This window comes from Ruminococcus sp. AM26-12LB, assembly GCF_003480785.1.
Classification (GTDB): domain Bacteria; phylum Bacillota; class Clostridia; order Lachnospirales; family Lachnospiraceae; genus Blautia_A; species Blautia_A fusiformis.
This window is the reverse complement of sequence record NZ_QUJX01000016.1, coordinates 59,907-113,366: the sequence shown is the minus strand read 5'-3', so window position 1 is coordinate 113,366 and position 53,460 is coordinate 59,907. Positions and strand designations below refer to the sequence as shown.

General features: G+C 43.0%; 57 protein-coding genes and 2 riboswitches. Of the genes, 48 read left to right on the top strand and 9 right to left on the bottom strand.

Annotated features, from left to right (window positions below; translation table 11 throughout):
- From DW694_RS13090 to DW694_RS13025, 15 genes are all read left to right on the top strand, one after another.
- Positions 1-446: RNA-guided endonuclease TnpB family protein (locus DW694_RS13090; RefSeq protein WP_207664241.1), on the top strand; the 446-nt coding region annotated here is incomplete at its 5' end.
- 210 nt (positions 447-656) lie between these two features.
- Positions 657-1,667: a Holliday junction branch migration DNA helicase RuvB gene (gene ruvB / locus DW694_RS13085; protein WP_015524888.1), complete on the top strand. Its 1,011-nt coding sequence runs from the start codon at positions 657-659 to the stop codon at positions 1,665-1,667.
- Positions 1,668-1,751: 84 nt separating this feature from the next.
- The gene (locus tag DW694_RS17515) at positions 1,752-1,913 is read left to right on the top strand and encodes a hypothetical protein (RefSeq protein ID WP_158526504.1); all 162 of its coding nucleotides are present in this window, start codon (positions 1,752-1,754) and stop codon (positions 1,911-1,913) included.
- Between the two features lie 223 nt (positions 1,914-2,136).
- Positions 2,137-2,439 carry a DUF4406 domain-containing protein gene (locus DW694_RS13080; protein ID WP_022426487.1) on the top strand — a complete coding sequence of 101 codons (303 nt, stop codon included), beginning with the start codon at positions 2,137-2,139 and terminating at the stop codon, positions 2,437-2,439.
- A gap of 10 nt (positions 2,440-2,449) precedes the next feature.
- Positions 2,450-2,713 carry a DUF6275 family protein gene (locus tag DW694_RS13075; protein ID WP_110103918.1) on the top strand — a complete coding sequence of 88 codons (264 nt, stop codon included), beginning with the start codon at positions 2,450-2,452 and terminating at the stop codon, positions 2,711-2,713.
- Between the two features lie 99 nt (positions 2,714-2,812).
- Entirely contained in the window at positions 2,813-3,145 is a 333-nt protein-coding gene (locus DW694_RS13070) for a ribonuclease (RefSeq protein ID WP_110103919.1), read from the top strand.
- Positions 3,146-3,537: 392 nt separating this feature from the next.
- Positions 3,538-4,569, top strand: a complete 1,032-nt coding sequence (locus DW694_RS13065) for an N-acetylmuramoyl-L-alanine amidase (RefSeq protein WP_118753143.1) — start codon at positions 3,538-3,540, stop codon at positions 4,567-4,569.
- Positions 4,570-4,746: 177 nt separating this feature from the next.
- Positions 4,747-5,154: a cell division protein ZapA gene (locus DW694_RS13060; protein ID WP_015524889.1), complete on the top strand. Its 408-nt coding sequence runs from the start codon at positions 4,747-4,749 to the stop codon at positions 5,152-5,154.
- A gap of 88 nt (positions 5,155-5,242) precedes the next feature.
- A complete protein-coding gene (locus DW694_RS13055) occupies positions 5,243-7,402 on the top strand; it encodes a U32 family peptidase (RefSeq protein ID WP_118753148.1) in 2,160 nt (719 codons plus the stop codon).
- 6 nt (positions 7,403-7,408) lie between these two features.
- Positions 7,409-8,788, top strand: coding sequence for an FtsW/RodA/SpoVE family cell cycle protein (locus DW694_RS13050; RefSeq protein ID WP_015524892.1), 1,380 nt, complete (start codon positions 7,409-7,411; stop codon positions 8,786-8,788).
- A complete protein-coding gene (locus DW694_RS13045; RefSeq protein WP_330490051.1) occupies positions 8,706-10,184 on the top strand; it encodes a penicillin-binding transpeptidase domain-containing protein in 1,479 nt (492 codons plus the stop codon). Before DW694_RS13050 ends, DW694_RS13045 begins: the two co-directional genes overlap by 83 nt.
- A gap of 100 nt (positions 10,185-10,284) precedes the next feature.
- Positions 10,285-10,740 carry an NUDIX domain-containing protein gene (locus DW694_RS13040; RefSeq protein WP_015524893.1) on the top strand — a complete coding sequence of 152 codons (456 nt, stop codon included), beginning with the start codon at positions 10,285-10,287 and terminating at the stop codon, positions 10,738-10,740.
- A gap of 63 nt (positions 10,741-10,803) precedes the next feature.
- Positions 10,804-11,115, top strand: coding sequence for a hypothetical protein (locus tag DW694_RS13035; RefSeq protein ID WP_110103921.1), 312 nt, complete (start codon positions 10,804-10,806; stop codon positions 11,113-11,115).
- 4 nt (positions 11,116-11,119) lie between these two features.
- Positions 11,120-12,181: a DUF2953 domain-containing protein gene (locus tag DW694_RS13030; protein WP_110103923.1), complete on the top strand. Its 1,062-nt coding sequence runs from the start codon at positions 11,120-11,122 to the stop codon at positions 12,179-12,181.
- A complete protein-coding gene (locus DW694_RS13025) occupies positions 12,165-12,536 on the top strand; it encodes a GerW family sporulation protein (protein WP_015524896.1) in 372 nt (123 codons plus the stop codon). The genes DW694_RS13030 and DW694_RS13025 overlap by 17 nt, the downstream gene beginning before the upstream one ends.
- Positions 12,537-12,830: 294 nt before the next feature.
- Here DW694_RS13025 and rpmB read toward each other — a convergent pair whose 3' ends face one another.
- Positions 12,831-13,019 (bottom strand): 50S ribosomal protein L28, encoded by a 189-nt coding sequence (rpmB, locus tag DW694_RS13020; RefSeq protein WP_015524898.1) that lies wholly within the window; start codon positions 13,017-13,019, stop codon positions 12,831-12,833.
- A gap of 392 nt (positions 13,020-13,411) precedes the next feature.
- Here rpmB and DW694_RS13015 point away from each other — a divergent pair, with 392 nt between their 5' ends.
- From DW694_RS13015 to DW694_RS12980, 8 genes are all read left to right on the top strand, one after another.
- Positions 13,412-13,786: an MmcQ/YjbR family DNA-binding protein gene (locus DW694_RS13015; protein WP_110103925.1), complete on the top strand. Its 375-nt coding sequence runs from the start codon at positions 13,412-13,414 to the stop codon at positions 13,784-13,786.
- Complete coding sequence (locus tag DW694_RS13010; RefSeq protein ID WP_021651499.1) at positions 13,783-14,214, top strand: flavodoxin family protein; 432 nt, start codon at positions 13,783-13,785, stop codon at positions 14,212-14,214. Before DW694_RS13015 ends, DW694_RS13010 begins: the two co-directional genes overlap by 4 nt.
- A 202-nt stretch (positions 14,215-14,416) precedes the next feature.
- Positions 14,417-14,776 carry an Asp23/Gls24 family envelope stress response protein gene (locus DW694_RS13005; protein WP_015524900.1) on the top strand — a complete coding sequence of 120 codons (360 nt, stop codon included), beginning with the start codon at positions 14,417-14,419 and terminating at the stop codon, positions 14,774-14,776.
- Between the two features lie 20 nt (positions 14,777-14,796).
- Complete coding sequence (locus tag DW694_RS13000) at positions 14,797-16,452, top strand: DAK2 domain-containing protein (protein WP_110103927.1); 1,656 nt, start codon at positions 14,797-14,799, stop codon at positions 16,450-16,452.
- A gap of 12 nt (positions 16,453-16,464) precedes the next feature.
- A complete protein-coding gene (recG, locus tag DW694_RS12995) occupies positions 16,465-18,525 on the top strand; it encodes an ATP-dependent DNA helicase RecG (RefSeq protein ID WP_110103929.1) in 2,061 nt (686 codons plus the stop codon).
- A 66-nt stretch (positions 18,526-18,591) separates the two neighbouring features.
- The gene (locus DW694_RS12990; protein ID WP_110103930.1) at positions 18,592-22,059 is read left to right on the top strand and encodes a BspA family leucine-rich repeat surface protein; all 3,468 of its coding nucleotides are present in this window, start codon (positions 18,592-18,594) and stop codon (positions 22,057-22,059) included.
- A gap of 95 nt (positions 22,060-22,154) precedes the next feature.
- Positions 22,155-22,730: a DUF6465 family protein gene (locus DW694_RS12985; RefSeq protein WP_015524904.1), complete on the top strand. Its 576-nt coding sequence runs from the start codon at positions 22,155-22,157 to the stop codon at positions 22,728-22,730.
- Between the two features lie 158 nt (positions 22,731-22,888).
- The gene (locus DW694_RS12980; RefSeq protein ID WP_118608701.1) at positions 22,889-23,512 is read left to right on the top strand and encodes a GDSL-type esterase/lipase family protein; all 624 of its coding nucleotides are present in this window, start codon (positions 22,889-22,891) and stop codon (positions 23,510-23,512) included.
- Between the two features lie 145 nt (positions 23,513-23,657).
- Here the strand turns inward: DW694_RS12980 and DW694_RS12975 are convergent, their stop codons facing one another.
- Positions 23,658-23,888 (bottom strand): alpha/beta-type small acid-soluble spore protein, encoded by a 231-nt coding sequence (locus DW694_RS12975; RefSeq protein ID WP_021651493.1) that lies wholly within the window; start codon positions 23,886-23,888, stop codon positions 23,658-23,660.
- A gap of 232 nt (positions 23,889-24,120) precedes the next feature.
- Here DW694_RS12975 and DW694_RS12970 point away from each other — a divergent pair, with 232 nt between their 5' ends.
- The 5 genes from DW694_RS12970 (at position 24,121) to DW694_RS12950 (ending at position 27,267) form a co-directional block, all read left to right on the top strand.
- Positions 24,121-24,999: a DNA/RNA non-specific endonuclease gene (locus DW694_RS12970; RefSeq protein ID WP_021651492.1), complete on the top strand. Its 879-nt coding sequence runs from the start codon at positions 24,121-24,123 to the stop codon at positions 24,997-24,999.
- 166 nt (positions 25,000-25,165) lie between these two features.
- Entirely contained in the window at positions 25,166-25,561 is a 396-nt protein-coding gene (locus DW694_RS12965) for a methylglyoxal synthase (protein ID WP_015524908.1), read from the top strand.
- Complete coding sequence (gene rsmD, locus DW694_RS12960) at positions 25,558-26,106, top strand: 16S rRNA (guanine(966)-N(2))-methyltransferase RsmD (RefSeq protein ID WP_015524909.1); 549 nt, start codon at positions 25,558-25,560, stop codon at positions 26,104-26,106. The genes DW694_RS12965 and rsmD overlap by 4 nt, the downstream gene beginning before the upstream one ends.
- A gap of 15 nt (positions 26,107-26,121) precedes the next feature.
- Complete coding sequence (gene coaD / locus DW694_RS12955; protein ID WP_015524910.1) at positions 26,122-26,616, top strand: pantetheine-phosphate adenylyltransferase; 495 nt, start codon at positions 26,122-26,124, stop codon at positions 26,614-26,616.
- A 12-nt stretch (positions 26,617-26,628) separates the two neighbouring features.
- On the top strand, positions 26,629-27,267 hold the full coding sequence (locus DW694_RS12950) for a hypothetical protein (RefSeq protein WP_015524911.1): 639 nt from the start codon (positions 26,629-26,631) through the stop codon (positions 27,265-27,267).
- Here DW694_RS12950 and DW694_RS12945 read toward each other — a convergent pair.
- Positions 27,244-28,179, bottom strand: a complete 936-nt coding sequence (locus DW694_RS12945; protein ID WP_118753141.1) for a hypothetical protein — start codon at positions 28,177-28,179, stop codon at positions 27,244-27,246. The genes DW694_RS12950 and DW694_RS12945 overlap by 24 nt on opposite strands.
- An 82-nt stretch (positions 28,180-28,261) precedes the next feature.
- Here DW694_RS12945 and DW694_RS12940 point away from each other — a divergent pair, with 82 nt between their 5' ends.
- From DW694_RS12940 to putP, 20 genes are all read left to right on the top strand, one after another.
- Entirely contained in the window at positions 28,262-29,707 is a 1,446-nt protein-coding gene (locus DW694_RS12940; protein ID WP_118753140.1) for an aminoacyl-histidine dipeptidase, read from the top strand.
- Positions 29,708-29,986: 279 nt separating this feature from the next.
- The gene (locus tag DW694_RS12935) at positions 29,987-30,799 is read left to right on the top strand and encodes a GTP pyrophosphokinase family protein (protein WP_015524915.1); all 813 of its coding nucleotides are present in this window, start codon (positions 29,987-29,989) and stop codon (positions 30,797-30,799) included.
- A 46-nt stretch (positions 30,800-30,845) separates the two neighbouring features.
- Positions 30,846-32,720, top strand: coding sequence for a YgiQ family radical SAM protein (locus DW694_RS12930; protein WP_059085707.1), 1,875 nt, complete (start codon positions 30,846-30,848; stop codon positions 32,718-32,720).
- Positions 32,683-33,303 (top strand): hypothetical protein, encoded by a 621-nt coding sequence (locus tag DW694_RS12925; protein ID WP_021651487.1) that lies wholly within the window; start codon positions 32,683-32,685, stop codon positions 33,301-33,303. Before DW694_RS12930 ends, DW694_RS12925 begins: the two co-directional genes overlap by 38 nt.
- Before the next feature lie 12 nt (positions 33,304-33,315).
- On the top strand, positions 33,316-34,284 hold the full coding sequence (locus DW694_RS12920) for an RluA family pseudouridine synthase (RefSeq protein ID WP_021651486.1): 969 nt from the start codon (positions 33,316-33,318) through the stop codon (positions 34,282-34,284).
- On the top strand, positions 34,268-34,825 hold the full coding sequence (gene lepB / locus DW694_RS12915) for a signal peptidase I (protein ID WP_118623957.1): 558 nt from the start codon (positions 34,268-34,270) through the stop codon (positions 34,823-34,825). Before DW694_RS12920 ends, lepB begins: the two co-directional genes overlap by 17 nt.
- Before the next feature lie 12 nt (positions 34,826-34,837).
- On the top strand, positions 34,838-35,371 hold the full coding sequence (locus DW694_RS12910; RefSeq protein ID WP_059085708.1) for a Holliday junction resolvase RecU: 534 nt from the start codon (positions 34,838-34,840) through the stop codon (positions 35,369-35,371).
- Positions 35,372-35,481: 110 nt separating this feature from the next.
- Positions 35,482-36,603 (top strand): ATP phosphoribosyltransferase regulatory subunit, encoded by a 1,122-nt coding sequence (gene hisZ / locus DW694_RS12905; protein WP_118753139.1) that lies wholly within the window; start codon positions 35,482-35,484, stop codon positions 36,601-36,603.
- The gene (gene hisG, locus DW694_RS12900; RefSeq protein ID WP_015524921.1) at positions 36,603-37,241 is read left to right on the top strand and encodes an ATP phosphoribosyltransferase; all 639 of its coding nucleotides are present in this window, start codon (positions 36,603-36,605) and stop codon (positions 37,239-37,241) included. Before hisZ ends, hisG begins: the two co-directional genes overlap by 1 nt.
- Positions 37,242-37,291: 50 nt before the next feature.
- Positions 37,292-38,602, top strand: coding sequence for a histidinol dehydrogenase (gene hisD / locus DW694_RS12895; protein ID WP_118753138.1), 1,311 nt, complete (start codon positions 37,292-37,294; stop codon positions 38,600-38,602).
- Complete coding sequence (hisB, locus tag DW694_RS12890) at positions 38,602-39,189, top strand: imidazoleglycerol-phosphate dehydratase HisB (protein WP_110103523.1); 588 nt, start codon at positions 38,602-38,604, stop codon at positions 39,187-39,189. The genes hisD and hisB overlap by 1 nt, the downstream gene beginning before the upstream one ends.
- A gap of 18 nt (positions 39,190-39,207) precedes the next feature.
- On the top strand, positions 39,208-40,488 hold the full coding sequence (hisIE, locus tag DW694_RS12885) for a bifunctional phosphoribosyl-AMP cyclohydrolase/phosphoribosyl-ATP diphosphatase HisIE (protein WP_092070566.1): 1,281 nt from the start codon (positions 39,208-39,210) through the stop codon (positions 40,486-40,488).
- A 171-nt stretch (positions 40,489-40,659) separates the two neighbouring features.
- The gene (locus tag DW694_RS12880; RefSeq protein ID WP_015524925.1) at positions 40,660-41,619 is read left to right on the top strand and encodes a M14 family metallopeptidase; all 960 of its coding nucleotides are present in this window, start codon (positions 40,660-40,662) and stop codon (positions 41,617-41,619) included.
- A gap of 284 nt (positions 41,620-41,903) precedes the next feature.
- A riboswitch (cobalamin riboswitch) is annotated at positions 41,904-42,093 on the top strand.
- Between the two features lie 183 nt (positions 42,094-42,276).
- Positions 42,277-43,215, top strand: a complete 939-nt coding sequence (gene nikB, locus DW694_RS12875) for a nickel ABC transporter permease (protein ID WP_021651480.1) — start codon at positions 42,277-42,279, stop codon at positions 43,213-43,215.
- Positions 43,216-44,046: a nickel transporter permease gene (gene nikC, locus DW694_RS12870; RefSeq protein WP_021651479.1), complete on the top strand. Its 831-nt coding sequence runs from the start codon at positions 43,216-43,218 to the stop codon at positions 44,044-44,046. It begins immediately after the preceding gene.
- A 58-nt stretch (positions 44,047-44,104) separates the two neighbouring features.
- Entirely contained in the window at positions 44,105-45,673 is a 1,569-nt protein-coding gene (locus DW694_RS12865) for an ABC transporter substrate-binding protein (protein WP_059085713.1), read from the top strand.
- A 14-nt stretch (positions 45,674-45,687) separates the two neighbouring features.
- Positions 45,688-46,473, top strand: a complete 786-nt coding sequence (locus DW694_RS12860; RefSeq protein WP_059085714.1) for an ABC transporter ATP-binding protein — start codon at positions 45,688-45,690, stop codon at positions 46,471-46,473.
- Entirely contained in the window at positions 46,466-47,431 is a 966-nt protein-coding gene (locus DW694_RS12855; RefSeq protein WP_110103524.1) for an oligopeptide/dipeptide ABC transporter ATP-binding protein, read from the top strand. The genes DW694_RS12860 and DW694_RS12855 overlap by 8 nt, the downstream gene beginning before the upstream one ends.
- A gap of 179 nt (positions 47,432-47,610) precedes the next feature.
- On the top strand, positions 47,611-47,808 hold the full coding sequence (locus DW694_RS12850) for a hypothetical protein (protein WP_146207159.1): 198 nt from the start codon (positions 47,611-47,613) through the stop codon (positions 47,806-47,808).
- A gap of 219 nt (positions 47,809-48,027) precedes the next feature.
- Entirely contained in the window at positions 48,028-49,560 is a 1,533-nt protein-coding gene (gene putP, locus DW694_RS12845) for a sodium/proline symporter PutP (protein ID WP_110103526.1), read from the top strand.
- 114 nt (positions 49,561-49,674) lie between these two features.
- On the opposite strand, the gene folK is transcribed toward putP, so the two are convergent.
- The 6 genes from folK to DW694_RS12815 form a co-directional block, all read right to left on the bottom strand.
- Positions 49,675-50,505: a 2-amino-4-hydroxy-6-hydroxymethyldihydropteridine diphosphokinase gene (folK, locus tag DW694_RS12840; RefSeq protein ID WP_092070551.1), complete on the bottom strand. Its 831-nt coding sequence runs from the start codon at positions 50,503-50,505 to the stop codon at positions 49,675-49,677.
- A gap of 9 nt (positions 50,506-50,514) precedes the next feature.
- A complete protein-coding gene (gene folP / locus DW694_RS12835; protein WP_118753137.1) occupies positions 50,515-51,321 on the bottom strand; it encodes a dihydropteroate synthase in 807 nt (268 codons plus the stop codon).
- Between the two features lie 11 nt (positions 51,322-51,332).
- Positions 51,333-51,809, bottom strand: coding sequence for an HD domain-containing protein (locus DW694_RS12830; protein ID WP_021651470.1), 477 nt, complete (start codon positions 51,807-51,809; stop codon positions 51,333-51,335).
- The gene (folE, locus tag DW694_RS12825) at positions 51,809-52,366 is read right to left on the bottom strand and encodes a GTP cyclohydrolase I FolE (RefSeq protein WP_015524935.1); all 558 of its coding nucleotides are present in this window, start codon (positions 52,364-52,366) and stop codon (positions 51,809-51,811) included. The genes DW694_RS12830 and folE overlap by 1 nt, the downstream gene beginning before the upstream one ends.
- 144 nt (positions 52,367-52,510) lie before the next feature.
- Positions 52,511-52,607, bottom strand: a riboswitch (THF riboswitch).
- 219 nt (positions 52,608-52,826) lie between these two features.
- Positions 52,827-53,102 (bottom strand): hypothetical protein, encoded by a 276-nt coding sequence (locus tag DW694_RS12820; RefSeq protein WP_015524936.1) that lies wholly within the window; start codon positions 53,100-53,102, stop codon positions 52,827-52,829.
- On the bottom strand, positions 53,099-53,455 hold the full coding sequence (locus tag DW694_RS12815; protein WP_022426549.1) for a hypothetical protein: 357 nt from the start codon (positions 53,453-53,455) through the stop codon (positions 53,099-53,101). The genes DW694_RS12820 and DW694_RS12815 overlap by 4 nt, the downstream gene beginning before the upstream one ends.
- Positions 53,456-53,460: the final 5 nt, after the last annotated feature.

The following is a 53,460-nucleotide window of genomic DNA, read 5'->3' as shown; positions in this document are numbered from 1 at the left end:
ACTGTGAAAAAGGAAGCCGGAACTATCAGAAACAGAAAAAAAGGGTAGCTTTATGTCATGAAAAGATAAAGAACCAGAGAAAAGATTTCCAGCATAAGCTCAGTAGGGAGCTTGCGGAAAGATATGATGCAGTATGTGTGGAAGATCTGAATCTGAAGGGAATGTCCGGAGGACTGCACCTTGGGAAAGGTGTGCAGGATAACGGTTACGGGCAGTTTCTGTTCATGCTGGGATACAAGCTGGAAGAATGCGGAAAACATCTTATAAAAGTAGACCGTTATTTTGCATCCAGCAAGATCTGCAGTGTATGCGGACATAAGAAAAAGGAATTGGCATTGTCGGATAGAATGTATGTTTGTGGATGTGGAAATAGGATGGACCGGGATGTGAATGCAGCAGTCAATATCCGTGAAGAAGGAAAAAGAATCTATAAAGAATGTGCCTGACGGCACAAGAAAAAAATCCGTAACCGGATAAACATAAAAAACAAAACCGCGGGACACGCGGGGATAGCCTGTTTTAGCTTTGCCCTAAAGGGTAATCGAGCAGGAAGCCCCCACTTCAAAATCGTAAGATTTAAGTGGTGGGAGCATGTCACCGCCGTGAGTAAGAGCAAACATGCTCGCACTGAAATGAAATAGAACGGAGCATAGCAAATGGAGAACAGGATCATTACAACAGATGTTACAGAAGAGGATTTTTCCCTGGAGGGAAATTTAAGGCCTCAGAGTCTGGATGAGTATATTGGTCAACAGAAAACAAAAGATACCCTGAAAATTTATATCGAAGCAGCAAAGCAGCGTCATGATTCACTGGATCATGTGCTGTTTTATGGACCTCCGGGGCTGGGAAAGACTACACTTTCCGCGATCATTGCCAATGAGATGGGAACACATATGAAGGTAACATCAGGTCCTGCGATTGAAAAGCCAGGCGAAATGGCTGCGATCCTGAACAACCTTCAGGAAGGAGATGTGCTGTTTGTAGATGAGATACACAGACTGAATCGACAGGTAGAAGAGGTTCTTTACCCGGCAATGGAAGATTTTGCTATCGATATCATGATCGGCAAGGGAGCATCCGCCCGTTCCATTCGTCTGGATCTTCCGAAGTTTACATTGGTAGGTGCAACAACGAGGGCAGGTCTTCTTTCCGCGCCGCTTCGTGATCGTTTTGGCGTAACACAGAGACTGGAGTTTTATGATAAAAAAGAACTGACGACGATCATTCTACGTTCCGCTCAGGTGCTTGGCGTGGAAATCGAACCCAATGGAGCTGCCGAGATCGCCAAGCGTTCCAGAGGAACCCCCCGTCTGGCCAACCGTCTTCTGAAGAGAGTACGTGATTTCGCCCAGGTGAAGTATAATGGTGTGATCACCTACGATGTTGCCTGCTTCGCATTGGATCTTCTGGAAGTAGATCAGTATGGCCTTGATAAAACAGACCGCCGCATTCTCCAGACCTTGATCCTGAATTTTCAGGGCGGCCCCGTGGGGCTTGAAACACTTGCCGCATCGATCGGAGAAGACTCCGGAACACTGGAAGACGTGTATGAACCCTATCTTTTGCAGACAGGTTTCCTTAACAGAACTCCACGTGGAAGAATGGCTTCCGTGCTGGCATATACCCATCTTGGATATCCTCGTCCTGATTTATCGACAAAGTAAAGGTCATAAAAAAAGTGAATTACTCGGTAACTGAGTTACCAGAGAATCTGAATTGAAGACTATTAGCACAGGTGAAAAAACGTTCTGTATAATGCGGTAAAAAAGAAAAAGCGCCAGGCAGGAAACTTTATTTTTGATATAACGGATTGCCCGCTGAAAGAGGGCGAAATAATGGAGCAGGTCAATAATCTGTTCAGATCAACACATCTCTCCTTTTTTGGAAGAGATCGCATTGTACAAGGATAGAAAAATAATTGGTGTTTATCAAAGAAATAAAAAATAAGAACCATTCAGCTGTACGATCTAAAAGATCATGGGTACTGCGAATGGTTCTTATTAAGATATCTTATGTGTATTTTACGATAATATACACAAGAATGCAAGACTTAAAATAAACAATAATTATCCACCAGTCAGAAAATGACAGGTGGTATTTTTATACACTTTTTTAAGAAAGAGAGGACAAGAAATGAAGAAATTATTTATCAGTCAGCCAATGAGTGGCAAAGCAGACGAGGAGATTCTTGCAGAGCGAAAGGTGGCAATCAAAGCGGCAGAAGAGTTGTTGAGAGAACCTGTAGAGGTTATTGATTCTTTCTTCCAGTCAGCACCGGTAGGAGCAAAACCTCTGTGGTTCATTGGAAAGTCCCTGGAGTTTTTATCTGATGCCGATATCGCCTATTTTGCAAAAGACTGGCAGAAAGCAAGAGGATGCAAGATCGAACATGAGCGTGCAGTTGAGTATGGAATTCCGAGAATTGACCATGTGTAGGAGGTAAGGAATGGGAAATGAAGAATTTTTAAGACTTTGCAAAGTAAAAGTAGCTGAATATACCAATTCACACATGGATAAGATCGATGGAAAACAGATCACAGTACAGTATGTGTACGTGGTATGGAGTTGTAAGACATTACAGAACAGTAAAGCACTTCTGAGCACGACTGTGCCGGATGGAATGTATTATGAGCTGACATATAACGGAGATAAGCACGAGTTATACTTTGATGCTTATAAGAAATTTCAAAACATGTGCTTTAAACTGTAATTGCGCCGGTGCAACAGTCGGAGAAGGGAAACACTACATGGAAACAATCATTTGCTCATGTCATAGAATAGAAGATCTGGAAAGAAAAGGAGAATGAACATGAATGTAAATGTAATGATGCAGTATGTAACATATGGTCTGGCGCTGATCGGGGTGCTGGCGTTCCTGGTATCGATTATTGTGCAGGTGATCAAAGAGCTCCCGGGACTTAATAAGATCCCGACAAGTATTGTAGCACTGGTCACATCACTGATCCTGTGTCCGGTGGCACTGGCAGTCCTGTGCACGTATTATAAGACAGCTGTCACCTGGTATTATATTTTCGCATCGATTATTGCGGCGTTTGTAGTGTATTTGGTTGCGACCGGCGGTTGGGAAAAAGTAAAAGGTATCTGGGACAGGACGAAATACAAAGATTCAGAGGGCGAGTGATCCCTTTGTGAAATTCGTTGAACATCAAAGGACGATATGATAATATAGAACACGGAGCAATCGTGTTGCAGGGTGGCTGACCTCTATTCTACATAGAATGGAGGTGGTGCTGATGGACAAGAATCATTTTGATTTCAAAGACCTCATGGCTTTTGGTATGTTCATTCTGGCATTGCTTACGTTCGTTTTGACGTTTTGTAAGTAATTTTCTACATAGAAAAACCACCCCAAAACTTTGGCTGAGTGTAGGGTGGAATTTCTATTTCGCTATTCACTGAGTTCAACCCCTTGTGGGCGGTTGTTCCTTTGTATTATCAATATACCATTTCGAAAAAAATAATTCAAGTATTTTTAGGAGGCGAGTAATCGTCTTTTTTTATTGGAGGAAACATATGTTAAAGATTATGGGAAAAGCTCAGGTATCCGGCAGGAATTATGGTCAGAAGATCATCAGCATTTTGAATGGCATATTATCTATTAAGGCATCAAATAAGACATCAAAAACAGAAAAGGAGAGTACAACCATGAATATCAACACAAGTCTTATCAGTAACAACAACAGCTATGCAGGTCATAAACCGGCATATATCGTAATTCACAACACAGATAACTATGCCAAGGGTGCAAATGCGAAAGCACATGCTAAGGCTCAACATGATGGAAACTTTAAAGGCTATTCTGCACATGTATATGTGGATGACACAGAGGCATATCAGGCGCTTCCGTATAACCGTGGCGCATGGCACGTAGGGGTTAACTACGGCGGTCGGCTGTTTGGTACTGTCAACAACAGAAATTCAGTAGGAATCGAGATGTGTGTCCAGGCTGGCTATAATTATGAGAAAGCTTTCCAGAATACAGTCCGGTTGTGCAAACAGCTTATGAAACAGCTGGGAATCCCGGCAGACAGAGTTGTGCAGCATTATGATGTATGCGCAAAGAACTGCCCGTCAGCGATCCGTGCAAAAGGTGACTGGAACCGGTTCAAGCAGCTGATCGGAGCTGAGACCACCACGCCAACGGTAGACAAGTATTATCGCACAAGAAAGTCCTGGGCTGACAGCAAGAGCCAGATTGGAGCATACAAGAGCCTTGAGAATGCAAAGAAAGAGTGGAAACAGGGCTACACCATCTATGATTGGAACGGAAAAGCAGTGTATCCTGTGCAGACTTCAAAAAAGGCAGTAGTTCTGACAGGAAAATTTGAGACCCAGCTTCCGATCATCCGGAAAGGGGATTCCGGCGTTGCAGTTTCCGTGCTGCAGTCTGTACTTGGTGTTACTGTGGATGGCCATTTCGGAGACGATACAGAAGCATCTCTGAAAGTTTTCCAGAAAAACACAGGCGTAAAGGTAAGTGGAACCTGCGGTATTGATTCCTGGAAAAGGGTGATCGAACACATGAAAGCCAACACTCATAATTGAGAAAAACATTTGCATTTTTAAGGAAAATATTGTAATCGACAAAATAATAGAAAAACTTCTATACATTTTTGCGGGAATCAGTTATAATAAAAGAAATTGCGGGTTGTAAGACCGGCAATGCAGAGGAATGTTATTGAGGAAATTACCAGTAACAGATAAATTCAGGAGGCTTTACGAATGGCGGTAAAGAATACAGCACAGGTTGTTATCGATGGAAAGATCATTACTCTGGGCGGGTATGAGTCCGAGGAATATTTTCAGAAGGTTGCAGCCTATATGAATAATAAGATCAGTGAGCTGAGTCAGATGCCGGGATACTCCAGACAGGCCATGGAGACCAAGCATACATTGCTCAGTCTGAATATTACAGATGATTATTTTAAGGCAAAGAAGCAGGCGGAGATTTTTGAACAGGATCTGCAGCAGAAAGACCAGGAGATGTATGATCTGAAACATGAACTGATCTCTTTGAAAATGCAGATTGAAGAGGCGAAGAAGGCAGAACAGGAAGCTCAGGAACAGAAGAATCTTCTGGACGGTAAGGTGAAGGAACTGGAGAAAGAACTTGATGAACTGCTTAAATAAGGATGGGGGATTGCTTCGGTAATCCTCTTTTGTTTTATGGTCATCGGATTGATTAACAGATGGGAGATGAGGGAATACTTTGAAAAATATGATAACAGAACTGCTCTCGCCGGCAGGTTCTTATGAAAGCTTTGAGGCAGCTATTGGTGCCGGGGCTGATGCGGTATATGTAGGGGGACCGGCTTTTGGAGCAAGAGCTTATGCGCAGAACTTCACCCAGGAAGAGCTGATCACTGCCATTGAGACCGCACATATCCATAACCGTAAATTATATCTTACTGTGAATACACTTTTGAAGAACCGTGAACTGGATGATCAGCTGTTTGAATATCTGCTTCCGTATTATGAGGCAGGGCTGGATGCGGTGATCGTACAGGATCTGGGAGTATTTTCTTTTATACGCCGGAATTTTCCGGATCTGGATATTCATGCAAGCACACAGATGACAGTAACCGGACCGGAGGGAATGCGATTTTTGGAGGAAAAGGGAGCAACTCGTGTGGTTCCGGCCAGAGAGCTTTCCCTGGAAGAGATATCTGCCATGCATAAGGCAAGTCCTCTGGAAATAGAGACTTTTATCCATGGAGCTCTCTGTTACAGCTATTCCGGCCAGTGTCTGATGAGCAGTATTTTCGGTGGAAGAAGCGGAAACCGTGGCCGCTGTGCACAGCCATGCAGGCTTCCTTACAGTGTAACCATGGATCACAGAAAATATAAAGGAGACAAGGATTTTTGTGCATTAAGCCTGAAAGATATCTGCACTCTGGATATTCTTCCGGATATCCTGGGGGCGGGTGTTATGTCTCTGAAGATCGAAGGGCGTATGAAACAGCCGGCGTACACAGCGGGCGTCACGGCAGTATATCGAAAATATCTGGATATGTATTTAAGCGGAAAAGAATATCACGTTCAGGAAAAAGACCGGAAGTATCTTCTTGAGCTTTTCAGTCGTGGAGGATCCTGCAAAGGATACTATGATATGTATCGCGGGCCGGAAATGATGGCTTTTGCCAATGAAAAAAAATCCGGTAATATCCAGCCGGAGATCAGAAAAATAAAAGAAAAAATTCATGGGAATTTAATACTTTCTCCTGAAAGTCCTGTTATACTGGAAATAACCTGCAAGGGCCAGACAGTAACTGCTATGGGCGGTGAGGTACAGTTTGCTAAAAATCAGCCAATGGAAGAACAGAGGATCCGTCAGCAGATGGAGAAACTGGGAAATACAGATTTTCAGTGGGAGGATCTGAACATTGAAATAAATGGAAGGATTTTTGTTCCGGTTAAAGTTCTCAATGAAGTACGAAGAGATGCTCTGAGTCAGCTGCGAGAAGCACTGATCGGATGTCAGAAGAGAGCACAGGTTACGAAGCAGCCGACGAAATCTAAGGATCAGGCTGCCTGCCACAGAAGGGTAACAGACAGCCTGCCTGTGTATGTATCCTGTGAACGTTCGGATACTGCGGAAGTACTTTTGAACGAACCGGGGATTACAGGTTTTTATTTTCCTTTTGATACTATGGAAAAATATTTTTCACCGGAACTTGCTGCAAGCAGTGAATTATATCTTTCTACTCCACATATCCATCGCGGAGAAATCCCCGAAAAGTGGCTTCAATCAGCTCAAAAATGGTTGGAGCAGGGTATGAAGGGTTTTCTGGTAAGAAACTTGGAATCTTACGCCGTACTGAAAAAAATGGGATATGGCGGAAAATGTATCCTGGATGCATCCATGTATACCTGGAATGATCAGAGTGTTGATTTCTGGCGGGAAGAGGGAGTTCTTCGAAATACAGTCCCCCTTGAGTTGAATGAGGGTGAACTGAAACACAGAGATAATACTTCTTCGGAGCTGCTTTTATATGGTTATATCCCACTGATGCTTTCCGCGCAGTGTGTAAGGAAGAATCTTTTTGGATGTACAGGAAAATATGAGACGGCTTATCTGAAAGACCGCTATAACAGTGAATTTCCGGTAAAATGCAGCTGTGATCCATGGGGAAAAAACATCTCCGAAAAAGCAAAATACTGTTATAATATCATTTATAACAGCATTCCTTACGGACTTCCGGGTGAAAAAGATCAGGTAAAAAAACTGAACCTTCACTCTTTGCGACTGGCATTTACGATCGAAGAGCCAGAGAAAGCAAAAGCGATCTTGAAAGAATTCTGGACGGTTTATCAGGAAAACGGAAAACCTTCCGGACGCAGGTATACAAAAGGCCATTTTAAAAGAGGAGCCGAGTAAAAGTGTATGATTAATGTAATTACAGAATTATCTAAGTATGTGATCCTCACATTGATGATCGTCTATACCTTTCATTGTTTTTATATGGTGTGGCGGCAGGATGAGGAAGAAAAGAGAGAACTGCTCCATCAGCAGCTGACCATGATCTTTTTTATTGATTTTACAGCATTTCTTGTGATCTATTTAAAAAGCATGGATTTCAGGGTCATCCTGTTCTATATCGAAATGATGATCTTTTTTGCAGCGATCCAGATCCTTTATCGAATTATTTATCAGAATGCATCGCTGCTTCTTTTAAATAATATGTGTATGCTCCTGAGCGTAGGATTTATCATGCTCTGCCGGCTTTCACTTCCGTCTGCAACTAAGCAGCTTCTGATCGTGGCCGCAGGTAGTGCAGTATCACTGGTGATACCGGTAATGATACGAAAAATGAAATTTTTAAAGGATCTTACATGGGCTTATGCCGGAATTGGTATTGTACTTCTGGCGGCAGTTCTTGTTCTGGCAAGCACAAGCTACGGTGCAAAGCTTTCTCTTATGGGAATCCAGCCTTCCGAGGTGATCAAGATAACCTTCGTATTTTTTATGGCATCACTTCTGTGTACCAAGGTGGATTTTCGCAAAGTAGTACTGGCTACGATCGTTGCAGTGATCCATGTAGGGATCCTGGTTCTTTCCAGGGATCTGGGTAGTGCAGTAATCTTTTTTGTCACCTACCTTGTACTGATCTATGTGGCAACCAGAAATCCGAGCTATTTATTTTTGGGACTTGGCGGAGGATGCGTTGGTTCGGTGATCGCATATCATCTTTTTGGACATGTCCGTCAGCGAGTCAGTGCCTGGAAGGATCCGATGGCTGTCTATCAAAATGAAGGTTATCAGATCGTGCAGTCTCTGTTTGCGATCGGAACCGGAGGCTGGTTTGGAATGGGACTTTGTCAGGGCTCTCCAGAGAAGATCCCGGTCGTAAAAAATGATTTTATCTTCAGTGCTATTTGCGAGGAACTGGGTGGCATTTTTGCCATCTGCCTGATTCTTGTATGCACAAGCTTTTTTCTGATGATCGTTACTATTGCACTAAAGATCAGGAATCCGTTTTATAAACTGATCGCACTGGGGCTCGGAACGGAATATGCTTTTCAGGTATTTCTGACCATTGGCGGTGCAACCAAGTTTATTCCAATGACAGGAGTTACACTTCCGCTGGTGAGTTACGGAGGCAGTTCTGTCATGTGTACCATCCTGATGCTTGCGATCATTCAGGGACTGTATATTCTGAGGGAAGATGAGGACGAACAAATTGAAACGCAGCGAAAAGAAACGATTGAAAGAAGAGGAAAGAGAGCAACGCCTGAGAGAAAGAGAAATCGCCAGACTCCGTAGAAAAAAGAACCGGCCTTTAACTTTTGTATCGGCCTTCTTTATATTGATCTTTGTCAGTTTGATCGGATATCTGGTCTATTTTGACGCCATAAAAAGCGAAGATTTTATCAACAGCCCGTACAACACCCGTCAGGATACATTTTCGGACCGTGTAGTACGTGGAAGTATCCAGTCTTCGGATGGTGAGGTCCTGGCACAGACCAATGTGTATGAAGATGGAACAGAAGAGAGAACGTATCCGTTTTCCAATATTTTTGCACATGCAGTAGGATATGATACCAATGGTAAGAGTGGTTTGGAATCGGAAGCAAATTTCCAGCTTCTCACTTCCCATTCATTTTTTCTGGAACAGATGAAAAATGAATTCCTGGGAAAAAAGAATCAGGGTGATACCGTGATCTCCAGTCTGAATGCAGATCTTCAGACAACGGCATACAATTCTCTGGGAGACCGCAGAGGAGCGGTAGTTGTACTGGAACCATCCACCGGACGTATCCTGGCTATGGTGAGCAAACCGGATTTTGATCCGAACACGATCGCACAGAACTGGGATACCCTTGTTAATGATGAAAGTAACAGCAGCCTTTTAAACCGTGCAACCAATGGAGCTTATCCTCCGGGATCAACATTTAAGATTGTCACGGCACTGGATTATTTCAGGCAAAAGGGATCACTGGAGGGATATTCCTATCTGTGTCAGGGAAGTATCACAGTGGATGACCACACGATCCAGTGTTACAATGGTGCAGTACATGGACAGGAGGATTTTTATTCCGCATTTGCACATTCCTGTAACTGTGCATTTGCAGATATGGGACTTGGTCTGGGAGGAGGTACTCTGAAAAGTACTGCAGAGGATCTGCTCTTTAATAAGGCTCTTCCGCTGAATTCCTATAAAACCAGCCGTTTTACCCTGGATAATGATTCTCCGAACGCACTTGTGATGCAGACCTCGATCGGCCAGGGTAACACTCTTGTTTCTCCGATGCATATGGCATTGATCACAAGTGCCATCGCCAATGATGGTGTACTGATGAAGCCAACTATGATCGATAAGATCGTGAATAATTCCGGTGATACGGTCAGGGAAACAGAAAAAACAGAATACAAACGTCTGATGACAAGAAATGAAGCCAATATCCTTGGAAAACTAATGAAAAATGTAGTTGAAAACGGTACGGCTTCCGCATTGAACGGACGAGGATATACTGTTGCCGGAAAGACCGGTTCTGCGGAGTTTGATGAAAATGGCTCCAGTCATTCCTGGTTTGTGGGTTATTCTAATGTAGATGACCCGGATATCGCCATTGCAGTGATCGTGGAAAACGGCGGAACCGGAAGTGAAGCGGCAGTTCCCATTGCGGCAGATGTTTTTGATGCATATTATTTCGATTAAATTGAGAACAGTATCTGCTTCTTGCCCCTTGCCTATAAGGTAAAAAAGAGGTATACTATAGCCAGTGCAAAAGACACACGCATTACAGGAGGATTGCAATATGATAGAAGCAACAAGCTGTGGCGGTGTGGTAATTCATCGGGGTAAGATTCTGGCATTGTATAAATCCTACAGGAACCGTTATGAAGGATGGGTGCTTCCCAAAGGAACTGTAGAAAAAGGAGAGACTTTTGAACAGACTGCTTTACGTGAAGTAATGGAAGAAGCAGGTGTTCGGGCCTCTATCGTGAAATATATCGGTAAGAGCCAGTATAATTTCACCGTTCCGGAGGATGTGGTAATGAAAGAGGTACACTGGTATCTCATGATAGCTGATAATTATCATAGCAAACCCCAGCGAGAGGAATATTTTGTAGATTCCGGATACTATAAGTTTCATGAGATCTATCATCTTCTCCGTTTTTCCAACGAGAAGCATATCGTGGAACAGGCCTATCAGGAGTATCTGGAAATGCGAAGTGAAGGCGTCTGGGCGAAACAGCAGAAGTATTTTTAACAACAGGACAGGGCTGTGTACATACGCAGCCCTGTTTGGCATTATAACGGAGGTGAGGGCAGATTGCTGAAATGGATGAAAAACTATTACATAGGAAATGATGTAAAAAATCCTACTAGAATAAGAACCAGGATCACTGCTGGTAAATTCGTGCCGGATATCTACGTTGTTACTTTGTCTGATAATCCCGGAAATATTTTGGAAATTCTTCCCGCAGGCATGCTTGTACAGCGAAGCGCCAGAGCCACCTGTCCTTTGATCGTTGGAATGGCTAGAGGAAAATCCGGTGCTATACAGATGGTACAGGATATGATCGAACAGGTTTATACCGAAACTGGAAATTTTAAAATAAAAGAATATCTGAAAAACAGGTGAACCAATGCTGCATATATTATGGCTGATAATAAAATGGATATTGATCCTTCTGGGGATTCTGATCGGGCTGATCTTTCTGATCCTGCTGCTTCTTTTATTTTGTCCAATCAGATACAGAGGGAATTTAAAAAAAGACCGTACGGATAGTCTTCGGGAAATACATGCTTTCGGTGAAGTGAGCTGGCTGCTTCATATAATTTCTGCACAGGTATTCTGGGAGCAGGGCGTTCTGAAAACAAAAATATGTTTGTTAGGGATTCCTTTGGAAAAATTTAAAAATCTGTTTCGTAAAAAAAAGAAACCAAGAGCTCTTTCCAACTCCGGAAATCAAAATGCAAAAAAACAGACAGAGGCTTCTGGAAGTCATGAAAAGACATCAAAAAGCGAAAATCAGAACGATACCGCAGAGCTGCAAATGTCTGAGCCTCAGGAAGATACTGTTGAAGATATAAATGAAATTTCGGAAAATGTAATAATGGAGCCGATATCGATTTCCGAAGAAATATCGGAAGATGAAAAGAGGCTTCGGACAAAGATTGCAGATTTAATTTTGAATATAGTGGGAAAAATAAAAATGACAGTTGGAAAGCTGTTCCGAATCGTACAGAATTTTCTTGGAATCCCCAAAAGGATTCTGAAAAAAATTCAAAGTCTTGCATTAACAATCCGGAATTTCTGTGATAAGATAAACTGGTGGAAGGAATTTTTAGACCATCCCCGAACCAGAGAGGCTCTTTCCTTTCTGTGGAAAAATGCAAAAAAACTGATTTATCATGTGCTTCCGACAAGGATCACCGGAAAGATCACATTTGGCAATGAAGATCCGGCAGTTACAGGTATGGTATTGGCTGTATTAGGAATGACGATTCCTTTTCATAAAAACAAGATCGAAGCAGCGCCCCTTTTTGATAATGAAAATGTTCTTGAGGGAGAGATCATGTTAAAGGGAAGGATTTATGGAATTGTAGTTCTCACAACAGCAGCGAAGCTTTATTTCAATAAAAATATAAAATACGTCATCCACCGATGGAGACATAAGGAGGTAAATCATGGAGAAAGAGAATAATTTCAAAGATACCGTGAATTCATTATTTAAAGGAATGGATGGCTTTGTATCGGCCAAGACAGTGGTTGGCGATGCCATTCATGTAGGCGATACCATTATCCTTCCTCTGGTCGATGTATCCTTCGGCGTGGGAGCCGGAGCTTTTGAAGGGGACAAGAAGAACAATGGCGGCGGAGGTCTTGCCGGAAAGATGTCTCCCTGTGCAGTGCTTGTGATCCAGAATGGAAGCACCAAACTTGTAAACGTAAAAAATCAGGATGGCCTTACCAAGGTTCTGGATATGGTGCCGGATTTTGTGAACCGTTTTGCACCAGGTGCAGGCAATGCCGAGGATACAGACGGGAAAGAAGAGTAGTATTCCATTTAGATTTCATGCATATACTGTAATAAAAAACAGGAAATGAGCAGACAGGAGTGGGAAAGCTAACTGGTTTTATGCTGTTTTTTATTGGTGTGGGCATGGTTCTTGGTATCCTTATTACAGAGAATTTTATTGTGATCGCAATGGCAGTCATATGTCTGCTATGCGGATATCATATGTTTTGCAGATAAGCGGGAAGTGTGCACCTGGCATACTTCCCGCTTGTAATTTATCTGTCTTAAAGATAAAAAAACAGCCCCCGCATTCTACGGGGGCATACGATATTACTTACGCTCTTTCAACTTTTCCGGATCTTAAACAAGAAGTACATACATACATTTTCTTTGCTCCGCCGGCAGTTGTTTTTACTCTGACGGATTTAACGTTAGATTTCCACATTTTGTTGGATCTTCTATGGGAATGACTCACATTGTTTCCGAAATGAGCTCCTTTATCGCAGATTGCACATTTAGCCATGAATAGCACCTCCTTTTATCAACAGTCACCATTTTAACAGATGAATTGCTCTTTTGCAAGCAAAAAAAGGAAATTTATCAAAAATTCTGCAAAGAGTTTTAAGGAAAGTATTCCATACCTCCGGGAACAGGGCGGATCATGGTAGAATTAAGCGTTGTGTGTATGGTTTAGATCAATTTGAAACATAGAAAATTACCCAGTGCGAATTAATTTATCGTTTTTTCTTTGGCCTGGTCTCTTTCCTGAAGCTGAATAGAACATATTCTTGCTGAACTGGCATATGAGAATAGGAAAACCGGGAAAATGCAAAAGAATTTGGCAGGTAGTTCGGAATCCGAAAATGTGGTATGATTATAGGTAGGATATCAGAAACGTCAGGAGTTGAATAGATTGTGAAGACGGAAGAAATCTTTAAATATGTGCAGAAACAGTACGGAACAGTCCCAGAATATTTATGGAGTAAATCGCCAGACAGTGCAGTACTCCGACATAAAAACGGAAAATGGTATGCAGTGATCATGACTATTGAAAAATCAAAACTGGGATTAGAAGGAAAAGATCCGGTTGATATCATGGATGTAAAGTGTGATCCGGACATGACGAATATGATTATTCAGACGCATGGATTTTTACCTGGATACCATATGAACAAGCAGCACTGGATCACGATTTTACTGGATGGTTCGGTCAGTAAAGCAAAGATACTGGACTTTTTGGACATGAGTTATGACCTGATTGATGGCGCAGGCAGAAAGGAAAACAAATGAAAAAAGCAATCATATATGCATCGGTACATCATGGAAATACAGAAAAATTAGTAAAGAGCATAGCAGAAGAGTGTCAGGTTGATTTGATTGATGCTGTAAAACAACCCGATGCAGATCTGAGCAGTTATGATATGATTGGGTTTGCATCAGGAATCTATTTTTCAAAATTTCATCAGTCATTATTGGGATTTGCAGAGAAGAATCTACCGGACGACAAAAAGGTATTTCTGATCTGTACTTATGGTGGAAGTGCGAATTATAAATCTATTGAGCAGATTTTGGACAAGAAGCGTTCCAAAGTGATAGGAAAATTCGGGTGCAAGGGTTATGACACATTTGGTCCATTTAAACTGGTTGGTGGAATTGCAAAAGGGCATCCAGATGAAGAAGATATAAAAAATGCAGTTGCGTTTGTAAAAGGATTATAAGTAGATAAACGAAAAGGAAAAACCGGCTTCATAGTATCGGCCAGTATGCTCCATCGCAATTCGGGGTTTCCCTTCAATAGAGTGGATGAGCTTAATTTTCTATAAGATAAAACAAGTTGAACTCTATCATTGCGTAATTATAAAAAAAAGGTTATAATAGTTTTATATAATTTAATCTGAATGAAACAATGGAGGTAACCATATGAATGGACGTATAGATTCCGGATTGGGTCAGATCGTAATTGATACAGATGTCATTGCGACTTATGCCGGCAGTGTGGCGGTAGAGTGTTTTGGTATCATCGGAATGGCAGCTATCAGTATGAAGGATGGCCTGGTCAAGCTTTTGCGTATTGACAGCCTGAAACATGGTATCAGTGTTAAGATCACGGATGATAATAAGATCCGGCTGAATTTTCATGTCATCGTAGCATATGGCGTGAATATCAGTACTATTGCGGACAATCTTGTCAACAATGTAAAATATAAAGTCGAAGCCTTTACAGGAATGGAGATTGAAAAGATCAACATTATGGTTGAGGGCGTGCGTGCAATAGATTAGTTTTAGAGGAGGAACTTGTGGTGAATAACAAAACCATAGATGCTAAAATACTTTCCAGAATGTTTCTGTCCGGAGCAAAGAATCTGGAAGCGAAGAAAGAGTGGATCAATGAACTGAATGTGTTTCCTGTACCTGATGGAGATACGGGAACCAATATGACGCTTACCATCATGTCTGCTGCTTCTGAAGTAGGTGCTCTTACAGATCCGGATATGGAATCCCTGGCAAAGGCAATTTCTTCCGGTTCCCTCCGTGGAGCCAGAGGTAATTCCGGTGTTATCCTGTCACAGCTTCTGCGTGGATTTACCAGAGGTGTGCGTAAACTTACAGATCTGGATGCACCTGCCATTGCCGCAGCTATGGAGCGAGGCGTTGAAACTGCATACAAAGCAGTTATGAAACCAAAAGAGGGAACCATTCTTACTGTAGCCAGAGCTGCTGCAGACAGAGCCGCAGAGCTTGCCGATGCTGCAGAAGATCTGGATGCTTTTTTCGACGGAATCTTTCAGCATGCAGAGGAAACTCTTGCCAGAACACCGGAGATGCTTCCAGTCCTGAAAGAAGCAGGTGTTGTGGATTCTGGCGGACAGGGACTTCTGGAAGTCTTCCGTGGTGCCATCGACGGATATCATGGAAAAGAAGTGGATTATTCCCAGTTTGAGACAGCTGCTGCTCCTAAGATCACAAAGATTTCTCCTCAGGCAGAGGCAGATATCAAATTTGGATATTGTACAGAGTTTATTATCCTTCTTGAAAAACCGCTTCCACAGGAGGAGATCGATCGTTTCCGTGAATTTCTGGATTCCATCGGTGATTCCATTGTTCTGGTGGCAGATGATGAGATTGTCAAGGTACACGTACACACCAATCATCCGGGACAGGCTTTTGAACGTGCACTCACGTATGGTCAGCTTTCCCGCATGAAGATTGACAATATGAGAGAAGAACATCAGGAAAAACTGATCAAAGACGCTGAAAAACTTGCAAAAGAACAGGCAGAAAATAAAGAACCTCCGAAGGATCACGGATTTATTTCTGTATCAGTAGGTGAGGGACTTTCTCAGATTTTCCGTGAGCTTGGCGTAGATTATCTGATCGAAGGCGGTCAGACTATGAACCCGAGTACAGAGGATATGCTCAATGCTATTGAGAAAGTACATGCAAAAACAATTTATATTTTCCCGAATAACAAGAATATTATCCTTGCAGCTAACCAGGCAAGAGATCTGACTGAGGACAAGGAGATCATTGTAGTACCAACCAAGACGATTCCACAGGGAATTTCCGCAATGATCAGCTTTGTTCCGGAAAAGGGCGGCGAGGAGAACCTTGCTTCCATGACCGATGCGATTTCCAGAGTGAAAACCGGACAGATCACTTATGCAGTCCGTGATACACGTATTGATGACAAGGAAATCCATGAGGGAGATATCATGGGAATCGGTGATGCAGGCATCCTTGCAGTAGGCAGAGATCGACTTCAGGTAGCGGAGGAGATGGTAGCAGAGATGGTTGACGAGGAATCTGAGATCATCAGCGTTTACTATGGTGAAGATGTATCTGAGGAAGATGCAGAGGCACTTTCTGATTCTCTTACTGAGAAATATCCGGAGTGCGAGGTTGAGCTGAACCAGGGTGGACAGCCGATTTACTACTATCTGATTTCTGTAGAATAAAGAGCACAAAAAATGAATGAAAAGACACCTTTACGTGAATTAAAAGGCGTGGGTGAGAAAACAGAGAAGCTTTTCCAGAAGATCGGGATCACGACTGCGGAAGAGCTTCTCCGTTATTATCCGCGGACTTACGATATATATGAGGAGCCTGTGGAGATTGCATCAGCAGAGGAGGACAAAACAGTCTCTATCCGTGTCACTATAGCAACAGGTATTTATATTAACCAGGTACGCAATCTCCAGGTTCTGACAACAACTGTGGCAGATGCAAGCGGCCGATTGCCGGTTGCCTGGTTCAATGCGCCTTATTTGAGGGGAACACTCAAAAAGGGCAGTGTTTTTATCCTCAGAGGAAAGATCACCAGAAAAAAAGGCCGTCCTCAAATGGAACATCCGGAGATTTTTACCCCGGCAGCTTATGAGGAGATCATTCACAGTATGCAGCCTGTATATGGTCTGACGAAAGGTCTTTCCAACAAGATGATCACGAAGTTGGTACATCAGATTTTGGATACAAGACCTCTCCATGGGGAATATCTGCCGGAGGAAATACGGGAACGCTATCAGCTTGCGGATGCCAATTATGCGATCCGGACTATCCATTTTCCGAAAAATATGCAGGAGCTTCTCACAGCCAGGAAACGTCTGGTATTCGATGAGTTCCTGCTTTTTGTGCTGGCAATACAGCTTCTGAAGGAGAAAACCGAAGAGGCTCCAAACACTTTTCCAATGAAACCAGTATGGACAACCGAGGAAATCATAGAAGGGCTTCCCTATGACCTGACCGGAGCTCAGAAGAATGTCTGGCACGAGATCGAACGAGATCTGAGCAGCCATAAGCTGATGTCCAGACTTGTGCAGGGAGATGTTGGAAGCGGTAAAACTGTGATCGCGTTTTTAGCTATGGTACTTTCAGCAGAAAATGGCTTTCAGAGTGCATTGATGGTGCCGACAGAGGTTCTGGCTAATCAGCATTACGAAGGCTTTCTGAAGCTGATGGAAGAGCAGAATATCATTTCCTGCCACCCGGTTCTTCTGACAGGATCTACCACAGCCAGACAGAAGCGTGAAATCTATCAGAAGATCGCAACCGGCGAAGTGAATGTGATCATCGGTACTCATGCCCTGATCCAGGAAAAGGTGGAATATAAGAATCTGGGTCTTGTGATCACAGATGAGCAGCACAGATTCGGCGTTCGCCAGAGGGAAGCGCTGACGACCAGAGGAAATCCGCCACATGTACTTGTTATGAGTGCAACCCCTATTCCCCGGACACTGGCGATCATTTTATACGGAGATCTGGATATTTCGATCATCGATGAGCTTCCTGCAAAAAGGCTTCCGATCAAAAATTGCGTAGTAGGAACTTCCTACCGCCCCAAGGCGTATTCTTTTATTGAAAAGCAGGTGCAGATGGGAAGACAGGCTTATGTGATCTGCCCAATGGTGGAAGAGAGCGAAGGACTGGATGCAGAGAATGTCACAGATTATGCCAGAAAGCTTCAGGAAGTCCTGCCTGACGAGATCAGAGTAGAGATCCTTCACGGCAAAATGAAGCCAAAAGAAAAGAACAGGATCATGGAGGCCTTTGCTTCCGATGAGATCCAGGTACTGGTATCTACCACGGTTGTGGAGGTTGGAGTGAATGTGCCAAATGCTACCGTTATGATGGTGGAAAATGCAGAACGATTCGGTCTTGCACAGCTTCACCAGCTCCGTGGCCGTGTAGGGCGTGGAGAGCATCAGTCTTACTGCATTTTTATCCAGGGAAATAATGAAGAAAATACTTCTAAACGTCTGAAGATCCTCAATGAATCCAATGATGGATTTTATATAGCCGGAGAAGATCTGAAGCTTCGGGGCCCAGGAGATCTTTTCGGTATCCGCCAGAGCGGACTGATGGAATTTAAGATCGGTGATATCTACAATGATGCGGGAATCCTGAAGAATGCAAGTGAAGCAGCTGGTGAGATCCTGGCACTGGATTTTGATCTTATCCTGCCTCAGCATAAGGCTTTAAAGGAGCATCTCAAGGGGTATATGAGTGAAGAACTGGAAAATCTGGGGATCTAATTGGATGGAGCAAAGCGAAGAATCAGAACTTCGTTTTAGTATAAAAAGAAAAAGGGAGAAAACAGGATGAGGAGAAAAATGATCAAAAAACTTCTGTGTGTCGTTTTATCAGGGTCTATGATCTTTGGCAATGCAGGGATAACCATGGCTTCAGAGACAGAACCGGAAACAGTCCAGGAAAATGTAAATGAGGAGACTGACAGTCCAGAGGAAAGTTTTTCTGAGGAAGATATTTTTGAAGATGGAATCTCAGCAGACGATGAAGCAGCAGAATTACCTGATAGCACAGAACAGGAATTAGAAGAAGAGCCGGAAGAAGCGGATAATATAGAAATGTCGGAGGACACTGAAAATCTTTCGGAAGAACCGGAAACAGAAGAAATGGCAGAAAGTGATGACTTTTCTGATAGAGAAGAAGATGCTGTAAGTGCTTCCGCAAGCATGATGGATGGAGGAATCACCGGAGATATTGCCTGGTCAATTGATACATCCGGATGTCTTACATTAAAAGGAAACGGTGACTATGATACCTCAGATTATTATTGGGATGCAGAAAGGGGCTGGAGTAAATGGCAGGATGATATTAAAACAGCCATAGTTGAAATTTCCGGAATCACAAAGACAAGAGCTATGTTTAAGGGATGCAGGAATCTTACCAGGATCACTTTTAAAAACTGTGATTTCAGTAAGGTGACAGACATGGCCTTTATGTTCTCAGATTGTGAAAGCCTTACACAGCTGGATACTGGTTCATTGAAAACCGGAAATGTATCTCATATGCAGGGAATGTTCCGAAATTGCAGTAAATTAAAAACTCTGGATGTCAGTAAATTTGATACTTCAAAAGTTAATGATATGAATAGCATGTTTTTAGGCTGTGAAAGCCTTACACAGCTGAATGTCCGGAATTTTAATACTTCCAGAGTGACAAGGATGAGCGGAATGTTCCGTGAATGTCGGAATCTTAAACAGTTGGACGTCAGTAGATTTAATACAGCGAATGTTACGACTATGGAGGAGATGTTTTATTGCTGTGAAAGCCTTACACAGTTGAATGTCAGTAATTTCAATACAGCAAATGTTGTATATATGAACGGTATGTTCGAACGGTGCGAAAGTCTTACACAGTTAAATGTACGAAACTTTAATACATCAAATGTAGAAGATATGGGCAAAATGTTCTGTACTATGAGCAAGCTCAAGTCTCTGGATCTGAACAGTTTTAATACTTCTAATGTACAGAATATGTATTTCATGTTTTATGGAAATGAGTCTTTAACAAGCCTCAATATTAAAAATTTTGATACATCCAAGGTAGTAGATATGAATTCTATGTTTGGCGAGCTTAAAAAAATGACTTCTCTGGATGTTTCTAAATTTAACACATCAAAAGTAAAATCTATGGAAGGAATGTTTTCACGCTGCTATGCGTTAAAAGCTGTGGACGTGAGCCATTTCAATACTTCTGAAGTGGTAAAGATGGGATATATGTTTAACTCCTGTAGCAGCCTGGAATCTCTAAACCTCAGTAAGTTTAATACATCTAGCGTCAATGATGCAAGATATATGCTGTACTATATGGATAATCTTAAAACACTGAAAACAATCCCGAACCTGAAGTGCTCTATAGAACTTCCATTTACCATGTCAGACAGCTCAGGCAAAAAATATACGACCATGCCAACGAACAGTAAATGTATCACTTTAAAGGTAGTTGCTTCAAAACCAGTAGTTAGAAAGAGCATCAAAACGGCAAAGGTAACTGTAAAAACTGCAACTTACAATGGAAGTCCGCAGAAGCCAGGTGTAACTGTTAAACTTGGAAATACAACATTAAAAAGCGGCACAGATTATACAGTAACTTATTCTAATAATACAAAAACGGGAACAAAAGCTGTTGCAAAAATCACAGGAAAGGGAAGTTACAAAGATTCTGTTTCTAAATATTTTACCATCAAAGCATGCAGTCTTGACGGTAAAGTTCAAGTTAATTTGAAGACAACGATTTACACCTGGGATGGACAGGCAAAAACTCCCGCATTTTCTATTTATATGCCGAAAGCCAATGCGGCCGGAATGATCTCATTACAGAATGAAAAAGATTATACATATAAATATCTTAATAATAAAGAACCTGGAACAGCAACCTTACAAATCACAGGAAAGGGCAATTTTACAGGTACAAAAAAAATAGCTTATAAGATCAGCAAAGCAAAACAGCCGGTAAAAGTTACACCAGGAAGTATTACAAAACTTTATACAGACAAAGGTAAATCCTACAAAATCAGTGTTTCAGGAAAAAAAGAATTTGCAAAAGTGACATATTCAACCACTAATGCAAAAATTGCATCTGTAAAAAATAGCAAGATTATGCTTAATGGAGAGGGAGTGGCAACAGTTACTGTAAAAGTTGCGGCGACCAAACATTATCAGGCACAGAATATTGCAATTAAGATTAATGTGCTGAAAAGACAGAATATTACCACTGCTGTAAAGAATGGGGCAAAAATAGCGTATTCCACTACAATAAAATCTCTTGGTGCCAAAGTTCCTTCAGAAGGTGGGAAACTTACTTATAAGTCCTTAGATACCAGTATTGTTTCTGTGGATTCCAAAGGTAATTTGAACTTTAAAAAGGCAAAGAAGCTTGGAAAAGTTACAATCCAGATCACTGCAGCGAAATCTTCTTCCTATGCTCCGGCAACCAGGAAACTGACGATCACTACGGTAAAAGGAACTCCATCTGTCAGCTGTGTACAGCAGCAGGAACGTAAGATCTATGATGGAGCATTCAATCTCGGGGCAAAAGCAGATCAGAATGCAACATTGGTTTATTCCAGCAGCAACAGTGCTATTGCATCGGTAGCTTCTGATGGAACGGTTACTTTGAAGGAATGGCAAGAAAACGATATTCAGAGAGAAGTGCAGATCACAGTTACTACAAAAAGTACAACGTTTTATAATGCAGCGAAGCCGGTAATTGTTAATCTTACTGTTATTAAAAAGAAAAATCTGCAGCAGAGAATTGAAGATGAAAAAATCAAATTTCCTGATGGGAAATTTTGGAACCATGTTGTAAACAGTTATTCAGATCTGACAGATAATCTGGACAGCAGCGGAGCTCCTGAAAGATTTCAGGATACGATCAGTGATGTTCCATGCAAACATCACGGAACTCAGAGCGGAATTGATCCGATACCAGGTAATGGCGAGTATGATTGCAATAAGTTTGACGGGGCTATCCAGTGTGATGGGTTTGCAAGAAAAGTATTTTATGATATCTGGGAAGGGCAGAGAGTATCAGGCCTTCAAAGAATATATGATAATAATGTTCAGGTAGGAGACTATGTGCGCATCAATAATAATGGACATTCGGCTATCGTTACAGAAGTTTACAGTGATTCATTTAAAGTGATAGAGTGTAATCTGGATGGGGACGGACGTCATCATAATTGTCTGCTGCGTCATAACTGGACATATAGTAAAAGCAGTGTAACTTATCGTGTACATGCTGTAAATTACAGCCTTAACTAATAGACTTTTGAAACTTTTCTTTACAAAACTTTCAAATCGTAGTATTGTATTGCATGAGAAAAGATTAACAAATCCCTTGTAAGGAGGCTATAAACATGGCTAGAACAAAGAAAGCTGCAACCAAGACAACTGTAAAAACGGCTTCAATAAGCGAGACTCCTGCAAAATCTGTAGTAACCGCATCCGAAGAGAAAGCCGTTAAGGCTGAGACACCGAAGACAGACGATGCAAAAGCTTCTGTAGAAACAAAAGCAGCTGAGAAGACAGCTGAGGTAAAACCTGCCGCTGAGAAACCAGTAGAAGAAAAAACAGCAGAAGTAAAATCTGCTGAAGAGAAAACAACAGCTGTAAAATCAGAAGAGCCAGCTAAGAAAACCGCTGCCAAGAAGACAACAACACGAAAAACAACTGCAGCTAAGAAAACAACAACCAAGACGGCTGCTAAGACAACAGCAGCTAAGAAAGCTGAGCCAGTGACAGAAGTATATGTTCAGTACTGGGGCAAAGAGATACATACTTCAGAGGTTGCTGACAGGATCAAAAAGATCTGGACAGAGGATATGGGCAAAAAAGCTTCTGAACTGAAAGATCTCAAAATCTACATTAAACCCGAAGATAATGGTGCACATTATGTGATCAACGGAGATGTTACAGGATTTATCGGACTGTAAACAAAATCTTCATCGAACAGTATTTTAAAAGATATATATTGGCCTGTTATAGAGAATGTCTATAGCAGGCTATTTCTTTTGCATATTTGACCAATTCCAAATAGCATGTTATTATTCATTTAAGTAATAACATACTAAATAGATAGGGATATGGTAAAATGAAACAGATATTATGCTTTGGAGATTCCAATACATGGGGATATGACGGAGAGAGCAGAGAGAGACTACCGTGGGGAGTACGCTGGACAAGCCTTCTCCAGGAAAAACTGAATAAAGAAGAATATCGCGTGATCGAGGAAGGACTGTGCGGAAGAACAACGGTTTTCGAAGATCCGCTCCGCGACGGAAGAAAAGGAACTGCACTTCTTCCCACACTTCTGGAAACACATGCCCAGGTGGATGTGATCACGCTGATGCTGGGAACCAATGACTGCAAAACTGTTTTCGGAGCATCCGCAGATGTAATTGGAAAGGGAATCATAAGATTGCTGGATCAGGTCCAGGAATATGCACCAAAAGCGAAAGTCCTTCTCATGGCTCCGATCTACCTGGGAGAAAAAGTATGGCAGGAAGGATATGACCAGGAGTTTTCCAGAGAGTCTGTGATCGTTTCCAGAAATCTGCAGCCTGTTTATGAAAAAATCGCAGCTGAACGTCATATCAGTTTCCTTCCGGCAGCATCCTATGTACATTGCTGTGACGCAGATCAGGAACATCTGAATGCAGCAGGACATAAGAAATTTGCAGAGGTTGTATATCGAAAAGTACAGGAATTGCTGTAAATGAATATAGGATTTTAAGACTTTTGGATCTTATATAAAATAAAAAGATGTTGTCTGGCAGTTTTTCAGTTCTGTCAGACAGCATCTTTTTTGCATGAGCTTAGATCAACTCAGCATAGTAATAGATCTACCTGCGCGTACAGATTTAGTACTGCTGGCCGCCCTGGGAGCCGCTGGACATCTGGCGTTCCTGTGCTTCGATCATCTTTTTGACCATATATCCACCTACGGATCCGTTCTGTTTGGAAGTCAGGTTTCCGTTGTATCCGTCTGTAAGCGGAACACCCAGCTCGTTTGCTACCTCATATTTGAAACGGTCAAGTGCGCCCTTTGCTTCCGGTACAACTGCTTTGTTAGAAGAAGTGTTACTTGGCATAATTCATTTCCTCCTTGGTTGTTATTTGGTTTACTGTTACATTGCTAGTATGTGAAAACCATAAAATAATACACTGGCAGTTAAAGGAAATTTAACATATAAAAATATTTCCGTTCATAAATTATACCGCAGTAAAAAAGCGAATGTATGGTTGCTTTTTGACTAGAATTGCGGTTATAATAATCTCCGCATCACATATAATATCTGTCAGACAAAAAAGTAAGGGGAGCCCGTGAAAAAGAAGCGTTATCCTACATACAAGCGAAAATATAAACGAAAAAAACAGCCCAGGCGAAAAATACTCACAGCCATTATCCTATGTGTCATCCTTGCAGTATGTAATGGCTGGATGCCGCCGCGGAGCCTGAAAGAGGTAAAAGATCAAAGCCGGATCTTCGGACAGGTATTTCTTACATATATAGAAGAAAATGCGCAGATCCTCTGGGAAGATGTTTCGGAATCCGCTTCCGATGCAGTGACAGGATTACTGAAACAATCTCAGACGAAGACAGGAGGGCAGACAGAATCTGTTTCTCTGGATCAGATTCCGGAATACAGCGGCAGTCCATATGTGGAGATCAATGGAAATATACCCTCTTTTTCTGATGAAAAAAGCGCAGGACCTGCATACGAATTTTATAGTGAACTAGATTCCCTGGGGCGCTGTGGTTATGCAGAATCCAAGATCACACCGGAGCTGATGCCTGATGAAGAGCGAGGAGCGATCGGAATGGTGAAGCCTACAGGATGGCATACTGTAAAATATGAAAATGTAGATGGCAGGTATCTGTATAATCGCTGCCATCTTATCGGATATCAGCTGACTGGAGAGAATGCAAACAGGAAAAATCTTATCACAGGAACCAGATATCTCAATGTGACGGGAATGCTTCCTTTTGAAAATGAGGTTGCAGATTACGTGCACAGTACAGGAAATCCCTGCATGTATCGTGTAACTCCGTTTTTTAAGGGAGATGAACTGGTAGCCCGGGGTGTGGAAATGGAAGCCGAATCCGTTAAAGACCAGAAGATATTTTTCCATGTTTTTGTTTATAACATACAGCCGGGAATTGAAATTGATTATACTACAGGAAACAGCTGGGAAGAATAGAGTATATGGAGTAACGCCGGGGAAAATATTAATTTTTCATGAATTTACATGAATTAAATTGCACTTTTTTGGGCGTTATGCTAGAATCAGTTACAGAGTTATATGATTTTACCTATATAAAGGGGAAAAAGGGATGTAACCCAAGGGCAGAATGGAGAGGTGAATTATGAATTTAGGAATTATTGCGCATAACAGTAAGAAAGTTCTGATTGAAGACTTCTGTATTGCATACAAGAATATCCTTGCCAAACATGAAGTATATGCAACCGGAACAACAGGAAGAAGAATTGAGGAAGCAACCAGTCTTCACGTTCACAAGTTTCTTGCCGGAAGTATAGGCGGAGACAAGCAGTTTATGGAGATGGTAGAGCGTCAGGATCTGGATATGGTGATCCTGTTTTATAACCCTGTCATGATGGACCCGGTAGAGCCGGATATCATGAGCATTGTCAAACGCTGCGACCAGTACAACATTCCGGTTGCTACAAATATTGCCACTGCGGAACTTCTGATCCTTGGACTGGCCCGCGGTGATCTGGATTGGAGATTAAATCTGAAATGAGAGTCATAGCAGGAAAAGCACGTAGATTAAACTTAAAAACCATTCCCGGAAATGAGACACGACCAACAACAGACCGTATTAAGGAAACTCTTTTTAACATTCTCCAGCCTGAAATACCTGGTTGTCGGTTTCTGGATCTGTTTTCCGGAAGCGGAGCGATCGGTATTGAAGCTCTGAGCCGTGGAGCCGAGTATGCCGTATTTGTGGAAAAAAATCCCAAAGCATGCACTTGCATCCGCGAAAATCTTTCATTTACAAAACTCACGGATGGTGGTAAACTGCTGAACATGGATGTGCTTCAGGCACTGCGTTCACTGGAAGGCGGAGAACCATTTGACTGTATTTTTATGGATGCACCATACGAACAGCATCTGGAACAACCAGTCCTTGAGTATCTGGCTGACAGCACTCTTGCAGATGAAAACACGCTGATCGTTGTGGAGGAAGATCTACATACGGATTTTTCTTATGTAGAGGACCTTGGATATCATCTGGTACGTTCCAAGGAATATAAAACCAACAAGCATGTTTTCCTAAAAAAATGAAAGAGAGACAGACATATGATAACAGCAGTATACCCGGGAAGCTTTGACCCGGCAACCTATGGCCATCTTGACATCATTAAGCGGGCAAGCATTTCATTTGACCGGGTTATAGTGGGAGTTTTGCATAATTCTGCAAAAAGTCCGTTGTTTTCTGTAGAAGAACGTGTTAAGATACTAACAAAGGCGACAAAAGATATCCCGAATGTGGAGGTGAAAGCATTCGAGGGCCTGTCAGTGAACTTTGCCAGGGAAAACCATGCCCAGGTGATTGTTCGAGGGCTTCGTGCTGTCACGGATTTTGAATATGAACTGCAGATGGCCCAGACTAATCGTGTTCTGGCACCGGATGTGGACACCGTTTTTCTTACAACCAGTCTGGAATATGCATACTTAAGCTCCACGATCATGAAAGAAGTTGCTAATTTCGGAGGAGATCTGAGCAAATTCGCTCCACGTGAGATTACGGATGCAGTCGAAGAGAAATTGAAAAAAAGAGAAACAGAGAAATAAGGAGAGTGTATTATGAGCAGCAGAATTGAACAGATTATTCAGGAGATTGAAGAGTATGTGGACAGCTGTAAATTCCAGCCTCTTTCCACTACCAAGATCGTAGTGAACAAAGAAGAGATTGAGGAGTATTTACGTGAACTTCGTCTGAAAACTCCGGATGAGATCAAACGTTATCAGAAGATCATCAGCAATAAGGATGCGATCCTTGAGGATGCTCAGGCTAAAGCTGACAGTCTGATCGCAGATGCTCAGGCCAAAGCTCAGGAACTTGTTACACAGCATGAGATCATGCAGAAAGCATATGCACAGGCAAATGAGACCATAAATGCTGCAAACAAGCAGGCTCAGGAGATTCTTGATTCTGCAACACAGGATGCAAACAGCATTCGTCTCAGTGCGATCACATACACAGATGATATGATGGCTAATATCGGTTCTGTCCTGAATCAGACACTTGAAGATGCCGGTGGTAAATACAAAGCATTTATTGATGCTCTGCAGAGCTGCCTTGAGGTTGTTAATCATAATCGTCAGGAGCTTGCACCACAGACTGCTCAGGCAGCGGCAATCTCCAATACCTTCCAGGATGATGACAGTTCTTCTATAACAAAAGAAGACGAAGATCTGTTAGACGATATCGGAGAAAACTAGGATCAGGAATATCGCACTGGCGTTCAGACATTTTGAAATAGCGTAGGGGATCAGTGACAAACTGTTTTCCAATACGCTTTTTGTCTGAACCATGACGCAAAAGCCACCAAAAGAAGTCAGGAGCATAGAAGCAAGGTATCTGCTTTTCCATGGCAGTGGTGCGCCGGCAATCTGTTTCAGCCCGGTAGTTAGTTCCAGTGGTGCTGTGAACAGCATACAGCTTTGTGCATGAAATGGCCAGTAAAAGCTGATACTGGCGAGTATCAGTGAGAAGAGGAGAATATAGCCCCCGAGACGTGTGATGGTTTCAAATCCGTCCATGATCGAGACATCCAGGATGACTCCTATGGAGTCCTGTTGGTATGTCTCTTTTTTTATCTTGTTTACGCAGACAGAGTCCACGGTATGCCCACGATATACAACGAAACGAAAAAACAGCATACAAAAGAGATCTGCCGCCAGAAAAGTGAGGATCATCTGTACTGCTGATATCTTATTTTTCAAGAGTATCCCGGAAAGATAGGAAATGATAAATGCGGGACTTGCATTGCAGCTGAACGTAAGAAGATATTCCCCTTCTCTGCGGGAAATCTGCTGGTCTATGTACAGATCATGTGCCAGTTTGGCTCCCATAGGATATCCGCATAACAGACCCAGGATCAGAACATAGGCTCCAGCAGGTGAAAGCCCGAAAAACGTTTTCCAGAAGAAAGCAGATGGTTTCAGAAGCTTCCGGATATTTCCAGTTTTTAATAATGCTCCTGTCAGGATCAGAAATGGCAGCAGAGTGGGAATCATGATATTCAACCACAATCCAAGTCCATTTTTTACTCCGGTAAGAGCTTCTTTTGGGTGAAAAAGCAGAAAAAACAACAGGCAGATATAGAAAAATATGATTATTTTTCGTTTCATAAAAACAGGTCCTTGCTTTTTTTACAGTATATGATTATTATAAAAGACAAATGAATTTATGAAGCAGAAGGAGGCAGAATTTATGCCAGTATTAGAAAATTGTGAACCAAAGAGAGTTTTTCATTATTTTGAAGAAATCTGCAAGATTCCTCATGGTTCCAGAAATACAAAACAGATCAGTGATTTCCTTGTGGAATTCGCGAAGGATCATGGATTCAGATATGTACAGGATGAGCTGAATAATGTAGTGATCTACAAGCCAGGCACACCAGGATATGAGAATTCTCCCACAGTGATCATCCAGGGCCACATGGACATGGTATGTGAAAAACGACCGGATGTAGATCATGATTTTACAAAAGATGGTTTGAACATCTCTGTAAAAGATGGTTATATCACAGCCAACGGAACAACTCTTGGCGGTGATGATGGTATTGCAGTTGCTTATGGCCTTGCCCTTCTTGACAGTACAGATATTCCACACCCTCCTCTTGAAGTACTGCTCACGGTTGATGAGGAGATTGGTCTTCTTGGTGCAGTCGGTCTGGACTGCAGCGTGCTGAAGGGAAGAAGATTTATCAATCTGGATTCTGAAGCGGAGGGAAGTCTCTGGATCAGCTGTGCCGGCGGTCTTTCCGGTATCAGCCATATCCCTGTCCAGCGCGTAGAAGGAGAAGGAGAAAAGGTACAGGTCAAAGTCTGTGGACTTATGGGCGGACATTCCGGTGCCGAGATTGACAAGAACAGAGCGAATGCCAATAAACTTATGGGACAGTTTCTTTACGGACTTAAGAAAAAAGCGGAATATGCCCTTATTTCTCTTACAGGCGGACAGAAAGACAATGCCATTACAAGAGAGTGCACCGCAGAATTTCTTACGGATTCCGTTGCTGAGGTAAAAGCTTACGCAAAAGAGCTCCAGGAGCAGCTCCGTGAAGAATATACTGGTTCTGACGAAAACATTACTTTTGAAATAACAGAAAAGGGTACTGCAACAGCAGAGGTTCTTCATCCTACAAGTCAGGAAAAGATCGTATTTTATCTGCAGAATGTACCATTCGGAATCCAGAAAATGAGCGGAACCATCAAAGGCCTGGTGGAAACCTCCAGCAATATCGGTATCCTCCGTCTGGATAAGGACGAGCTTTTTGCAAGTTCCAGTGTAAGAAGCTCTGTAGACGCTGCATGCAGTGCATTATCTGATAAAATTGAATATCTCACAGAATTTCTTGGTGGTGACTATGAAGTACAGGGGGCATACCCGGCATGGGAGTACAGAAAGGAATCTCCATTACGAGATAAAATGGTTGCAGTTTTTGAGGAAATGTACGGACATAAGCCTGAAGTCGTAGCGATCCACGCAGGCCTTGAATGCGGGCTTTTCTATAAAAAAATGGAAGGACTGGACTGTGTATCTCTTGGACCGGATATGAAGGATATCCATACATCCGAGGAGGTTCTCAGCATTGCTTCCACAGAAAGAGTATGGAACTATCTTGTACAGGTCCTCAAAAATCTGAAAGACTGATCCCGTTCGGAGTATGTTCGAACTTTTACCCTGGAGAGACGTAAGGTTTCTCCAGGGTATTTTTATGCCCTGATAAAAAAATATTCATAAAATACAGAATTATACATATATATAGATTTGTGGATGCATCACACAAAAAGGAAAATAATTCTATAATTTTTTAATAAAAAATTGATAAACAATCCCTTTTTTTTCAAAACATATGTTATAATAAAAAATGTATGCCGCTGTCACCAAAACCAAAAAGAGACTGACGGCAGATGATAAGGAGCGAGCAACATGGAAATACAGTTATGGCGAAGTATTTTGTGCCCTTACGAGCTGGCTGTCAAAGAACTGACAGTCAAGTTTAAACATATGATAGAAGAGTATCACGAAAATGATCGTTATTCTCCCATTGAACAAGTCAGTGGAAGAGTAAAAAGTGTTTCCAGTATCCTGGAGAAAATGCAGCGTAAAGATATCCCGATCGAACAGCTGGAAACAGAAATGGAAGATCTGGCAGGAGTACGAATCATTTGTCAGTTTGAAGAAGATATCGATACCGTTGCTGCGATCATCCGAAAAAGAACAGATATGGAAGTCAAAAGTGAAAAGAACTATCTGACGCATATCAAGCAGAGCGGTTACCGGAGTTATCACATGATCCTTTATTATACAGTGGAGACTATTCATGGGCCGAAACGGCTTCAGGTAGAAATACAGATCCGTACCATGGCAATGAATTTCTGGGCAACGATCGAACATTCCCTTCAGTATAAATACAAAGGTGATATGCCTCCTCATGTAGCAGAACGTCTTAGTAAAGCATCCGATGCGATCATTTCGCTGGATCATGAAATGTCTTCTGTGCGCAATGAGATCATGGATGCCCAGAATTCATCTCAGATGCAGTCCAATCTTGTAAAGGATATTTTGAATAATATTGAAAATCTCTACCGTGTTTCCAGTGAACGGGAAGTCAGCAAAATACAGGATGAGTTCCTGCGGGTATTCAAAACCAAGGATCTGCGTCAGCTGGAACGCTTCCACAGGCAGCTGGATATCATTGCAGAGGGTTATCGTGCCCAGGCAGTCCATCACAGCATATGAACACAGGGCAGACAGTACTAATACACATACATACGAGGAATTATAAATGCAGGATTTTTTACCAGTTACAAGAGAAGATATGAAGTCAAGAGGCTGGGATGAGTTGGATTTTGTCTACGTGACAGGAGATGCCTATGTGGATCATCCGTCTTTTGGATCTGCGATCATTGGACGTCTTCTGGAAAGCAGAGGATATCGTGTAGGCATGATCCCTCAGCCTGACTGGCGAAAGAAGGAGAGCATCCAGGTGTTCGGGGAACCGCGCCTGGGTTTTCTCGTTACAGCAGGAAACATGGATTCCATGGTGAATCATTATACGGTTTCCAAAAAGCACCGAAGCACAGATGCCTATTCTCCGGGAGGAAAAATGGGATTAAGACCGGACAGGGCTTCTGTTGTATACAGCAATCTGATCCGGCAGACCTATAAACATACGCCTATCATTCTTGGCGGGATCGAAGCCAGCCTTCGAAGAATGGCACATTACGATTATTGGGAAAATAAGGTCAAGCACAGTATTCTGATCGATTCCGGTGCGGATCTGATTTCTTATGGAATGGGGGAACATTCCATCCTGGAGATCGCAGAAGCCCTGCAAAGCGGGATTCCGGTCCAGGAGATCACATATGTGGCAGGGACGGTTTTTAAAAGCCACGATATCAGCAGGGTTTACGATCCGGTGGTCCTTCCGTCATTTGAACAGGTACAGACTGATAAAAAAGCTTACGCGGACAGCTTTGCCATTCAGTACCGAAACACGGATCCATTTACAGCAAAGCCTCTGGCAGAATCTTATGGGAACCGTGGATATGTGATACAGAATCCACCATCTCAGCCTCTGACGCAGATGGAAATGGACGATGTTTACGATCTGCCTTATACAGGACGATATCATCCCATGTACCAGAAAGAAGGCGGGATCCCGGCACTGAAAGAGATCAAATTCAGTCTGACCAGCAACAGAGGATGCTTTGGAAGCTGTAATTTCTGTGCGCTGACTTTTCATCAGGGCCGCATCCTTCAGACAAGAAGTCACGATTCCATTCTGAAAGAAGCTGAAAAGATGACGGAGGATCCGGATTTTAAAGGCTATATCCATGATGTAGGAGGCCCTACGGCTGATTTTCGTTATCCTTCCTGCAAAAAGCAGCTGACAAAAGGAGTCTGCAAGGAGCGGCAGTGCCTGTTTCCTTCTCCGTGTAAGAATCTGACGGTAGACCACAAGGATTATCTTCAGCTTCTCAGAAAGGTCAGGAATATCCCCAAAGTTAAAAAAGTTTTTGTCCGTTCCGGCATTCGGTTTGATTATCTGATGGCAGACCCGGATAAAACTTTTCTTAATGAGCTTGTGAAATATCACGTCAGCGGTCAGCTGCGAGTAGCACCGGAGCATGTTTCTGATGAAGTCCTGAAGTTTATGGGCAAACCCAGGCACGAGGTTTATGAGGGCTTTCTGAAGGAATATGAAAAAGCAAATGCGCGGACTGGTAAGCAGCAATATGCCGTTCCGTATTTCATGTCGTCCCATCCCGGGTGTACAATGAAGGAAGCCGTGAAGCTTGCGGAATACGTCCGTGATCTTGGATTTACGCCGGAGCAGGTTCAGGATTTTTATCCAACGCCATCAACACTTTCTACCTGTATGTATTACACAGGAATCCATCCGCTGACAGGCGAAAAGGTATATGTGCCGAAAAATCCACACGAAAAAGCAATACAGCGAGCACTGATGCAGTATAAAAATCCGGAAAATCGCGAACTGGTCCTGGAAGGACTTAAGATGACCGGACGTATGGATCTGGTCGGCTTTGGACCGAAATGTCTGATCCGTCCCAGAGAGCTTCATAAAAAAGCCAAAAAAACACAGACAAGGAGTTCGGCACATGAAAGATACCAGAAAAAGAAAAACAAAAAAAGGTGATTTCGGTTATTTTAACAGCGAAAAAAAACGAAGACTCCTGATCACCGCAGGATTATTTTCGCTTCCACTGCTCATTTTCTTTGTGGCGTGGGCCGTCAACGGAACAAGAATGACAGTCTGGACGGTTCTGACCGTAGTAGGCTGTCTGCCAGGATGTAAATCCATGGTAAGCCTGATCATGATCCTGTTACGTCATCCTATGGATGAAAAGCTCTATAAAGAGATCCGCAAGCATGCCGGTGACCTGGTCATGTCCTATGAAATGTACATGACTTTTTATGAGAAAAGCGGTTATCTGGACGCTGTTGCCGTGTGCGGAAATACAGTAGTGGGTTATACCAGTGATCCAAAAGCAGATATCGCCTACCTTGCAGAGCAGTCACAGAAAATCATCCGTAAAAACGGATATAAAGTAGATGTAAAGATCCTGAGGGACCTGAAACCCTATCTGGAACGTCTGGATTCCATGAATGAGCACAAAGAATCTTTAAGAAATGGGATTAAATTCACGCCGGATGAGCGATACCCGGATCTTTCCAGGGAAGAACTGATCAAACATACGATCCTGGCAATCTGTCTGTAGGAGCATTATATAATGAAAGAATTTATCATTAACGAAAACGAGGCCGGACAGCGTTTTGACAAATATCTGGCCAAGCTTCTCCGTGAAGCTCCAAAGAGCTTTTTCTACAAAATGATGAGGAAAAAAAATATCACGCTCAATGGAAAAAAAGCCACCGGGAATGAAAAGCTGTTTTCAGGAGATCATGTAAAACTGTTTTTAAGTGATGAAACATTTGAAAAATTCAGCGGAAATGATTCTGCTCCACGGGCACATTATGCTCTGGATATCATTTACGAGGATGAAAATATCCTGTTGATCAACAAACCGGCAGGAATGCTTTCTCAGCCTGCTGATGACGGAACCCCTTCACTGGTAGAATATCTGACCGGCTATCTTCTGAAAAATGGCTCTCTTACAGAGAATGATCTGAGAACCTTTCGTCCTTCCGTATGCAACCGCCTTGACCGCAATACCAGCGGGCTGATAGCGGCAGGCAAAAGCCTTTCCGGTCTGCAGGAACTTTCAGGGATGTTCAAGTCCAGGGAACTTCATAAATATTACCTCTGTCTTGTGGAGGGAGTTTTAAAAGAAGAAAGATATATCAAAGGTTATCTGGCAAAAGATAAAAAAAGCAATAAAGTAACCATCTATAAACAAGAGAAAGAAAATGCCCTTCCAGTGGAAACAAAGTATTATCCGTTGGGTACCAATGGAACCCGTACCCTTCTTAAGGTTGAACTGATCACAGGACGTGCACATCAGATCCGAGCTCACCTTGCTTCGGAGGGACATTCGATTGTTGGTGATCCCAAATATGGAAAAGCCGATAAAAAACTGAAAGGACAGCTGCTTCATTCTTTTCGAATGGAGTTTCCATCTATGAAAGGAAGCCTGTCATATTTATCCGGGAAGGTCTTTACGGCACCGCTTCCGGAAATCTTTCTCAGAACACTAAAAGAGGAAAAGTTGGAGGAGAGTTATTATGAAAATCTGGAATGAAATATGGGATTACGTCAAGATGATCATCATCGTGGTAGTTGTAGTCCTGGTTATCAACAATGTAGTACTGATCAATGCAAAGATCCCGTCAGAATCTATGGAAAATACCATTATGACCGGAGATCGTATCTTTGGCTATCGTCTGGCCTATGGTCTGAATATGGATGTATTTGGTCACGAGATCTCAAAAAAATGGAAAGATCCGGAACGCTTTGACATTGTGATCTTCAAATATCCGGATGATGAGTCCCAGCTGTTCATCAAACGTATCATCGGTCTTCCAGGAGATAAAGTAGAGATCAAAGATGGTAAAGTTTATATCAATGATTCAGAGACACCTCTGGATGATTCCTTTGTGCCGGAAACTCCTCTTGGAAGCTTCGGACCATACGAAGTACCGGAAAACTGTTACTTTATGATGGGAGACAACCGTAACAATTCCAAGGATTCCCGATACTGGCAGAATACGTATGTACAGTTTGATCAGATCGTCGGAAAAGCGGAGATCCGTTATTTCCCATCCATCAAACTTCTAAATTAAAGGGCAGACTTTATGGCAACATGGAACAGCAGAGGACTTCGTGGTTCTACTCTGGAGGAACTTATCAATCGTACCAATGAGCAGTACAGGGAAAAGGGACTGGCCCTCATACAGAAAATTCCGACACCTATCACTCCGGTTAAAATGGATAAAACCTCCAGGCATATCACGCTGGCATATTTTGAACAGAAAAGTACCGTAGATTATATCGGAGCAGTACAGGGAATCCCTGTCTGCTTCGATGCAAAAGAATGCTGTGTAAAAACTTTTCCCCTTGCGAACATTCATCCTCATCAGGTAGCATTTATGGATGAGTTTGAAAAGCAGAAGGGGATTGCTTTTTTTCTGATCTATTTCAGCGCAGATAATATTTTTTATTATCTTACCCTTCGTAAGCTGAAGGAATTCTGGAAAAGGATGGAAGATGGCGGGCGAAAAAGTTTTCGTCGGGAAGAGCTGGACGAGGAATTTTATCTTTCCGGAAAAAATGGATTTCTGGTTCCTTATCTGGAAGGGATCCAGAAAGATCTGCAATTACGGGATTGACTTTTGGAAAGGTTTCCTATATAATCAAATTTAAGTTTTTCTGTGGTAGCATGGTAGCGAATTAAAGTGAAACACAGAAAATCTCAAAACGTGTTACGGAGGAAATGAACATGCAGCGTATTTTTCATACACCTGAAGGTGTGCGGGACATTTATGGAGAGGAATGCAGCCGCAAAAAACGGCTCCAGAGGGAGCTCCACCAGGTGTTTTCAAGATATGGATATGAAGATATAGAAACACCGGGATTTGAGTATTTTGAAGTGTTCAGCAATGAAGTAGGAACGATCCCATCCAAGGATTTATATAAATTTTTTGACAGAGAGGGAAACACACTTGTTCTCAGACCTGACTTTACACCGTCTGTTTCCAGAGCATGTGCAACTTATTTTGATCCGGAAAAAGGACCTGTAAGACTTTGTTATACCGGAAATACATTTATCAACAATTCCAGTTACAGAGGTCAGATGAAGGAAAATACTCAGATGGGTGTTGAGCATATGGGAGATGATTCTGCAGCAGCAGATGCTGAGATCCTTGCTATGACTGTGGAGTGTTTGAAGGCAGCAGGACTTACCGAATTCCAGGTTAGCGTAGGCCAGGTAGATTATTATAAATCCCTGCTTGCAGAGGCAGATCTGGAGCCGGAGATAGAAGAGCATCTTCGTGAGCTGATCTCTCAGAAGAATTATTTTGGTGTGGAAGAGCTTCTTAAGGGACAGAATTTAGGCGATAACCTTTCCAAGGCTTTTGCTGAACTGCCTCAGATGTTCGGTTCAGCAGAAGTGCTGGAAAAAGCAAAAAAACTCACCTCCAATCCGGAAGCACTTTCTGCAGTAAAACGACTGGAAGAAATTTATGAGATCCTGAAAGTATACGGCTGTGAGAAATACATTGCTTTTGATTTTGGAATGCTCAGTAAGTTCCGTTATTATACAGGGATCATTTTCCAGGCTTATACATATGGAACCGGTGAACCCCTGATCAAAGGCGGACGCTACAACGAATTGATGAAGCATTTCGGAAAACCGGCTTCTTCCATTGGATTTGCCATTGTGGTTGATAACCTGATGCTTGCGCTTTCCAGACAGAAGCTGACCGTTCCGTCCGGTGATAAGACCATTGTGATCACTTATGATCCGGGAAATCTGAAAAAAGCGATCCAGGAAGCAATGGAGCTTCGAAATAAAGGTAAAAAAGTGGCATTGTGCCCGGCAAAGGAGGAGCAGGACTGATGAGATATCTTACATTTGCCCTCACAAAAGGGCGTCTGGCCAGCAAAACACTGGATATGTTTGAGAAGATCGGTATTACATGTGAGGAGATGCGTGACAAAGATTCCCGAAAGCTGATCTTTACCAATGAGGAACTGAAGCTGAAGTTTTTCCTTGCAAAAGGTCCGGATGTGCCGACTTATGTAGAGTATGGTGCAGCAGATATCGGTATCGTAGGTAAGGATACCATTCTGGAAGAAGGAAGAAAGCTATATGAGGTTATGGATCTTGGATTTGGAGCATGCCGCATGTGCGTATGCGGCCCTGAAAGCGCCAGAGAAGTCCTGAATAACAATCAGCTGATCCGTGTAGCTACAAAATATCCAAATATTGCAAAGGATTACTTCTATAACAAAAAGCATCAGACTGTGGAGATCATTAAGCTGAACGGTTCCATCGAGCTTGCACCGATCGTAGGACTTTCCGAGGTTATCGTGGATATCGTGGAAACCGGAAGCACCCTTCGCGAGAATGGCCTGAAGGTGCTGGAAGAAGTCTGCCCGCTGTCTGCACGTATGGTAGTCAATCAGGTCAGCATGAAAATGGAAGATGAACGGATCCGCAAACTGATCACGGAACTTCGAGGTGTGATCAAATAAACTGAACAACAGATGAACCTCCAAAATACAGAAAGAAGGCAGAATTTATTATGCGTAAGGTAAAACTCACCAAAGAATCTACAAAAGATATTCTGGAAACTCTCTTAAAAAGAAGCCCTAATAATTATGGAAAATACGAGGATGCAGTAGCAAATATCCTTGCCAAAGTAAAAGCAGAGGGAGATACCGCGTTATTTGCATTTACCAGAGAATTTGATAAAGTCGAAGTGACAAAGGATACGATCCGTGTAACCCCTGAGGAGATCGAGGAAGCATACAAGCTGGTAGATCCTTCCCTGATCGATGTGATCAAAAAAGCATTGGTGAATATCCGCAGCTATCACGAAAAGCAACTTCAGAACAGCTGGTTCACAAGCACAACAGACGGAACCATGCTTGGTCAGAAGGTAACCGCTCTGAACTGTGTAGGTGTTTACGTTCCCGGTGGAAAGGCTGTATATCCGTCTTCCGTGCTTATGAATATCGTTCCTGCAAAAGTTGCCGGTGTTGACCGTATTGTAATGACAACACCTCCTGGAAAAGACGGAAAAGTAAATCCAAGCACACTTGTTGCTGCCAACGAAGCCGGAGCAAATGAAATCTATAAAGTGGGTGGTGCACAGGCCATCGGAGCACTTGCATATGGAACCGAGAGTATTCCAAAGGTTGACAAGATCGTAGGACCCGGAAATATTTTTGTTGCGCTTGCAAAAAAGGCAGTTTATGGATACGTAAGCATTGATTCTATTGCCGGCCCAAGCGAGATCCTCGTTCTTGCAGATGAGACTGCAAATCCTCGTTATATTGCAGCAGATCTTCTTTCTCAGGCAGAACATGATGAGATGGCATCTGCGATCCTGATCACAACAAATGAGGAATTTGCAGATCAGGTAGATAAAGAAGTCAGAGGTTTTGTTGAGGTACTTTCCAGAAAAGCCATTATTGAGAAATCCCTGGAGAACTTTGGTTATATCCTGATCGCAGAAGATATGGACGAGGCCATTGAGGCTGCCAATGAAATTGCTTCTGAACATATGGAGATCGTCACAAAGAATCCTTTTGAAGATATGATGAAAGTACGAAATGCAGGTGCGATCTTTATCGGAGAGCACAGCTCTGAACCCCTTGGCGATTATTTCGCAGGACCAAACCATGTGCTTCCTACCAATGGAACTGCCAAATTTTTCTCCGCACTTTCTGTAGATGATTTTATCAAAAAATCCAGTATTGTATATTATTCCAGGGAAGCACTCCGAAAAATCCACAAGGACATTATCCAGTTTGCCACATCGGAACAGCTGACTGCACACGCAAATTCCATTGCAGTCCGTTTTGAGGAAGAGGACAAGGAGAACGAATAATGGCAAGAGAAGCACTGATCGAAAGAAACACAAAAGAAACGCAGATACGTCTGCAGCTGAATATTGATGGAACAGGAAGTTCCGATATTGATACAGGCATTGGCTTTTTTGACCATATGCTGGACGGTTTTACGCGCCATGGACTGTATGATCTTACGCTGAGAGTCCATGGTGATCTGAATGTAGATGATCATCACACCATTGAAGATACAGGGATCGTCCTTGGAAACGCTATCCGTGAGGCAGTTGGCGACAAAAAAGGGATCAAACGTTACGGCAGCTGTATCCTTCCTATGGATGAAGTGCTTGTGCTCTGCGCAGTAGATCTTTCCGGAAGACCTTATCTTGGATGGGATGCAGCGTTTTCTACGGAAAAAATAGGAGATATGGCTACAGAGATGGTAAGGGAATTCTTTTATGCAGTATCCTATTCCGCAGCAATGAATCTTCACATCAAGGTTCTTTCCGGAGGAAACAGCCATCATGTGGCAGAGGCCATGTTTAAAAGCTTTGCGAAAGCCCTTGATGCAGCAACACAGTACGATTCCCGGATCACAGACGTGCTTTCTACCAAGGGAAGCCTCTGATACAGAAGGAGACCACTTATGAACAAACAGTTGATCCCATGCCTTTATCTTCATTCAGAAAAGGCGGTAACCGGATTTGGACAGAGAAATCTTTTCGGAGACGGAAATGTAGAAACACTTGCAAAATTTTACGGTGACAATGGGGCAGATGAGCTTCTGGTATTTGACTTTTCTTCCGCAGATGCAGAGCATGACCGTGCGATCGGAAAAATCCGTGATATCTGTCAGGTATCTGAGATCCCGGTGATCGCAGCGGGAAATATCAAACGTATGGAAGATGTAAAAAAGCTGATCTATGCGGGATGTGCCAAAGTTGTACTGAATTTTTCGAAAGAGAATAATATCAAGCTTCTGGAAGAAGTATCCCGGCGCTTTGGAAAAGAGCGTATGATGATCAGCATCTCTGATCTGAGAGAATTCACAGAAAATCAGGATCTGATCGAAACATATGCAGACACTGTTCTGGCTTTGGACACTGTCGAAAATGAAATTGCAGAGATTTCTCAGATTTCCATTGTTCTTCATACCGATGAAAACAGATCTGAGAACGTTCTGGAGCTTTTAGGAGAACCAGCTGTGTCCGGACTTTGCGGTGCTTATGTAAGCAGTCTTGAAAATGATCTGCATACATTTAAGGAAACCTGCGAAGAAGCCGGAATTCCGGTAAACACATATAAAAGTAATATTGCATGGTCGGACTTTAAATTAAACAGTGACGGAATGGTTCCGGTTATTGTCCAGGATTACCGGACGGATGAAGTACTGATGCTGGCCTATATGAATGAGCTTGCTTTTAACACAACATTGAAGCTTGGAAAAATGACATACTGGAGTCGCAGCCGGAATGAGCTCTGGACCAAAGGTCTGACATCCGGACACGTACAGTATGTAAAGTCTCTTACTATTGACTGTGATAATGATACGATCCTTGCCAAAGTGGAGCAGATTGGCGCAGCCTGCCATACAGGAAACCGTACCTGTTTCTTCAAACCGCTGCTGAAAAAAGAGTACGATGATACCAACCCACTTCACGTGTTCCAGAATGTGTATGATGTGATCACTGACCGAAAAGAACATCCAAAGGAAGGTTCCTATACCAATTATCTTTTTGATAAGGGAATTGACAAGATTTTGAAAAAAGTCGGTGAAGAATGCACAGAGATCGTCATTGCAGCCAAAAATCCAGATAAAGAAGAGATTAAATACGAAATTTCAGATTTTCTTTATCATATGATGGTACTTATGGTGGAAAAAGGAGTCAGCTGGGAAGAAATCACCAAAGAATTGGTAAAAAGATAAATTATATATCATTCAGGAAAAAAGCTTTTGTACGTCGGATCAGAATGAACGGTTACGAAAGCTTTTTTCTGTTTTCCCGGAATCTTAAAAGAATATGTACAATTTCGGTTAGGCATGATATACTTATCGTCAAAAGTGCGGAAATATAAAAAAGGAAAAGGGAAACAACCAATGATCAAAATTGATGACTGGGTGATTGAAAAAGGAGAGAAGGCACAGGGGAAAATTAAGATCACAGGATACGGCATAGCAATGCCGGCAACTGTGATATGCGGAGTGAAAGACGGACCGACGATACTGATCACAGCGGGAATACACAGTGCGGAGTATGTAGGAATCCAGGCGGCAATGGAACTTGCAAAAGAATTTCAACCGGAAGAACTGAAGGGAAATGTGATCATCGTTCCACTGGTCAATGTCAGTGGCTTTGAGCATCGCACCATGAGTCTGGTCTATGAGGATGGCAAGAACCTGAACCGCGTTTTCCCCGGAGATCCTGAGGGAACAGCTGCAGATCGTATTGCCTATGCTATAGTGACAAAGCTTTTTTCCATAGCAGATTATTATATCGACCTGCATAGCGGAGATGGGTTCGAACAGCTTCATCCCTATGTTTATTATGTAGGGGTTGTAGATGAAAAGACAGCAGAGAAATCATTACATATGGCACGGCATATCGGCGTAAAATATGTGGTCCGTTCCACAACCGCCACAGGTGGCGCCTACAATTATGCTTCTTCTCTTGGAATTCCAAGTATTCTCATCGAAAGAGGCGGACACAGCTACTGGACCTGGGAGGAAGTAGAACAGGATAAAAGAGACGTCCGTCACCTTGTTTTTCATCTCCAGGGAAAGAAATGTCATGGTCTGAAGCATTACCGTCAGATGCTTCTTGAAAATGTAGTCTATGAATATGCGCCGTATACCGGATGCTGGTATCCATCCAAGAAGCCTGGAGAGTACTTCTTTAAGGGAGAAGAATTGGGTGAACTGAGAGATTACTATGGAAATTTACTTTACACATCTATTGCAACTGAAAACGGAGTCGTACTTTATCAGACAGCCAGTCTGAACATTATTGAAGACGGACCAATGATCGCATATGCAGCGATCACGGAGACTCTGACCTGATAGTAAACAACCTTTTCAGAACGCTTCTGTCTGAAATCATATTGAAACAGTAAGAAAACCGGGTTTTACCATTTGCTATTCTATTTGTAAAAATAGCGAGGTAAAATCCGTGTTTTTTTAGCAGATCAGATAAATCCAATTGTCAAATCCCCCATGGGGGATATATACAATTCAAGCATCTTTAACAAAATTTATGAGTTTTCTAAAAATATAACATTTTTCCATAGACATAAACTATAGTTTTATCATATAATGTTTCAGTAATTTGACAGCATTTGCTGATTTTCACATCAGCCGTTGTAAGTTCTGAGAGGATTAATAGGGAAACCGGTGTAAATCCGGTACGATCCCGTCACTGTAAGGGGAAATCCTCAGACAAAGTACCACTGGTCGAGTGCGTGAGAAATAGACCGGGAAGGTGTCTGAGGGTAAGGATCCTAAGTCAGGAGACCTGCTTGCAATTGTTTTAAAATGATTCTTACGGAAGATAGGAAGCATATTTATTTTGTGTGCCCGTATTTCGTCACGGGCTTTTTTCGTGCAAATTTTCTAAAATTCCATGCATATTCTGCATATTAAGAATCCAATAGTTTCTTTTATCTAACTAAATTAAAACGGCAATGTTAAAATCGCATCAAATGAGGAAAGGAGTAAAACGTGACAAAGAAACAAGTAGGAAAAAGATTTCTCCAGATCATCATTGTATTATTTGGAATCAGCTTTTTCACATTTGGACTGACCTACCTGTCACCTGGTGATCCTGCGGAGATCATGCTGACAGAGTGTGGTAATCTTCCTACACCAGAGCTTCTGGAACAGACAAGACATGAGCTTGGCCTTGATCAGCCCTTTCTCGTGCAGTATGGTTCCTGGCTGAAGGGTGTTGTTACAGGAGATATGGGACAGTCCTATTCTTTCAAAATGCCGGTAACAGATAAACTGGTATCCTGTTTCTGGCCGACGCTGAGGATGTCGTTGCTGGCACTTCTGATGATGGTCATTATTTCCATACCGCTTGGAATCCTGGCCGCTGTATATCAGAACAAATTCCCGGATTATTTTGTGAGAGGAATTACCTTTGTGGGAGTATCTGTTCCAAGCTTCTGGCTGGGCCTGATCCTTCTCAGCATCTTTGGTGTTCAGCTTCGCTGGATCAATGTTGCAGGAGGCAGTACGGATTTTAAATCCATGATCCTCCCGGCGCTGACTCTTGCACTTGCCATGTCTGCAAAATATACCAGACAGGTAAGAAGTGCAGTGCTGGAGGAACTTCATCAGGATTATGTCACAGGTGCAAGAATGCGTGGAATCAAGGAAAGCGTCATTCTCTGGAAACACGTCCTTCCTAATGTTATGCTTCCGCTGGTAACGCTGTTGGGACTTTCCCTTGGAAGTCTTCTGGGAGGTACTGCAGTTGTAGAGATCATTTACAACTGGCCTGGAATGGGAAATATGGCAGTAAAGGCGATTTCCTGTCGTGACTATCCTCTTGTACAGGGCTATGTACTTTGGATCGCGATCCTGTACATGTGCATCAACCTGCTTGTGGATCTGTCCTATACTTATCTCGATCCAAGACTTAAGGAGGATAGATAATTGAAAAAGGTATTACGAACATTCAAAGAAAATAAACAGTTCACTCTTTTCTTCATTCTGGGTCTCGTGGTGATCGGAATTGCGATCTTTGCGCCGCAGCTCTCACCATATGATCCACTGAATGCAGTTATGACCGAATCACTGCAGGAGCCAAGCTCCGCTCATCCGTTCGGAACGGATAAGCTTGGACGAGATCTTCTTTCCCGTGTTATCTTCGGAACAAGAACCTCTCTGATCATGACCTTATGTCTGGTTGCAGTGATCTTTGTCATCGGTACATTTTTAGGAGTTATTGCCGGATATTTCGGCGGCGTTGTGGATGCAGTGATCATGCGTATCGCAGATATGATGATCTCCTTCCCTGGGCTTGTACTGGCCATTGCCATTGCCGGTATGCTTGGACCAAACCTGGTCAATGCCGTTATTTCCATTGCGGCTGTAAGCTGGACAAAATATGCCCGTCTTGCACGAAGTATGGTCTTGAAAGTCAAGAAGAGTCTTTACATAGAGGCAGCTATAGTAAACGGAACAAAGACCTGGAAAATTCTTCTTGTACACATTCTTCCCAACATGGTAACCCAGATGGTGGTAACTGCGGCAGCAGATATCGGAACTATGATGCTGGAGCTGGCTTCCCTTTCATTCCTGGGATTTGGTGCAACTGCGCCGACACCGGAGTGGGGACTGATGCTGAATGAAGGAAGAACCTACATGGCAAAGGCGCCATGGCTTATGATCTACCCTGGTATCGCTATCGTGATCTGTGTTGTTGTTTTCAACATGCTTGGAGACAGCATCCGTGATGTACTGGATCCGCGCCAGGATCAATAAAACAACTCTGTAACAAACCAACACCATATGATCAGTATATTATCTTTAGGAGGATGAAATGAGAAATAATGTAGTTAAAAAAGTGCTGGCTGCTACACTTGCATGTATGATGACTTTTTCCATGACAACAGTGGCTCAGGCAAAGGGTGACAAAAAAAGTGATAAGGAAATCACCATCGGAGTAACAAGCTTTGCAGATACACTGGAGCCGACAGAGCAGTATTTCAGCTGGGTTGTATCCCGTTATGCGATCGGCGAGTGTCTTACAAAATTCGATGAGAACGGTGAGATCGTTCCATGTCTTGCGGAAGAGTGGGAAAACAGTGACGATGGAAAAACATGGACCTTCAAGATCCGTGAGGGCGTAAAATTCTCCAACGGTGACGATATGACACCGGAGATGGTAAAAGCCTCCATCGAACGTACCGCTGAAAAGAGTGACCGTGTTCCGGAATTCTTTGATCTCGACAGCCTCGAAGTTGACGGACAGAACCTGATCTTCCATCTGAACAGAGCAAATGCAAACATGGCCGGATGCCTTGCAGACCCGCTGTTTCTGATCGTAGATACAAATGTAGATGATTCTACATTTGCCATGGAAGGACCGATCTGTACAGGACCTTACGCAGTAGAATCTTTCAGCCCGACGGATTCCTGTATCGTAGTAAAAAATGAGAACTACTGGGATGGAGAAGTTCCCCTTGATAAAGTTACACTGAAATGTGTGGATGACCAGACAACACGTTCCATGGCTCTTCAGACAGGTGAGATCGATATCGCTTACAACCTGAAAACAGAGAACCTGGTTGAGTTTGAGGGAAATGACAATTACGACATCCAGGAGCTTCAGTCTCTTCGTTCCACCTATGCATTCATGAACCAGAACGAGGATCATGCACTCAGCGATAAGGCTCTTCGCCAGGCACTTCTTCGTGGTCTTGACAAGGAAACATACTGCAACACTCTTCTCGAGGGTGGTGCAACAGCTGGTAAAGCACCGGTTCCTCCAACACTTGACTTTGGATTCGATGATCTGAAGGATGAGAATTCCTATGATCCGGACAGCGCAAAGAAGATCCTTGATGAGGCCGGATACAAAGATGTTGACGGTGACGGATTTGTAGAAACTCCTGACGGAGATCCTCTTGTTCTTGATTTTGTTATCTACACAAGCCGTGCCGAGCTTGGTGTATACGCACAGGCAGCACAGGCCAGTCTGAAGGAGATCGGTATCAACGTAAACCTGAACACAGTAAGTTATGAGACACTTCTTGACATGAGAGATTCCGGTCAGTATGACCTTCTGATCTGGAACGTGCTGGTAGCAAACACTGGAGACCCTGAGAACTACTTAAGAGAGAACTGGTACAGCTCCTCTGCAAACAATACTGCAGGATACAATAACCCGGAGGTTGACAAGCTTCTTGACGAGCTTGCGCAGACATTTGATGAGGACAAGAGAAAAGATCTCATCATCGATATTCAGCAGGATATCATGGATGATGCTGCAACTGTATTCTTTGGTTATGAGACAACCTACCTCTTCTCCAACAAAAAGGTAACAGGTGTTAAGATGTATCCGATGGATTACTACTGGCTGACAAAGGATATCACTCTTGCCGAGTAAAGGAGCGCTTATTTATGCTTGAGATCAAGGATCTTTCCGTTCAGTACGGAAAACAGGCACCTACCATTGAACATTTCAACCTTTCCATGAAGAAGGGGGAGATCATCAGTGTGGTAGGCGAGAGTGGAAGTGGAAAAACAACCGTGATCCGTGCTGTCCTCGGCGCACTTGCCGGAGGTGGCCGGGTCAGCACCGGAGATATTCAGTTTCACGGACATTCTCTGCTTTCCAATACAAAGGATGAATGGAGAAATTTAAGGGGTACCCGCATTTCCATGATCTTCCAGGACTGCGGCGGAACCCTGAACCCTATCCGTAAGATTGGAAGTCAGTATGTGGAATATATCTGTACACATACGGATATATCCAAAGCAGAAGCATGGAAGAAGGGATGCTCCATGCTTCAGAAAATGCGTCTTCCTGACGCGGAAAATATCATGAAAAGTTATCCTCACCAGCTTTCCGGTGGTATGCGCCAGCGAGTTGGTATTGCCATGGCCATGACTTTTAACCCGGAGCTGCTTCTTGCAGATGAGCCGACCAGTGCGCTGGATGTTACCACACAGGCACAGATCGTACGCCAGATGATGGAGCTCCGTGATGATTTCGGAACCGGTATCATCATTGTTACCCATAACATTGGCGTAGCAGCCTATATGGCTGATCAGCTTGTTGTTATGCAGAACGGAAAAGTTGTGGATCAGGGAACACGAGATGAGGTCATGGAGCATCCGACCAGTGACTATACAAAGAAACTGCTGGCTGCAGTGCCGGAAATGGAGGGACAGCGTTATGTTTAATGAATCCGATATCGTACTCAGTGCAAAACATATCGTAAAACAGTTCCCGGCTTCCGGCGGCAGAACTTTAACAGCCTGCAACGATGTGAACCTGAACGTTTATAAAGGAAAAACTCTGGGAATCGTAGGAGAAAGTGGCTGCGGTAAATCAACCTTTGTCCGCATGGTCATTTCTCTTGACAAGCCGACCAGCGGAGAGATCCTTTACCATGGAAAAAACCTCTCTGATCTTTCCAAAAAAGAAACCTGGCTGAACCGTCAGAACATGCAGATGGTATTCCAGGATCCGCTGGCGTCCTTTGACCCCAAAATGAAGATCGTGGATATTCTCACAGAACCCCTGATCAATTACGGAAAACTGAAAAGAAGCGAAAAGGAATCCAAGGCTAGAGAACTTCTGAAAATGGTAGAGCTTCCTGAAGATTTTACAGACCGCTATCCACATAACATGAGTGGCGGACAGCGTCAGCGTATCAGTATTGCCCGGGCACTTTCCCTGGAACCGGAGATCCTGGTGTGCGATGAGGCTACCTCTGCACTTGACGTTTCCGTACAGGAGTCCGTGATCCGGCTTCTGGTACGTCTCCAGAAGGAGAAAAACATCAGCATGCTTTTTATCTGCCATGACCTGGCTCTGATCCGTTCCTTTGCCCATCAGATTGCTGTCATGTACCTCGGGAATATCGTGGAGGTAATCCCGGGAGAGGATGTTACGGAAAAGTCTCTTCATCCATATACACAGGCTCTTCTGGGGGCACAGTTTTCCATTCATATGGATCAGAACAAAAAGATCGAGAGCATCGAAAGTGAGGCCCCCAGCCCTCTGGATGTTCCTCATGGCTGTCCATTCCAGAATCGTTGCGAACACTGCATGGAGAAATGCAGGACGATCCGTCCTGTGCTCACAGAAGTAGAGTCCGGACATGAAGTAGCCTGCCATTATGTAACGGAAAAATAAAGAAATGCACAAAACAGTATGATTTTTAAAAACTTTAAAGTACTGGGCATTCTGTTGTTGCTGCTTGCCGTTTTTACAGTTGGCGGAAAAAAGTTTCTGCTGCTGTCGAAGACGGAGATATCCAATATACAATAGGTGTTGTAGTATATAATCAAGACAGCCCGGAAATGAACATGTTCATGAATTATTACAGAGAATACATCGCGCTGACAGGTGGTTCCTCCGTAGGAAACTACATGCATCTTCAGAAAACGATCGGTGTTCTGAAAGCTCTGGCTGAGAAGGATGGGCTGACTTATTCCGAGGATGTTGAGAAGCTTGCATATACAGTGGAAGATGTGCAGAGGCGTATGGAAAAAAATAAACAGAGATTTTGAAAAAGAGCTGGGCCGCCTTATATGGTTCAGCCCTTTTTCTTCATATAAAATACTTTTTTATGTAAAAAAACGAAAAATCCTCTTTACTTTCTAAAGTTAATATAATAAAATCTATAAATATGTGTAAAACTGGTTTAAAAGCAGAAAGCATGGGGATGCATAAGCAAAATCCCTCATGTTTTGTGATTTTAAAGCAGAAACATGGAAGGGAGAGAAACAATGACAACAGCACATATTTGTATAATGGCAGCCATTATCGTCTATCTGGGTGCAATGATCTTTGTAGGTTATCTTTGCTCCAAGAACAATAATGACAGTTCTGATTTCTATCTTGGAGGACGAAAGCTTGGACCACTTGTCACAGCTATGAGTGCAGAGGCTTCTGACATGAGCAGCTGGCTTCTGATGGGCCTGCCGGGACTTGCTTATCTTACCGGTATTGCAGATGCAGGCTGGACAGCCATTGGCCTTGCGATCGGAACTTACGTAAACTGGAGGATCGTGGCAAAAAGAATCCGCCGCTACACACATGTGGCAGGAAATTCCATTACATTGCCATCCTTTTTCAGTAATCGTTACAGAGATGAGAAAAAGATCCTGCAGTCTATCGGAGCGATTTTTATCGTGATCTTTTTTATTCCGTATACAGCTTCCGGATTTGCAGCCTGTGGTAAACTTTTTGCAAGTCTCTTCGGTGTAAAATATCTGCCAGCTATGATCATCAGTGCACTGGTCATCGTTGGATACACCACACTGGGAGGATTCCTGGCAGCATCTACCACGGACTTTATCCAGAGTATCATCATGTCCATCGCTCTTGTGATCGTATTTGTATTCGGGATCAGCACAGCAGGTGGTATTGAAGCAGTTGCAGACCATGCAAGATCACTGCCCGGATATCTGACTATGTTTACTACATATGATCCAACAACCGGAACAGAACAGGCATATCCACTGCTTAATATCATTTCCATGCTTGCATGGGGACTTGGATATTTCGGAATGCCGCATATTCTTCTTCGTTTCATGGCGATCGAAGACGAAGAGAAGCTTACACTTTCCAGAAGAGTAGCAACTACATGGGTAGTGATCTCACTGGCAGTAGCAGTACTGATCGGTGTGGTAGGACTTGGAATGACAGCAGCAGGAGAGTTTGACCTTCTGGAAGGCTCCGCATCTGAGACAATTATCGTTCAGATCGCAGATCTTCTCAGTAAACATGGTGTAATTGCAGCAATCCTTGCAGGACTCATCCTTGCAGGAATCCTGGCATCCACCATGTCAACTGCAGATTCTCAGCTCCTGGCAGCATCCTCAGCAGTTTCTTCCGACCTTCTCGGAAGTATCCTGAAGGATAAAGAAACAAAAAAAGAAAGCATGGTAGCCGATAAGATCACGCTTCTTCTCATCGCAGTAGTAGCCATGTTTATTGCCCGCGACCCGAACAGCTCTGTGTTTACTATCGTATCCTTTGCCTGGGCAGGCTTCGGAGCCGTATTCGGCCCGGTGGTACTTCTGGCATTATTCTGGAGACGTTCCAACTGGCAGGGAGCCCTGGCAGGAATGATCTGCGGCGGTTCCATGGTATTTATCTGGAAATACGGAATCAGCACGCTCGGCGGCGCCTGGGGAATCTATGAACTTCTTCCCGCATTCCTGGTGGCTATTGCAGCAAACATCATCGTCAGCCTCATTACCAAGGCACCATCCAAAGAGATCACCGACGAATTCGACCTGGTAAACCAGAAATAAAATATTTTTCGATAATAGTCAATAATTCACACTGATACAAAACAAGCCCGATACAGATTGTAGTAAAGATATCTGTATCGGGCTTGTTATCTTTTTATTATTTAATAAATAAAGTCACACCGCCAAAGTTTTTCCCTCAAGCTTTTTTAACAACTGCTCCATTGTTAAATTCAACACCGGATGCCGAAGATACGGTGCAATCTCCACCATAGGCTTCAAAACAAAATCCCTGTTTTCCATATCAATATGAGGCACATGTAGTTCCACTGTATCAATGATCTCATTATCGTAAAACAGAATATCCAGATCCAGTGTCCTTGGTCCCCAGTGAATGATCCTTTTCCGGTCCGCAGCCTGTTCCAGCACATGCAGCCTGTCAAGAAGCTCCTCCGGAGAAAGCAGCGTCCGGACTCTTAAGGCTCCGTTGAGAAACTCATCCTGCTCCACATCCCCGTAAGGCTCCGTTACAAGATACTCGGAAACCTTTTCAACAACAATCTCTTTCATATCCCGAAGACCCTGGATCGCATTGTCCAGGTATTTCTTCTTATCCCCCATATTGGAACCAAAAGCAATATAAGCCGTATGCCAGCCTCGGGTAATTTCCACAGCAACGGTTTTCAGCGGAAGGCCTACCGGAGCCCAGGGCTTTTCAATACGGAGGGTGATCTTTTTAAGAAGAGGGAGAGAAAGCAGCAGCGTCTCTGCCAGATTCTCCACAGCAGCCTCCAGAAGTTTATAAGTATTTTTCTGAAGAAAATCGGTGATCATATGACTGACTTCTCCATAATTGATGGAAGCAGAAAGATCATCTGTCAGCCCTGCCGGACGTGTTTCTGTATACATAACAGCAGAAACAACAAATTTCTGTCCGAGAGCTGTTTCTTCCGGAAACACACCATGATTTGCAAAAATCTCAAGATCTCTGATTTCGATTTTATCCATCAGTTCCTCCTAACGTCCCAGAATAGCTTCTGTCATCTGGATGACGCGTTTATTTTCTTTGATGTCATGAACACGGACAAATGCACAACCCTTCATAACACCGATCACCGATGTGGCAAGAGTTCCCTCTACACGCTGATCTACAGGAAGATCAAGTGCAAGTCCGATCATGGATTTTCTGGAGGTACCAAGAAGCACCGGATATCCCAGCTTCCGGAAAAGCTCCAGATTATCCATGGTCATCAGGTTCATCTCATAGGTTTTACCAAATCCGACACCAGGATCAAGGATGATCTTATCATCGGCAATACCGGCACGTTTGGCGATATTGACACATTCCTGGGTTTCTGCCAGCATATCCACAATAAAATTATTGTATTCAGTATTATCTTTGTTATGCATCAAACAGCAGGGAGCTTGATATCTGGCAATGACAGGAGCCATTTCAGGATCATATTTCAGTCCCCAGATGTCATTGATAAGATCTGCTCCGTGTTTCAGGGCTTCTTTCGCAACACATCCCTTATAGGTATCTACAGAGATGGGGATATCAAAACGCCCTTTTACTGCTTCGATAACAGGAAGAATACGCTCGATCTCCTCCTGTGCATCAACCGGTGTATGTCCCGGACGTGTGGATTCCCCACCGATATCAAGAATATCAGCACCTTCGGCGATCATAGCTTCTGTATGTTTCAGGGCATGATCCATATCGTTCCATTTTCCGCCATCTGAGAAAGAATCCGGTGTGACATTTAGGATACCCATAATATATGTTTTGTTTTTTACATCAAACTCACGATTTCCGATTTTCATGGAAAAACCTCCTAATATTGGATCGTCATATTTTTTTTAGCAGGAGACCAGTAACATTCCGGCTCTGCTTTACAGGAAAAACAGTTTCTGGAGCTTTTGTCCGCAGTATAGAGCAGTTTTCCAAGAACTGTCGGATCCGTCTGAGCTCTGTGACCACGTATTGCCGCAATGATTGCTTCCATTTCTTCCATAGAAAATCCAAGCTCGTTTAAGATCTGTCCTGCGATAGCAGCACCGGCCTCATCATGAGGAGTGCCATCTTCATACTGTCTGGCCCGTCCGATATCGTGAAGAAGGGCAGTACAGTAGATCAGTTCCTTTGAAACAGGAGCATTTTCCTCAAGTGCCCGGATATAGGCAAGGCGTGCCACATCCAAAAAATGCTCCGGTGTATGTCTGCAGAATTCACGGTCAGTCTCCAGAAGCTGAAGCTTATTAAGCTCATTCTGATAGAGCGGATGATTCCAGATCTGATTCACTCTGTCCATCAGTCCTTGACCATAGCAAGGAACTGTTTCTGAAGCTCCATATTTTCTTTAAATTCACCTCTGGTAACAGTCGTAACCGTTTTGCTTCCCGGCTTTTTGATCCCACGCATGGTCATGCAGGTATGCTCCGCTTCCAGCATAACCATGATTCCCTTAGGAGCGAGAACACGTTCCAGCGCATCTGCGATCTGCACAGTCAGACGTTCCTGGATTTGCGGTCTTCTTGCATACACATCAACGGTACGGGCCAGCTTGCTTAAGCCGGTAACCTTGCCATTTGGGATATATGCGATATGAGCTTTTCCGTAAAAGGGCATAAGATGATGTTCACACATGGAATAAAAGGTAATATCCTTTTCCAGAACCATTTCATTGTTCTCTACATGAAACTGTTTCTGAAGATGTTCATCCGCTTCATTATCAAGTCCGCCATAAATTTCCTCGCACATGCGGGCGATACGTTCCGGAGTTCCCTGCAGTCCCTCTCTGTTTACATCCTCGCCGATTCCCTCGAGAAGAAGCTTGATCGCCTCTTCAACTTTTGCTTTGTCTACCATAAATAACAACCTCCATTTGTTAAAAAAATCACGTTTTTCGGAGACTGTCTCTTTTATTTTTGCGCATAAAAAAAGATATCTCCAATTGTAATAGAACGTATGTCGAAAAAGCCCTACACAATATGAGATATTCTCTTATATTGCTGCAACGGGTGCGGATTTCATACCGTAAGACGTACTTTTCGTTCTGGCGACAACTCCCCATTCGCCAAACACTTGACGCATAAAATCCTATTTTGCATATCATTCATTTCACGGACAAGTATACCATATACTGATATAAGAAGAAAGGGAAAATGATAAAAAAATATCACAAAAATAGGGAATATGTTCTATGAATTATGCGATAGAATCTATGGATATGTCAGATTTTTGCAGATTATATTCCGACAAATATAAAAAGAATTACAAAGTAGAAAATCCCGGAACAGAAAACCGCTGTTCCGGGATCACAGAGCTGTTAATGACGTATCATTTTCATCAGATTCACAATTCTGTCAAGCTTAGCTGCCTCTGCCGGACTTTTCCCCATTTTCAGAACTTCTATGATAGTGGAGATCTCATCAGAGCTGAAATTTAAGCCCGCATTTTTTCCTTTAGAAGCTGCGCCCATGATAAAAGGCAGAAGTTCGGACGGATTTTTCCCCAATCCCTGATCTGCCAGACCCTGAAGCATGGAAAGCTTCTGAGGGTCCATTCCGGAAAGCCGGGGATTATTTTTCCAGTCATCACTCATGGATTCTCACCTCCTGACGAATCTTCATTCATGATCTGAAGCATCTGGATCGTAGCCATAAGACTGGTGATATGATCGATCTGACGGCGATTTTCTCCGCCACAGCACTTACGGATATCCTGCAGCATTTCCAGAGGATCGGTGCCGGAAAAACCGGTAGCCTGCAGATCGGCTGTTCTACGGCTGCTTTGAAAAAGCGACATGGTATTCCGAAGTTCCCGGACTTTCGTATACACAGATAAAAACCGCTGCCCGGAAGAAGGAAGGTACGGGATCATGGCTTTCAGCATCTGATCCTGGTCACTTTCCACCATTTCATCCAGAGCAGTACGTGCGATAGGCTCCTGTTCCATAAAAA

Bases quoted from the DNA above. Each gene is read 5' to 3' on its own strand.
- recG (WP_110103929.1), top strand. From the start codon at position 16,465: ATGAATGAAAAGACACCTTTACGTGAATTAAAAGGCGTGGGTGAGAAA.
- DW694_RS13075 (WP_110103918.1), top strand. From the start codon at position 2,450: ATGGGAAATGAAGAATTTTTAAGACTTTGCAAAGTAAAAGTAGCTGAA.
- DW694_RS12865 (WP_059085713.1), top strand. From the start codon at position 44,105: ATGAGAAATAATGTAGTTAAAAAAGTGCTGGCTGCTACACTTGCATGT.
- DW694_RS12880 (WP_015524925.1), top strand. From the start codon at position 40,660: ATGATCAAAATTGATGACTGGGTGATTGAAAAAGGAGAGAAGGCACAG.
- folE (WP_015524935.1), bottom strand. From the start codon at position 52,366: ATGGTAGACAAAGCAAAAGTTGAAGAGGCGATCAAGCTTCTTCTCGAG.
- DW694_RS13030 (WP_110103923.1), top strand. From the start codon at position 11,120: ATGCTGCATATATTATGGCTGATAATAAAATGGATATTGATCCTTCTG.
- DW694_RS13005 (WP_015524900.1), top strand. From the start codon at position 14,417: ATGAATGGACGTATAGATTCCGGATTGGGTCAGATCGTAATTGATACA.
- DW694_RS12980 (WP_118608701.1), top strand. From the start codon at position 22,889: ATGAAACAGATATTATGCTTTGGAGATTCCAATACATGGGGATATGAC.
- DW694_RS12975 (WP_021651493.1), bottom strand. From the start codon at position 23,888: ATGCCAAGTAACACTTCTTCTAACAAAGCAGTTGTACCGGAAGCAAAG.
- lepB (WP_118623957.1), top strand. From the start codon at position 34,268: ATGAAAATCTGGAATGAAATATGGGATTACGTCAAGATGATCATCATC.
- DW694_RS13060 (WP_015524889.1), top strand. From the start codon at position 4,747: ATGGCGGTAAAGAATACAGCACAGGTTGTTATCGATGGAAAGATCATT.
- DW694_RS12985 (WP_015524904.1), top strand. From the start codon at position 22,155: ATGGCTAGAACAAAGAAAGCTGCAACCAAGACAACTGTAAAAACGGCT.
- hisIE (WP_092070566.1), top strand. From the start codon at position 39,208: ATGAACAAACAGTTGATCCCATGCCTTTATCTTCATTCAGAAAAGGCG.
- DW694_RS12940 (WP_118753140.1), top strand. From the start codon at position 28,262: ATGCCAGTATTAGAAAATTGTGAACCAAAGAGAGTTTTTCATTATTTT.
- DW694_RS13050 (WP_015524892.1), top strand. From the start codon at position 7,409: ATGATTAATGTAATTACAGAATTATCTAAGTATGTGATCCTCACATTG.
- folK (WP_092070551.1), bottom strand. From the start codon at position 50,505: ATGGATAAAATCGAAATCAGAGATCTTGAGATTTTTGCAAATCATGGT.
- rpmB (WP_015524898.1), bottom strand. From the start codon at position 13,019: ATGGCTAAATGTGCAATCTGCGATAAAGGAGCTCATTTCGGAAACAAT.
- DW694_RS12950 (WP_015524911.1), top strand. From the start codon at position 26,629: ATGAGCAGCAGAATTGAACAGATTATTCAGGAGATTGAAGAGTATGTG.
- ruvB (WP_015524888.1), top strand. From the start codon at position 657: ATGGAGAACAGGATCATTACAACAGATGTTACAGAAGAGGATTTTTCC.
- DW694_RS12990 (WP_110103930.1), top strand. From the start codon at position 18,592: ATGAGGAGAAAAATGATCAAAAAACTTCTGTGTGTCGTTTTATCAGGG.
- hisD (WP_118753138.1), top strand. From the start codon at position 37,292: ATGCGTAAGGTAAAACTCACCAAAGAATCTACAAAAGATATTCTGGAA.
- DW694_RS12910 (WP_059085708.1), top strand. From the start codon at position 34,838: ATGGCAACATGGAACAGCAGAGGACTTCGTGGTTCTACTCTGGAGGAA.
- DW694_RS13025 (WP_015524896.1), top strand. From the start codon at position 12,165: ATGGAGAAAGAGAATAATTTCAAAGATACCGTGAATTCATTATTTAAA.
- DW694_RS13070 (WP_110103919.1), top strand. From the start codon at position 2,813: ATGAATGTAAATGTAATGATGCAGTATGTAACATATGGTCTGGCGCTG.
- hisB (WP_110103523.1), top strand. From the start codon at position 38,602: ATGGCAAGAGAAGCACTGATCGAAAGAAACACAAAAGAAACGCAGATA.
- DW694_RS13080 (WP_022426487.1), top strand. From the start codon at position 2,137: ATGAAGAAATTATTTATCAGTCAGCCAATGAGTGGCAAAGCAGACGAG.
- DW694_RS12945 (WP_118753141.1), bottom strand. From the start codon at position 28,179: ATGAAACGAAAAATAATCATATTTTTCTATATCTGCCTGTTGTTTTTT.
- DW694_RS13065 (WP_118753143.1), top strand. From the start codon at position 3,538: ATGTTAAAGATTATGGGAAAAGCTCAGGTATCCGGCAGGAATTATGGT.
- putP (WP_110103526.1), top strand. From the start codon at position 48,028: ATGACAACAGCACATATTTGTATAATGGCAGCCATTATCGTCTATCTG.
- DW694_RS12855 (WP_110103524.1), top strand. From the start codon at position 46,466: ATGTTTAATGAATCCGATATCGTACTCAGTGCAAAACATATCGTAAAA.
- coaD (WP_015524910.1), top strand. From the start codon at position 26,122: ATGATAACAGCAGTATACCCGGGAAGCTTTGACCCGGCAACCTATGGC.
- DW694_RS12935 (WP_015524915.1), top strand. From the start codon at position 29,987: ATGGAAATACAGTTATGGCGAAGTATTTTGTGCCCTTACGAGCTGGCT.
- DW694_RS12815 (WP_022426549.1), bottom strand. From the start codon at position 53,455: ATGGAACAGGAGCCTATCGCACGTACTGCTCTGGATGAAATGGTGGAA.
- DW694_RS12925 (WP_021651487.1), top strand. From the start codon at position 32,683: ATGAAAGATACCAGAAAAAGAAAAACAAAAAAAGGTGATTTCGGTTAT.
- DW694_RS13010 (WP_021651499.1), top strand. From the start codon at position 13,783: ATGAAAAAAGCAATCATATATGCATCGGTACATCATGGAAATACAGAA.
- DW694_RS13040 (WP_015524893.1), top strand. From the start codon at position 10,285: ATGATAGAAGCAACAAGCTGTGGCGGTGTGGTAATTCATCGGGGTAAG.
- DW694_RS12965 (WP_015524908.1), top strand. From the start codon at position 25,166: ATGAATTTAGGAATTATTGCGCATAACAGTAAGAAAGTTCTGATTGAA.
- folP (WP_118753137.1), bottom strand. From the start codon at position 51,321: ATGAAAATCGGAAATCGTGAGTTTGATGTAAAAAACAAAACATATATT.
- DW694_RS13055 (WP_118753148.1), top strand. From the start codon at position 5,243: ATGATAACAGAACTGCTCTCGCCGGCAGGTTCTTATGAAAGCTTTGAG.
- DW694_RS12850 (WP_146207159.1), top strand. From the start codon at position 47,611: ATGAATTATTACAGAGAATACATCGCGCTGACAGGTGGTTCCTCCGTA.
- hisG (WP_015524921.1), top strand. From the start codon at position 36,603: ATGAGATATCTTACATTTGCCCTCACAAAAGGGCGTCTGGCCAGCAAA.
- DW694_RS12920 (WP_021651486.1), top strand. From the start codon at position 33,316: ATGAAAGAATTTATCATTAACGAAAACGAGGCCGGACAGCGTTTTGAC.
- hisZ (WP_118753139.1), top strand. From the start codon at position 35,482: ATGCAGCGTATTTTTCATACACCTGAAGGTGTGCGGGACATTTATGGA.
- DW694_RS12830 (WP_021651470.1), bottom strand. From the start codon at position 51,809: ATGGACAGAGTGAATCAGATCTGGAATCATCCGCTCTATCAGAATGAG.
- rsmD (WP_015524909.1), top strand. From the start codon at position 25,558: ATGAGAGTCATAGCAGGAAAAGCACGTAGATTAAACTTAAAAACCATT.
- DW694_RS12930 (WP_059085707.1), top strand. From the start codon at position 30,846: ATGCAGGATTTTTTACCAGTTACAAGAGAAGATATGAAGTCAAGAGGC.
- DW694_RS12860 (WP_059085714.1), top strand. From the start codon at position 45,688: ATGCTTGAGATCAAGGATCTTTCCGTTCAGTACGGAAAACAGGCACCT.
- DW694_RS12820 (WP_015524936.1), bottom strand. From the start codon at position 53,102: ATGAGTGATGACTGGAAAAATAATCCCCGGCTTTCCGGAATGGACCCT.